Consider the following 53,761-nt stretch of genomic DNA (forward strand, 5'->3'; position numbering starts at 1 on the left):
CTCGAGGTGTTGGGCCAGCACTCCGGCAATCGACTCCATTTCGGTTTCGCTGCCAAATGCGCGTAGTCCTTGAACCTCCTCGGGCAACACAACGTCGTCGTGCGGGATGTGCGGAACGACGAAGGACCTGACGGTTCGCTTGCCACGCACATTCACTGTTCCCGGAGAGCCTGGCGGCTGGGTCGGAAGGAGGTTCAGGACACCGGCGCGTTCTTCGACAATCACCTGGCGCGTTCGAACCGGCTTGGGCGGGAACAGATTCAACTCCTCCAGGCGTCCGTAACGGTTGGGGATCAAGTTGATGGCTGCAGTCATTGATGCCATCGAAAATGCCGGACTGATGAATGGGTTTTGCATATTGAGTCTCCTTGGCGTTAGGCGCCGATACGCACCAGGACGCCCAGTGCTTTGAGTTGTTGGATCGCTGCTTGCTGCTCCGCAGTCGTGATGCCGGTGGGCCAATGCAGTGCGTGGTCTGACACGATGGCGTGACGCGCCACCATCAGCCCGTCGTTGCGGTCGGCGAGAGCAGCATCGGCGTCCTGCATAAGCACACCAGCGGAGTACTGGCTGCCATCGGTGGCCGACGGGTCGATCTGCTTGACCTTGCCCGTCGCCGTGATCTGCCCGAGCACCGTACCCAGCGGCAAGGTCTGGCCAGCTGCCACGGTCACGCGGTCGCGCGAATAGAGATTGGGCGCCTCGTACTTCAGGAGGTCGCCGAGGTTGATTGGTTCTTGCATTGCGGGCACGGGATGCTCCTTTTTGGGTTACTTGGTGCCCAGGCGACTTTTGACGGCCTGGATCAGAGGGTTGTGGGGAGAGGCGGGATGGCCAGTGCTACTTGCCGACATGGCCGACTGCGGGTCGATACGGCTGACGATTTCGGGACTGGCTTCGGCCTGGGTGGCCAGCAACTGGCTGCGCACCTTGGCGGGCGATGCCTTCGATTCGAGGAAGCCCGCGATCAGGTCGGTGCGCCCGGCCAGGGTGCAGGTCTGGGCGACCTCAATCGCGTCGGCCACGGTCATGGCGGTGGCGGCGGCGGCCGGTTGAGAAAGACTGCCAGCAGGATCAGCAGCAAGCCGATCAGGAGCAGCGGGGTCGGTTCGATCATTCATGGAAGACTCCATCTGGAGGTTGCTAAAAAGTCCCGCGTGGCTTGCCGCCAACTTCGGGAGTGGGGAAACGGATTCGCAGAGCTGCGCAAGGGCGTCGTCAAAGGTGCCGATGGCGTCGGCCAGCCCGATGGCAACGGCGGCTTGCCCGAAGAACAGCCCAGCCTCGGTGTCACGCACCGCAGATGCCTCGATGCCACGGTTGCGGGCCACCGTCTCGACGAACAGGCCGTAGACGCGATTCACCTCGCCCTTGAGAAAGGCGTGGGCTTCGCTGGAAATCGGCTCGTGGGGGTTGAGATCGTTCTTGCGGTCGCCCGCGAAGACCGCCGTGTAGCGAACGCCGTCTTGAGCATCCTTCTCCGACTGGTCGACGTGCATCGCAATGACGCCAATCGAGCCGACGCCGCCGGTGCGCGAGACGAACACCTTGCTCGCCGCAGATGCCAGGGCGTAGGCCGCCGAGAACGCCATGTCATTGGCCACCGCCCAGACTGGCTTGATGCTGGACGCCGCACGGATGCGGTCGGCCAGATCGAACACGCCGCCCGACTCGCCACCCGGCGAGTCAACGTCGAGCAGGATGGCGGCGACATCGGGGCTGGCCAGCGCGGCGTCCAACTGCGCGGTCAGCCCTGCGTAGCTGGTCAATCCGGATTCGGCTTCCAGGCCCACGGTGCGTCGCACCAGCGTGCCGTGGATGGGGATGACTGCGACCTTCGTCGTCTGAGTGGATGCGGGACGTGCGGGCGGCGTGAAGCCCGAAGGCGCAGCCAGATCAGCCAAGCCGATCCGGGGGCCGAGCACGGCCAGGATCACGTCAAGTTTGGGGCGATGGATCGCCAGCGGCACACCGTAGAGGCGTGCCGCCAAATGGGGCAACAGGGTCATGGGAATCCTTCAGGCAGACGGTGAGTCGCCGGTTTGCGTGGTGTCTGCAGCGTTCTTGTTCGGCTCCGCGCTCCCGCCGTCCTTGGACGTGCGGCGCGGGTCGGAGTCGAAGATCAACCCGAGGTCGTCGGCGCGCTGGTTGTCGGCGGCGATCTCGCGGTCAACGTCCTCGGCGTCGTAGCCAAAAGCGGAAATGGCTTCCGAGCGGCTCATCAGCCCGGCGCGGATGGCCAGCAGCATTGCCTTGAACTCCTTCTCGGGGTCGACCCACTGCCAGCCCTGGGGAATCCACTTCACCTGCAGGTACTGGCGGCGACGGGCTGGGCCGCCACGCGCGAAGCCGGGGGCTTCGATGGCACCGGCGAGCACGGCCTGCTTCATCCACGCGGCCCACACCGGACGGCACATCTGATGCACGAGCACACCGTGCTGCACCATCTCGCAGCGACGCCGGAACTCGAGCATCCCGGCGCGAATGGACGAGTAGTTCACGCCTGTCAGGTCGCCGGTCAACTGCTCGTAGGTGACGCCGATGGCAGCGGCGACCGCGCGGAACTGCGTGCGCAGGAACTCGCCATACGAGCCACCGACGTCGGCTGGGTCAGAGAACTTGATGTCCTCTCCAGGCTCCAGAATCTGCAAGGTGCCCGGCTCCAGACCGGCCAGCGCGATGCCATCGCCATCGGCAGCACCTTCGCCCATCAGGTTGTCCTCCGGGTTCTGCCGGGTCACGAACCCCGCGAACATCGCGGCGGTCTTCTTGCGCACCAGTTCGGCGTCGTCGTACTGGTCGAGTTCGTTGAGCTTGACCAGGGCCCGCGACAACCACGGCTCGCCCCGGATCTGGCCGGGACGCAGGACGCGGAACAGGTGGATGATTTCTTTCGCATCGATGCGCACCGTGTCCATCCCGCCCTGGCCCGACATCGGAGCCAGCCGACCGTCTTCGGGGTGCGAGCGGTACAGGTGGTAAGCGACGCGCCGCCCGAGGCTGTCGAATTCGATGCCAGAGCGCACCACGTTGCCCGAAGGCAGATCGAGGTTGAGGCTAATCGGCAGATGCTCGGGCTCCAGCAACTGAAGCTGCAGAGGAACAACCAGTCCGTCCTCCGGACGACGCGGGCGCAGCCGGATCAGGCATTCACCGCCTTCGAGCATCGCGCGGCAGGCCAGCGCCTGCAGGCCATAGAAGTCGGTCTGACCTGCAGCGTCGGCTTCCTCCGTCCAGTCACGCCACAGCGCCTGGACGTCGGTCTTAAAACGTTCGTCTGCTGCCAAACTCTGCGGCTTGATGCCAGTGCCGACCGCGTTGGACACGAAAGCCTCAATCCCGGCCTGCGCCCAGGCATTGCGGCGCACAAGGTCTCGGCTCTTGATGCGCAGCTCGGTGTTGGTCGCCAACATCGCGGCGACCGCGCCGGGGTTGCCGGGCATCCACGCCAGCGAACGGCGGCCACGGCCAGCCGCTTCGTGGACGGGTGGCTGGCCGAACAGGCTTCGGATCTTCGAATACCAGGCCATCAGAACCCCTTCGAGGTCGTGACCCGGATCTGGCGCGGCGCACCCGGCCATAGACCGGTGGCGGCTGCCTGTTCCAGGATGCCGCGCTTGACCTCGCGGATCGCGGCCTTCAGTTCATCGACCGAGCGGTACTCGACGGTCTTGTCGCCGAAGCTGACGCGGCGTTCGCCCTTGGCGAGCGCGGTCTCCAATGCCTGGAGTTGGACTTCTGTGTAGGCCATCAGCGGTACACCACGAGGTTGATTTCAGAGGAGTCGTCAAATGACGCCGCAGCCGTCGCACAGGAGATGTCGACGTACTGCGCGGTCTTGAGGTCGGAGCTGGCGCGCACGATGGCAACGCGCTGCTGGCCGGTGTTGGTGCTGCTACGGGCGAGTGCCGTCCAGCAGTAATTCGCATCCGGCATCGCTACCGCGAAATGCACGCGGTAACGGCCAGCCGCCGTGCGCACCACGCTGGCGACGTTGAGCGCGCTGGCAATCACGACCTGACCGCCCACGTAGCCGAAGCTGACCCATACCCGGGCAACGCCGGGATGGGTGGCGTCGATCTTGGTCTTGACCTCGAAGCCAATGCGCGCAGCCAAGGCGGCGATGCTGGACGCAAGACTCATCAGGCCAGCGCCCCATCGAAGATCACGACGAAGTCGGTATCGGTGTTGCCAACGTCGCTGGCCGCGACCGCCCCGATGTTGGTACGGGCCTGCAGCTGCTCGGCTACGGTCAAGGTCTGCGCCGCGTCGAAGCGAACACGGAGATTGACCGCAGCCAGAATCGCATCCAGACCGCTGGTGCCGTTCTGCAGCGCCTGCTGAATTTCCACCAGGGTGTCGTAGGCGGCGTCGGCACCACCCAGAATGTCGGCCTTGAGCGCGTCCAGCAGCGACACGATCTTGTTCGACGAATAGGTGCTGGTGGTGGCGATCTGGTTGTCATCGATGGCCATCGCGGACAGAACCGCCGCCTTGAGCTCGTTGATGGCGGCGACCAGACTCGACTTGTCGTTGGTGGACAGGCTGGCCAGACTGCCTGCCGTCGCACGGACGTCGTTGAACTCCTGAGCAACTCGGATGACCAGGCTCTCGATACGGGTGGCAAGACTCATGAAAACTCCTCTGAAAATCAGGACAACCAGCGGCTCTTGATGACGCGCCGCCGTGATGGGGTTGCAGAAACAGAAAGGCCACCTCGTTGGGTGGCCTCGTCTGGGTCGAATGTTTGAATCGGGGGCGGCTCATCCGGTGGCCGTTCCATCCCGAGTTGCCGCTCCAGTTCTCGCCAGTGGCGTTCCTCGAAGCGATCCAGGCCCGCCGCCGATGCGGCCGCGCGGGCGTACACGTAGCAATCGAGCGCTTCATTGCGCTCGCGCATCTTTTGCCACTCGCGCACCGGGAAGCCGTTGCGGTCGCGGCGGGTAATCAACTGTTCGGCGCAGAGCTGCTGGATGAACTCCGCGTCGATCTTGGGCAGGTGGACGAACCCAGTCGGGTAGACGGTGGTCACGCCGTCGTCGCTGACGTCCGTGCCCTTGCGCAGGTTGTTGTAGAACTCCAGCTTGGCGATGCCGACCGCCACCGTGAACACCTTGATGCCCCGGCGCAGCTTCTTGCCGCCTTGCGAAACATCGATGGCCGTCGGCGTGCCGATCAGTGCCGCCCCTCGCGGTACGCCCTTGACAGGCATCACGCGCGGGTCACGGCAGGCCCGCACGAAGGCGTAGGCCTCTTGCGTCGCAAAGCCGGTATCCAGGGCGAAACGGGCCAGCGGCATCGCCGCGCCCGAGGTGTGTGTCCAGTTTTCCGCAAGCAACTCGGCGAGTCGCTTCCACACCGCGTCGCGGGCGGTGTCGCCCATCAGCACGCGGTGTTCGACCAGCCAGGATTCCTTGCCACGTCCGAAGGCCCAGATGGATGCCTCGATGCGATCCTTCTGCACGTCGGCAGCGCCCACCAGGAGCAATCCGCCCGTTGGCACCGTGCCGATCCGGTATTCCTCGCGGCGCTCTACCAGCCGTTGCCAGTCGGGCGCTTCGCCTTCCTCGACCCAGGTTTCGCCCAGCTCGGTGTTCTTGAAGGTCTTGATGGCGGCCGCCGACCCCGATTCCTTGTTCACCGAGCTTTCCCACGCGGCGGCAATGTCGCGCCAACCGCGCCAACCGACCGGGCTGTAAAGCGACGACAGGTGAAACCCCGCCGTCTTGCCGGTGCCGTCGCTGATCATCGCGCGCCATTCGCCGTGCTCCAGCATCCAGGTCTTGTGGTGCTCGGCAATCGACTCGTCGCACGATTCGCAGATGTACGCCGCAGTGTCCGGTTGACCCTTCTCCCATCGCAACTGCTCGAAGCGCAGCCACTGGCGATGCGAGCAATGCGGGCACGGCACGAAGTAGCGGCGCTGATCACTGGCTTCGTACTCGCGCTCGATGGCGCTCGCCCCCGAGATCGTCGGGGTTGAAACGATGAAGATCTTGCGCCGAGCGAAGGTTCGCGTGCGCGCCTCCGCCAGCGAGATCGCATCGCCTTCGCCCTCGACGTCCAGTGGATAGCCGTCTACCTCGTCGAGGAACAGATACCGCACCGGCATCGAGCGCAGTCCGACCGCGCTGTTGGCCCCGGTCATCACCAGAACACCGCCCCGGAACTCCTTGGCCAGGATGGTGTTGCCCGAGTCGCGTGACCGTGCCGGGGAGATCAGTTCGCTCAGCGCCGCCGACTCCTCGATCAACGGATCGATCCGCTGCTTGGAATTGCGCTTGGCCATATCCACCGTCGGCCATACCGCCATCATCGGCCCCGGCGCGTGGTGGATCACGTAGCCGATCCAGTTCGAGCCCATCTCGGTCGCACCGAGCTGTGCGGCTTTCATGAACACCACGCGCTCGACCGGCGAAGTCGGTGACAGGCAGTCCATGATCGCCTTCAGGTACGGCGTGCGGCTGGTGCGCCAGCGTCCTGGCTCGGCGGATGCCTTGCTGGAGAGCATCCGGTGGCGGTCCGACCATTCGGACACCGAGAGCAGAGGATCGGGCGTAAGCCCTTCACGCCACGCGCGCTCGATTTCGGCAGCGCCTTCGTATTCAACATCCAGCATCAGTCCACCCGGGGCCGCAGTTCGCCCAGTTCCTGCAGGTGCTCACGTACCGCCGCCTCCAGGGCGACGTGCATCGTGTGCGGATCGATATTGAGCTTGGCCGCCATCTGCGCCGAGATGCGCGCTGGCCAGTTCAGCCACGCATCGCGCTCGGAGCGCGCCAGCTTGAAAACGTGGGCGATGGCCTGCGGCCGATCCACCAACTCGCCCTTCAGCCGGGCCAGACGCACCTTGTTGGTCTGCGCCTTGACGACCTCATTGACCGTGCGCGCCTGAAGCAGGGACGCGCCGCCAGTGGGTAGGGCCGCAGGCCCATCACCGCCAACACCGGTACCGCCTTCCGGCACGGCGACCTTTGCGGCCTTGGCCCGCGTACCGGTCTTCGGCACATCGGAGTTGCGAGCCCACTCGCGATCAGCACGGTCGGCATCAATGGTGCCGTCAGTCTCCGGCGTGATCCGACCTGCGCGAATTGCCTTGTGAACAGCGGTGTCGGTCACACCACGGTGACGGGCGTAAGCGCGAATCGAAATGCCCATTTTGAGAACCGGTTGCCCCTTCAATCATTAGTTCGTCATTCACTCGAAATCAGCTTGGCTTCTCTCTGGAACAGCGCGTTCATACGGACGTCATCAACACCATCAAAGGACGCAGCAATGAGCAAGCTCGAACAACTCCTGACCCAGATCGCGCAAAGCAAGCTGGGCATCGAAACCCTGGAAACCCGCAAGTCGGACAGCCTCGACTTCCACGACGTGGCGGTTTGGTGCCTGCGCGACGCCCTTGAAGCCGCGTTCAACGCAGGCGTCGAACAGGGCCGCAAGGCGGCGAAGTCGGACAAGGCCAACAACTGATCAAGAACCGTCGAAGCCAAGCAGAAAGCGCTTGGCTTCACTCCCGAACAGCGCGTTCATCACGTCACCCCATCAACCCCTCCGAAGGAGAAGCAAATGACCACCACCCAACTGACCCCGGCGCAGCACGCGATCCTGGCCTACGCCCTCGAACACACCGACGGCAAGATCGACTGGTTCCCCGAAAACATCAAAGGCGGGGCACGCAAGAAGGTGCTCGATGGCCTTTTCAACCGCGCGCTGATCACCTCCGACGGCACCCACTGGTTCGTTGCAGCCGAGGGCTACGACGCGATGGGGCGCGCCCGGCCTGCGCCTGCGCCAGTGACCGCCGACTCCGAACTCGACGCAGCCGTGACGGCAGCCGAGGCCACGTGGGCGCAAGAAAAGGCGGCCGCCAAACCTCGCACCCGCGAGAACAGCAAGCAGGCCACCGTGATCCAGATGCTGCGGCGCCCCGAAGGGGCAACGGTGCAGCAGATCTGCGAGACCACCGGCTGGCAGGCGCACACGGTGCGCGGCACCTTTGCCGGAGCCTTCAAGAAGAAGCTTGGCCTGACCATCGTCTCGGACAAGGCCCAAGGTGGCGAGCGGGTCTACCGGATCGCCGCAGAAGCCTGATCGCCACGCCAACACCCAGGAGAACATCCATGAGCACCATGACCATCACCATCGAACGCACGCCTCGCACCCTTCAGTTTGGCGACACCACCTTGCAGGTCGAGGAGTTGAGCGTCCGATTGCCGTTTGCCCGCAAGCCTGCCGACTTGGACGAAGTTGGCGGCCAGGGTCAGACCAAGGTCTACGTCACCGAGACGAAGGAACTCACCGTCGACGAGTTCGATGCCTTTGCCCGCAGCCTGTTGGTATCGCGCGACTGGCTGCGTGGCAAAGGTGGCGGCACTTGTGACGGCTATCTTTGCGTCGAGGTCACCGCACCGGGTCGCCCCTACCTTTACGTGAATCCAGAGGGCGGCGACTACGCACGCTACGTGGCCCGTCTCGGGTGATCGAAATAGATTGAGAAAGAAGCCAAGAACAGCTTGGCTTCTCAATCGAACAGCGCGTTACTACGGGTGTCGCAACGATCAACCCCAAGGAGCCAGAGATGAACACCAACCAACAGATCCCCGCCACCCAGAACGAAGCCTGGGGCTTCTGGGGCACGATGAACGAACACGCCAGCACCGCGTGGCCCCTGGCGATGAGGGCCATCTCGGACGCCACCAGCCAGCCCCTCGAATCAGTCCAGGTCTTCCTCGACAGCCGCCACGGACGCCACTTTGCGGACGATGTGCAAAACGGGCTGTACCAGGGCCAGACCCTAGCGGACGCGATCAACGCCGCCACCCAACAGTGGATGGGCTGGACGATTGGCCGCCAGACCAGCAAGCAGTACGGCATCCCGCGCGGCCTGCCTTACCTGACGGGCTTTGTGATTCACTGCGAGATCAACGAGGAGTCGCTCGCCGCCTGATCATCGAACAGCGCGCCATCCGACTCGCGGGTGGCTTGCTTGCCAGCCCATTCCTGCCAGCGCCGCACGATCACGTCCACGTACTTAGGGTCGAGTTCGATCAGCCGTGCCAGCCGCCCTGACTTTTCGGCGGCGATCAGCGTCGTGCCGGAGCCCCCGAACGGGTCGAGCACCACGTTGCCCGGTCGGCTCGAATTGCGTATCGCGCGCTCGACCAACTCCACCGGCTTCATCGTCGGATGCAGGTCGTTCTTCTGCGGCTTCTTGATGTTCCAGACGTCACCCTGGTCGCGGTCGCCGCACCAGTGACGCTGCGCGCCCTCGGGCCATCCGTACAAGATTGGCTCGTACTGGCGCTGGTAGTCGGCCCGGCCCAGCGTGAAGGTGTTCTTGGCCCAGATGATGAACGTCGACCACTTTCCACCGGCGGCACGGAACGCTGCCTGCAGCACATCCAGTTCGCTGGACGACATCGCCACGTAGATGCCGCCCCGGCAGTTCCCGATGGTCGGCGTCAACGCCGCCAGCAGGAAGTCGTAGAAGCCGTCGCCGAGGTTGTCGTTCAGGATCGCGCGATCCTTGCCGCGCATCTTGTCCTTGGCGCTGTTGGCGTAGTTCACGTTGTACGGCGGGTCGGTGAAGACCATATCCACCGGCTCGCCATCGAGAACCCGGTCGTAGCTCTCAGCCACAGTGGAGTCGCCACACAGCAGACGGTGGCCACCGAGCAGCCAGACATCGCCCGGGCGCGAGACGGGTGTCTCTGACACCTCGGGCACCGCATCGTCATCGGTTTCGCCTTCGCCATCCGGCTCGTCGCCCGCCATCAATTCCGCAAGTGCATCGGCATCGAAGCCGGTCAGCGACACGTCGAAGTCGTCATCCTGAAGGGACGCGATCTCGATGCGCAGCATCGCGTCGTCCCAGCCCGCGTTCTCGGCGATGCGGTTGTCCGCGATCACCAGGGCCCGGCGCTGCGTCGCGCTCAGATGATCGAGCACCACCACCGGCACCACCGCCAGCCCGAGCTTCTGCGCAGCAGCAAGCCGTCCGTGCCCGGCCACGATGACACCATCGCTACCGGCGAGGATCGGATTGGTGAATCCGAACTCGGCAATCGAGGCAGCGATCTGCGCCACCTGATCGTCCGAGTGGGTGCGCGCATTGCGGGCGTAGGGCAGCAGTTTGGCGGTCGGCCACTGCTCGATCTTGTCGGCAAACCACGAGGCGGTCATTGCGCTACCTCCGTGGTGGCCAGACGTTCACTGGCGACGTCATCGAAGGATTGGCCGGTGGCCAGCAACGTGACGGGCACGCCGGAGTGGTTCTGCTGGAAGCGCTTGATGGCGACGTCCACGTACTCCGGCGCGATCTCAACGCTGCGACACACACGACCGGTGCGCTGCGCGGCCAGCATCGTCGTGCCGCTGCCGCCAAAAGGTTCGAACACGATGTCGCCTGCGTCCGTGTAGGCCTCGATCACGAACTCCGGCAACGCCACCGGGAACACAGCCGGGTGGTCGATGTCCTGACCGATCTTGCCCTTGTGACGCATCACGCGGATCACCGAGTCGGGAATCCGGGTGTCCTGCGTCGGCTGCCCCTTGTGCGTCCAGCCGCCGACCTCGCCGTCCTTGCCGCGCATCGCCGTGGACGAGCCATCGGCACGCAGGTGCGACTCCTGGCCCGCGTGCTTGCAGGGCACGATCTTGTTGGGCTTGCGGCTGGCGCGGTTGAAGTGAAATACGAACTCGAAACTCGGCGCAAAGCGACCAGCCCAGTCTCCGGGCATCCCCGGTCCTTGATCCCAGACGTACCACGCGAAGCGCCGCCAACCCTGCGTGCGCATCCAGCCAAGCCACGCATCCCAATACGGGATGACTTCGTTGTCGCGGTGGATCAACCCGAGGTTGACCAGCACCTGGCCGTCGTCGGCCGTTGGCACGTTGGCAAACACGCCGCGCATCAGGCCATCCCAATCCTTGACACCGCCGCTGGTGTAGTCACGCTGGTTGCCGTAAGGCGGTGAGGTGAAGCACAGCCGGGCCGCATCGCCCTGCATCAGCGTGGCGACTGCTGTCGGGTCGGTGGCATCGCCACAGATCAGACGGTGGGAGCCGATGGCCCAGACATCGCCGGTGCGGGACACCGGCACCACAGGGGCATCCGGCACATCATCAGCAGCGTCCGGTTCGTCGGCATCTGCCTCCTGGTCGGCGTCATCGGTTTCCACCTCGTCAGCGAGCAAGGCCTCGATCTCAGCATCCTCGAAACCGGTCAACGCAAGGTCGTACCCGGCCTCGGACAGCTCGGCCATCTCCAGCGCCAGCATCTCCTCGTTCCAACCGGCGTCGAGCGCCAGCCGGTTGTCAGAGATGACGTAGGCACGCTTCTGCGTGGGCGAGAGGTGCGCCAGTTCTATGACCGGCACCTGATCCAGCCCGAGCTTGCGCGCGGCGGCCAGACGACCGTGGCCCGCGATGATCCCGTTGTCGCCGTCCACCAGAACCGGATTCGTCCAGCCGTACTCGACGATGCTGGCGGCGATCTTGGCCACCTGCTCATCCGTGTGCGTGCGTGGATTACGGGCGTAGGGGATCAGCGCCTCGACCTTGCGGTACTCGACGTTGAGCGTGTTCAGAATCGGTTCCTCAAAAGGAAAGCCCGCCGACGGAAAACCGTGGGCGGGCTCGTGATGGGTGCGGACTGGTGCGGGTGCAAACTGCAAACCCTGCAAACCTTGGTTTGCAGTCGGACGCTAGACGACTGCCGCGCTCGCGCCCCCCGCATTGGATTTTCGGAAGGAAGGACCCCTTTTGCCTCAGGCCACTCGCCGAACCGTCACCGCTGTCCAGAAGATAGCTGAAATACTACCCCTGATCGGCCTGCTTTGTTGCAGGGGCAAAAGCCGCAGTTGGTAGCTGATGGCAGCGCATGACAGCCTATCCGCGCTCATTCGCGTTCAAAGACTATCTCGCGACGAGGCAGTCGTTGAGCTGGTCAGCCACCGTCTGCAATGCCTTCTGCCACCGCCGCCACGCCGTCGTCCGGTCGCAAGCAAAGCGAATCGTGACGTCTCGCCAGCCGTAGCGCTTGGCGCGCATCCACACAAGGTGGCGCTGTTCGACCTCCAGCCACTGCACCCACTGCATCGTCTCCAGCATCCGGTCGATGGCGTCCGGTGCGGGCGGGAATGGGCGGTAGACCTTCTCGTCGGCAGCGAACGTCTCCCACTCCCGGCGCACGATGGCGGGCCAGCAGTTGAAGTGGCCCTGCACCCGCACGGGTGGCAGGCGTCGGGAGGTAGCGGCGGCTTCCTCGAAGCGGGCGGCCACGTCCTCAATCGTCCAAGCCGTGTAACGGTCAGTCATGGCGTCGTCCTCCCGCGCCGTAGAGGCGCTCGCCGATCTGGCGTACCAGTTCGCGCTCCATCCAGTCGAGCCGTTCATCGTCGGGTGAGACGACCAGAATGCGCTGGTCGCGCCAGCCACGTTGCTTGATGGCGTCCACGTCCTGGACGTCGGGCCGGAATCGCCCGAGCGGGCAGCGGTATTGGGGTGTCGGAATCTTCATCTCACACCTCCCGTTCCAGTGCGTGCTGTTCGATAGCCCAGTGCAGCAGTGCCAGAGCGTCGGCTTCGTTGTCATCGACCGGGGCATGACCGCGTGCCCGGATGGCGGCGATCACATCCTCCTTGCCCGCGTTGCCTTTGCCGGTGGCGTGCTTTTTGATCGTGCCGACCGGCACGCCCTGATACGGGATCTGGTGGTGCTCGCACCACGCGGTGAGCGTGGCGAGGAATCCGCCGTAGGCGTGCGCCGCGTCGGTCGAGACGTGGCGGCGGACTTCCTCGAAGTGCAGGCAGTCGATGCCGTCACAGGATTGCTTGATCTCGGTGAGCCAGCGCTTGAAGCGCAAGAAGCGCATTCCGCCGCCTTCGAAGCGCTGCGGACGAAAGCTCTCGGAACCGCTGGTGATGTGGCGGTCGCTGCCCCGCAGCGCCCAGCCGGTGGTCGTGCCCAGATCGAGGGCGAGGATGGTGGTAGTCATGGTGTCAGTCCTTGTCCGGTGCAGGTCTGACGCAGCTGACACGGAATACCGAAACTCTCCGTGAGGCGCACGCGCGCACGCGTATAGAGAGTTACGTGCAAATGCGTCAGCTGCGTCAGACGACGTGGTTTTCATGGGAGTCAGTTGTCCGCGTAGGGGGTGTAGGCGGGCATCGGCGGGTGCTTGAGGCCAATGCCCTGGAACCCGCGCACGCCCATGCCGTTGCGCCACTTCTCGATCCCGCGCGTGATCAGCAGATCGGAGAAGCGTCGTTGCGCGCCGATGAACTCCCCGGCGGCCTCAGCCCACTGCTTCCAGTCGGTGAACAGTTCGGCGGTCAGCGATTTGGCGTTGGGCGCGCGCACGCAGCGTTCATCGAGCCAGCGGCCCAGCGCATCCTCGGACTCGAAATACTCCTCGGTCGCCGACACCACGCTGGCGGGCGGCTTCAAGCCTTCGCGCTGCCACGCAAGGCATCCGGCCACGGCCCACGCCAGAATCCCGTCGCGTTCGGCCAGCAGCTTCTCGGTCAGACGGCCATCGCGCCGCTCGGGCGGAATCGTCACCGTGAAGGGGATCATGTGCATCCGCCGCTTCATCGCTTCGTCGATGTTGCGGATAGCGGGCTTGTGGTTGCCGACGATGACCGGCTTGAACTGCGGCGTGTACTCGAAGAAGTCCTGGCGCATGAAGCGCGCGGAGATCTTGTCGCCTCCGGTGATGGCCTTGACCTTGGACTCGTTCAGGCGCCGTCCTTGCTCGGTTTCGATGGCCGTCACGAAGCGCGCGCCACGCAGGCCCGCCAGATCGGTCGGATGGCGGTCGCCACGCGTCTCGACGAAGGTGTCCATCGACGCGGTGGCGGCGTAGTCACCGAGGATGGTGCTGATGACGTTGGCGAACACGCTCTTGCCGTTGGCACCCGTGCCGTACAGGAAGAACAGCGCGTGGGCGCTGGTCACGCCGGTGAGGCAATAGCCGACCATCCGCTGCAGGTAGGCCTGCAGGTCAACATCGCCGCCCGCGATGTCGGACAGGAATGCCATCCATTGCGGGCAGTCGCCACCCGGCGTGGCGGTAGTGATCTTGGTCATCCGATCGGCGCGGTCGTTCGCGCGCTTGCGACCGGTCTTGAGATCGACCACGCCACCGGGTGTGTTGAGCAGCCACGGATCGGCGTCCCACTCGTCGGTGGTGGCCGCGTGCCTGCGGTCTGCCCGCGCCAGCCGTTCCACACCCCCGACCGTGCTGGCGCTGGCGAGCTTCGCCGCGACCTTGGGGTTGTCGGCGCGCACGGCGGTCTGGCGGCAGACGCTGCGGATCAGGTCGGTCGCGGCCAGCGTGTCCTCGGTGCGCCAGCGTTGCCCATCCCACACCAGCCACCGACCCCAGGCCGCCACGTAGCGCCAGTCGCGGTGGTAGCGGCGGGTGAAAGACAGCGCCAGCGCGTCCTCGGTACCCCAGACGGATTCGTCGCTGCTGACCACCGGATCGACGTCATCGGCCACGTCGTGCATCTGCAGGCGCGGGCCGTGGGTAAGGAAGGTGGCGACGTCGAAGCCCTCGGCGATGGCGTCCGCCACGTCCCAGCCCTCGGCAGCCTCCTCAGGCGGATAGAGGATGTGGCAGGATTTCGCACCCGCCGACAGGATGGCCTGTGCTGCCTGCGTCGCGTACTCCCAGCCCGGTTTGTCGCGGTCAGGCCAGATCAGCACGGCCTTGCCGGACAGCGGCGACCAGTCGGTCTTATCGACCGGAGCGTTGGCACCGTGCATCGCCGTGGTGGCCACGATGCCCGCGTCGATCAAGGCCTGCGCGCATTTTTCGCCCTCGACCAACACCACCTGCGCGGCGCTGGTCATCCCCGGCTGGTTGTAGAGCGGACGCGGGTCTGGCGGTGCCATCTTGCGCCGCTTCGCATCCCAGGGCCGGAACTGCTTTTTCTGCCCGGGCGGGTCGTAGCGGTAGACGACCGCGATCAGATGGCCAGCCGCATCGAGGTAGTCCCACTTGGCGGTGGCGGGACCGAGTTCGTCGACCGGCACGTCCTTCTTGCTGGCCTTGCGCGAAGGTAGAGAACGCGAGCGTCCGAGCAGATCGGCAGCGGCGTCGAGCACACGCGGAAAGTCGTTCAGCACGTCGATGCCGAGGTGCGCACCGATCAGCGCGTAGATGTCGCCGCCGTCACCGGTGGCACGATCCGTCCACAGTCCGGCCTTCTCGCCATCGAGCACCACTTCGAGGCTGTCGCCGGGACTGCCCAGCACGTCGCCGATCAGGAACTTGCCACGGCGCTTCTTGCCTGCCGGAAACAGCGTGGCCAGCACCGAGGAAAGACCCGCGATCAGTCCGGCACGCAGCTCCTCACGTTGGTGGTCGTCAAGGATGCGCTTGGGCTCGACGGGTTTTTGGGTGTCGTTGAAGTCAATCATCTGCGCCACCTCCGATCACATCGGCGATACCGGCCAGCTCCTGCGGGATACGAGATTCGTGGCGCAACTTGCGCAGGGCCTTCCCCTCGATTTGGCGGACGCGCTCGCGCGTGACCTCCATCTTCTCGGCGATCTCGTCGAGTGACGAGCCGACAAAGAAGCGCTCGCGGATCACGTCCGCCTCACGCGGCGTCAGCGAATCGAGCGCATCCTGGATGATGCGGCCTGCCTGCGCGTGGCAGGCCAACCGCAGTGGGTCTGCAGACGCCGTTCTACAGGCTAGGGCTTGCACGCTGTCTGCATCCAGATCGATGCTGGAATGGTTCGTTTCCAGCGGCTGGAGCTGGGCATCCGACCACAGGTCTGAGGGTGATGCGTTCAGGAAGTCGCACAGGTTCCACGCGCATTCCCGCAGCAAACCATCCGGCGTCAGCGGCGACCGAGTGAGGTTGATGTAGGGTAACAGCGCCCCGTAGTAGCTGATGCCGGCGGCGGCAGCGAACGGTGCGCCCGGCCTGTGCCCCGCCCGCTCGATGGCACGCAGCAGCCGGGCATTGCGCACGGAAATACGAACACGGTAGTCACTCATGTGTGCCTCCTTGCGTGACTGCCCATGCCCTGAGCTCCGAGATCCGGAAGCGAACCATCTGGCCAACCCGGTAGTGCGGAATGCGCTTCGAGACGCGGCAACGAGGCTTGGTGAAGTAGTACGACGGAAGATTCAGCTGTTGGGCAGCGTGGCGTGCCCCCACCATCGGTTCCGCCGCTGGTGCTTGTGATTGGATATGGCTCATTGCATCCTCCAGCAGCGGTCTTGCCATGCGCACATCCGGCATTCGAAATGGGTCGAGTCGTGGAAGGCGCGTGGCAGAAGCTCGCCAGCCTCGGTCGCCGTGATGACCTTCACCGCTCGATCCGACATGCGCTGGGCAAGCGCCGCGTCAAATGGCACAAGCTCGGTGTAGATATCCATCGTGTCGGCGTTGAGCGCCGTGAAGATCGCCGGGTGCTCGTGCAGTTCGAGATAGGCTTGGTAAATCGCCACTTGCGCGGCGTAGATGGGCTTGGAGATGGCCAAGCCCTTTTTCTCCAGGTCGCTCCAGGACTTGTTGCCCAGGCACTTGCACTCCCAGAGCGCGGGATAGGCGAAACCCTCGGGGCCGCCGACGATGACGCCGTCGACGTGTCCCTGCAGGCGACCATCGGCCACCGAGAATCCGAACTGCTCGCCATCGGCCTTTCGGGTGCGCAAGTCAAAGCCTGCGTCCCGCAGCCACGCGACCATGCAGTCCTCCATGACATGGCCACGCTCGAAGATGCGCAGCATCCGGCCCGGGGTGTCCCGCCCGTGGTCGATGGGAGCCTTTGCGTACTCGAACTGCAGCGCGCGCTCGCAGGCCACCCCGAGGCGCGAGGCCCCGAGGTACTGGCGCTCAGACTGGCGGGCGCGGGCCTGCTGCAACCCGGCGTCGACCAGGGCGGTGACCTGGCCCGCGATGCTCGATGAGGAATTGAAGTCCATCATGGCCTCTTCCCCTTCGGTTCTTCCCAGGGCAGGTCGTCCTCCAGATCTGCGAACGGATTGGCAGCATCGGGTGCGAGCGGATCGGGCGTGGGCGGCAAGCCCCGCACGGGCGGAAACTTGCTGGACTCGTGGTGCGCGACCATTGCGTCCGACCAGCAAGTGACGATGGCGTCGATTACGCGCAGGGCCTCGGCTTCGGAGTAATCGCCTAGGGGCTTGGTGAAGCCGATCTCGCCCGCTGCCTCGCCGAAAGCCTTGAGGCAATGACGCATTGCGGCCAGTTCGACATCAGACGGATCAATCATGGCGACCTCCGTCTTGTCGATGCGACCTTCCTTGGCCCGCTGCCAGTTGCCGTACAGCGCGTGAAATGCGTCCTGGCAGCGACGGGAACAGAACACCCAGTCGATGGGGTAGCGCCGGGGATCGCCCACGCCGTGGCGGTTGTCGGTGTGGCCGTAGCCCCGGGCCTGTCGTTTGCAAACCCAGCATTTCACGCCCCCTCCTCGAGTTCATCGAGCAGCAGGCCCAACTGCAGGGCAGCGCCAGCGAAGGCGGCTTCGCAGCGGCGCTTGAAGTCGGGGTAGCTCATCGAGCTGCGCGCAATCGCGGTGACCGCGTGAATCTGCGATTCCAGATGCGCGAGCCCCTGATCGGACAGCCACTGGTGGTGCTTCTGCGAGATGCCCTTGCGATTGCGAATCTCGCCCAGCAAGTCCTGCGGGAGCACCGGCCCATAGACCCAGCGCAGCGTGATCTGACCGACGACGTGCGGAGGGTTCTGGTCGTGGCCCTGGTACTTCCAGCCGAACAACCGATAGATGGCGCGGTAGTAGTCCGGGTGGAAGCGGCGCTCCCACGATGCGCAGGACTGGCGCAGCAACTTGGAGATCAGTTCCTGCAGTGCGTCCGGTGCGCGGTGGTGCTGGTAGCCGGTGGCCTCGTCGATCAGTGCGACCTCGCCGGTGGTGGCCAGCGCCCGCATGATCGTCAGGCAGTTACCGACGATGCCCTGCCGAGCGCGGTGCAGCGTGCCCGCGATGGCCGCGTCCACCACGGATGTGGCCACGTCCGCGATGATGCCTGCGGGGAAGAACTGGGTCTGACGTCCAGATGGCAGCAAAATCGGCCCAGATGATTTTTCCAATAAAGACAATGAGTTAGGCGCAATTTCGGCCAGAAAACGGACGAAACGGCCACCCTTGTGCGATTCGTGGAAACCAAGGAGCTTGGCCAGCTCCTTGCGGACGTAGCCGCGCTCGCCGGTGGTGAGCACGACCGCCTCGCAGTCGAGATCGCCGAAATGCACGACGCCGTAGTGGCTGGCAGTGAGCATGGATGCGTTCATGGCAGCCTCCCTCACTGCGCCCACGACGGTTTGCCCGTCACGGGTGCGCGTTGTGGAGCCGGTGTCTGATACGCGGGCGCGGCCTGCGCCGGAGCGCCGGACGTGCCGCCGCCCGACGCCTTGGGCGGCACGCCCATCAACTTGGCGTAGTCGGGGTGATCCGGTTCGACCGCCACCTTCACCACGTTGCGATCCTGGCCCTTGCCGTCCTTCTCGATGTCGACGCGGGCAAGGAACTCCAGGCCATCCAGTTCGTGGAAGCCTTGGATGCGGCGCGCAGACGAAGCCTGTGGGCTGTTGTCCTGCGGATGGACGTTGCGTGCGCTGTTCAGCGCGGCACGGATGAAGCTGCGCCCCATCTGGCCCCAGGTCGGCCCCTTCTTGGAGTGCAGCCCGATGTTCGACCACATCTTGCGTTTGGCATGGTCGCCAGCGGTGACCACGAATTCGGCTGCGAGATAGATCGAGCCGGTCTCGAAAGACTCGGTGGCGTAGCCGCCGCCCCAGCCCTGTGACGGGTCGTCATAGCCACCGGGCTTGAGGGTCATGCGCACCGGTACAACGGTTCCCTTGGGGATGAGATCGAAGCCGGACTGCTGCGATTCGGCGTCGTTGAAGTCGTTCCAGTTGTTGCTGGTGAATTGGCTGGTCATGGCGATTACTCCTTGGATTCGGTGGTGTTCGGGGTGACGGCGCTGGCGGGCCCGGCGGATGCGCCTGCACACTTGGCGATCAGCGCGCCGAGATGCGGCGGCTCCAGCAGGTCGAGGCGACCGCTGCGGTCTTTGGCCGGGAAACCGTAGGGATTGACGGTGTGGGTGACGAAGGCGCGGTAGGTACTGCCGTCCTCGGCCTTGATCTCGGCCAGCGTCACGACCTCGTCGACGATGCCGGGCAGCTCCAGGCTGGTTTTGCTGCCTTCGATCTGCGGGACGAATACCTTGCGGTTGTAGTCATCGAGCCGCTCGTCGAGGATCGCCACGAACACCACGTTCTTGCCGCGCGCGTGCTGCAGGTGGGTTAAGGCACTGACCATTTCCTGGCCCAGCAGGCCGTAGGCACCGCGCAGATCAGGCTTGCCGGAGCGGTCGCTGGTTGCACCGGGCTGTGTCTTGCACCACGCGAAGCACTGGCGGGACAGCTGGGTGATCGAATCGAGGAAGAAGGTCTGGTAGCGGTCGAGTTGCGCCGGGTCGCCAAACTTCTCGATGACGTGGTCGTAGTGAGCCTGCGAGAAGGCGCTCTCAGGCGGCAGCGACTTGTCCGGGCCCGCGAGGAAAACGAAGAAGTCGCGGCTCTCCGGCCACGAAGCCGGACGGATGGTGTCGCCCGGCCAGTCGGCCACTGCCAAGTCACCGGCCTCGATGTCGAGGAACAGCGTGGTGGCCGGGTCGAGGTCTTTGAGCCGCGTGGTTTTGCCGATGCCGGACTTGCCCAGCATCAGCAACTTCACGCCCTTGCGCTCGGCCATCCGCTCGATGGCGGACACGATGGGGAGCTTTTTCATGCGGCACCCCCATCGAGCGTCAGGGTGATGGTCGGCTTGCCTTCTTCGACCGTGCGCGCAGCCGCAAACTGCTCCTGCAGGGCCGTGGGCCAGTTGGTGTAGCGGGACTCGGACACCGACAACTTGACGTCGATGTAGTCCTCCACCTTGTCGCCCGAGGCGACGATGCGCTCGGCCATCTCCTTGAGGATGGTCTGGCTCCAGGTCACCTTTTTGGGGAGCTCGTACTTGACGTGCAGCGCGCCGTCGTTGACGTGGGCGGTGCCGAAGTCGCGGCCGGAGTCACGCAGCGCGGCGCGCGCCTGCTCACCGAAACGCTGCAACTTGGCGGCGTCCAGCTTGGCGCGCAGTGGCTTGAGAAACGCGATGGCCTCGTCGACATTGCGCTCGGCGTCCAACAAATCCTGGATCGGCGCGGCCGCCAGTTGAGCGACGGTCATGCTCGCGAGGTCGGCCGGGTAGAGAGTCAGTTCTTTCATGGCTGCTCTCCTCACACCGGTACACGTTCGGACGTCGAGGCATAGACGTGACGCTTCTCGTAATCGAGCACACCGTTCTCGCCATCGAGGGGATAAGCCACCTTCTTCGAAAACTTGTTGAAGACAGGGCCCCGACCCATGCCGCGCCAGCGCGTGAGCGTCTTCGGGGACATTCCCCAGCGGTTGGCGAGCTCGACCTCGCTGAGGAATCGCCGCTGGGATAGCGCTGCGGATTCAGTGGTGGGCGTCGAACTGAATCCGACGCCGGAATTGAGGCCCGGTGTGCCACCGAAGCCTCCTGACAGTGCCATTGAATAGGCCATTGCCGTGCTCCTTCCCGTTCAGGGATTGGGGCGCGACCGGTGGCCAGTCCTGTACTGACCGTTGATGCCGGTTCACGCCTTCATCGGGGAAGGCGCTACATCCGGCGTAGCAACAGCTATTTTTGGCGTAGCCGGAAAATATTTCTGCGAGACCCTCGCTACCCGAAGGACGCGATCAACTGGCGTTGCTCATTCCAGTCCAACGGCACCTTGGCCCGCAGGATGGCCTCCAGAGACACTGCCCGAGGCAGCCGTCCTTCGTAGGCGGCCTGGATGATGTCGGGGGCGAGAAGTGCCAGCCGCAGCAGATCGTTGACCGTGGAACGGTGGATGCACTCCCGTTCAGCGATCTCGGTGCCGCTGGCCACCGTCCCGTTGTCGATCAACTGCTGCCAGTAGATGCCTCGCCCCAGTGCCTTGAGCAGCGGGCGATCCTGTTCGGGGGTGAGCACCGGGGTATCGGTGACGGCAATCGGCTGGCTGACGCCTTCCGGGGCGACAATCACCTTCTTGATGCCGCGCTTCTTGAAATGGAAGGGCACGAAAGTCGTGATCCGGACACCGCCGCCTTCCAGCGGGTGGCGGCGCTCGTGGGGTTTGCCATCGCCGACCAGCTTCTTTGAAGAGCGGTTCATGGGGCCACCTCCATTTCCAGCAGCTCGCCCCCAATGCTGTCCGCCTGCAACTCACCGGCCAGCTCCCGCCATCCCGACTCGCGCCAAACGATGTCGACGCCATCGGAGAGGAGCTGGACGCGCTCGATCAGCAGGTTGACCAGCCGCACCTGCTCAGCGGGGAACAACTGCTTCCAGACCTCGCCGAGGCGGCGCATGGCCAACACGGTGGTTGGCTCGTCGATCTCTGGGTAGTTGATGCGAACCGTGTTCCAGACCCCTTGGATGCTTTCGGGCGACTGGAGCGCGCCCACCAGCAGGTTCACCACCACTTCCTCGATCTGGTCGGCCGGGATCATCCCGGTGGCGCTGCTGCGGTAGCCGTAGCGGCTGTCCGCCTTGGGGATGTAGTAGCGGTACTTCTTGCCCGAGGGCTTCTTGCTGTAGGTGATGTGGTACTTGCCTCCATCAGGGCCGTACATCAGTCCGCGCAACAACGCATCGGTCTTGTGCTGGGTTTGGGTCTTGCCCATGCGCTGGTGAGCATCCTCGGCGAGGATGGCTTGCACGCGATCCCAAAGCTGGCGGGTGATGATCGGCTCGTGCTGTCCAGCAAACACCTCCCCTTTATGGCGGATCTCGCCAACGTAGATTGGATTGCGCAGTACCTTGGAGATGTACTTCTTGTCCATTGGCGTGCCATTGCGCACGCGGCCATCCTTCAGGCGGTTGGGCTTGGTAGTGATTCCCTCCAGGGCCATCTCGCGGACGATATCCGTGATGCAGCGCGTTTCGGTGAAGCGCGTGAAAATGCGCCGGATGGTTTCGGCATCCCTCTCCTCGATGACCAGCTTGCGGTCTTTGACCTCGTAGCCCAGCGGGGTGTAACCGCCCATCCACAGGCCCTTGCGCTTGCTGGCGGCGATTTTGTCGCGGATGCGCTCGCCGGTGACTTCACGCTCAAACTGCGCGAAGGACAGCAGGATGTTCAACATCAGCCGTCCCATCGACGTGGTGGTGTTGAATTGCTGGGTAACCGAAACGAACGACACCTTGTGGCGCTCGAACACCTCCACAAGTTTGGCGAAGTCGGTCAGGCTGCGCGTCAGGCGGTCAATCTTGTAGACCACCACGATGTCGATCTGGTCGGCAATGATGTCGGCCATCAGTCGCTTCAAGGCCGGGCGCTCCATGTTGCCGCCCGAGTAGCCGCCGTCGTCGTAGTCGTCGGCCACCGGCAACCAGCCCTCGGCACGCTGGCTCACGATGTAGGCTTGGCCCGCTTCGCGCTGGGCGTCGAGGGAATTGAAGGATTGGTCGAGGCGTTCGTCCGTGGATACGCGGGTGTAGACGGCGCAGCGCTTCTTGGTTACGACAGTGTTCACTTGGTGCCTCGCTTCTGCTTGTTCTTGGTGATTCCGAAAAACAGCGGCCCTGACCACTGCGTGCCGGTGATGTGGCGGGCGACTCCCGACAAGCTCTTGAAGCGACGGCCTTCGTATTCAAAAGTGCCGTCCGCCTGCGCGGTGACGCGGTGTTCGCGGTTGTCGAATTCCCGTACCAGAACGGTGCCGGGAACGACCTGGACTTCGACGCCACGCTGCGTCTTGATGTTGGATTGAGCTTCGCCGATCCGTGCCAGTTGCGTCTTCACGAGCAGGGTGGTGCCCAGCGCCTCCTCCTGCATCTTGTAGGCGACACGGCCTTCGACATAGGCCCGGTTGTGGTGTGGTGGTCGCTGCGGGAAATACTTGTCCCAAAGCGCCCACAAGTCTTTCATGGACAGCTTTGGCAAATTGGCGATTTGCACCGCCAGAGACGGTGGTGTCTTTGGTGCGTTCACTTGAAAACTCCTTCTGTAGAGGGGTTTGTATGAACGCGCTCGGGTGCCGAGAAGCCAAGTGGAATATCGCTTTCCTGCGGACGCGTGGAATGCAAGCGCGCGATCGCAATCGCGATGATTTCTGCGGCCTCGCGTGCCCGTTGACGAGGGGACATCAATTCAGGGAGTGTTGGTTCGACGGTCATTTCGGTAGCCAGTAAAGTTGTCAGACCGTTACGAAGAATATGCACACAGGGCGGTCGGGGTATCCCGTTTCAGCGTGCATCAGATGGGGAGAGCGAGATTTCGAGGATGTTTTTCTGGGCGGCGTTGATCGCCTTGACTGCTTGCAGTGCCAGCGCGGAGACCATCACGGGTCGAGTGATTGGCGTGGCCGACGGTGACACGGTCACCGTCCTCGATGCGGATAGGACACAGCACAAGATCCGGGTGGCGGGGATCGATGCGCCTGAGAAGAAGCAGCCGTTCGGACAGCGATCCAAGGCGTCGATGTCCAACCTCGTGTTCGGCAAAGACGTCGTCGTGATGGGCAGCAAGCGCGACCGCTACGGGCGACTCGTTGGCAAGGTGCTGGTCGCCGACCCCTCCTGCACCGCACGCACCTGTCCGAAGACACTGGACGCAAGGCTGGCACAGATCACAACCGGGATGGCTTGGTGGTACCGCCAGTATGCACGGAAGCAGTCCGCCGAGGATGCTGGTACCTACGAGCTCGCCGAGCAGGAGGCGCGCGACCGCCACGTCGGGCTGTGGCGTGATGTCGCCCCGATCCCCCCTTGGGAGTGGCGTCGCGCCACGCACCCGCAGTCAGGCCAGAGATTTTCCGCGCTGGGTCGCCTCCATTGACCTGATTTTCGTCTGGTCATATATTATGCAAATCGGCAAGGAGCAATGCCATGAGCAAGCGAAAGACCGAAGGCATTACTAAGCCGCAGACCAGAACGCTGAGGGCGATTTGCCAAATCTTCGACAGCACAGGCCTGCCGCCTACCGTCAAGGAATTGGCCGATGTGCTGGGCATCAGCCACGCCAGCGCTCACGAACAAATCGCGCAGCTGGTACGCAAGGGGTACTTGAGAAAAGAGGAAAAAAAGGCCCGGAGTATCGTGATCGCGAAACGGCACGAGTGATCGCGATGCTTTGATCTGAACAAAGGGAGTCCTGGATGGGGCACGTTCGGCTCGGAGTACTGCCAAGAACGAAGGCGTGGAAGGAGGTCGTCGGCCTGATCGCCGCCGGCGCAAACGTCTCCCAAATTGCGAATGCCACCATCACGGCGGCCGAAAAGGCCTTCTCCTTCGTGATGAACGATGTGGGTTACACCGAGGCTGTTTGGCTGATGACCCAGATGGCGATTGCCGCCAAGAAGCCCGACATCCACCAGCACCTCGCTGCTGCGGGCATCCATCTCCCCGCCGATCCCTCGCTCGTCGATGTGACCACGGCAATCACCGAAGCGCTGGACCGGCGCGTGGAAGGCACCGGCAAGCGCTCCGATCTCGGCATGCTCGCCAACCGGGCCATCGTTGGCGCCGTCAACGATGTACTGGCCCCCAAGCTCCATTCGCTGTTTTCTTCCGATCCGGACACGATGCGGGCGGCCCTCGCGGATTTGGGCAAGCCCCGTGGGTTCGGTGAATTCTCCAGGCACTTCTTCGCCCGGCTCGCCAACGAGGGCCTGCAGTATTTCTTGAGCAAAGTCATCAACACGCAGCTCGGCGAAGGGATGCGTTTTGCAACGATGAATCAGGCGGCCGAGTTCAGCCTCGCGCTGCAAACCCACACCCGTGAGGCGTCGCTCATCGTCGAGCAGTTTTCGAGTGAATGGTTTTCAAAGCACCGCTATCACGAAGGCGGCGACATCTCCAGAAAGTCATCGGACGGGTTCGCGGGCTACGCGCTGAAAAAGATAAGGGATGAGTTGAAGGTGGGAGCGAGTAGCGGCGATGCAAGATAAGCGCTACATCCTTTGCGGCAACGTATCCGCCAAGGGCATCAGTGAAGACCCCGCATGCGACCTGCGCTTGCGGCTCTCGGGCAGGGCCGGGCACGGGAACATCACCCTGCGGATCGAAGACGTTCACACCAAAATGTTTCGTGGTGTGCCGCCACTGTTTCACGACCTGTTGGAAATCGCCGCCTACGTCTACAGCGCCGATCAGGTGGTCAAACGCGGCGCGGACGATGTCGATACCTTTGGTGATGGCTGGCGGCGCGACCTGCACTTTGTAGTGCCGGTGCGTAACCCTGACTTCTGGAACAGCAGGGACGTACAGGAGGCGCTGTGCTCGACGCTGGGGTTCCTGTCCGACGACCAATACCAGTTCGACTTCGTCAGGCTAGACCAAGATCATCAGTTCCAGGAGTACCTCGAGTTCAACGACACCCAGCAGATGTACGGGATGCCGGAGCAGGTGGTCATGTTCTCCGGAGGACTGGACTCCCTAGCCGGTGCCATTGATGAGGTTGTAAACCAGAGGCGGCGCGTGGTCCTGGTCACTCACAAGTCGACCTCCAAGCTCAACAAACGTCACCGTGTTCTCGAAGAGATGCTGGCCGCGAAATCAGGCGACAACGTGCCGCACCGCATTACCGTTCGCGTCCACAAGACCAAAGGGCTGAACCACGAGTACACCCAGCGTAGCCGGTCGTTCCTGTACGTCTCCATCGGCGCGACGATTGCTAGGATGCTGGGCCTCAAGAGCGTGCGCTTCTACGAGAACGGCGTGATCAGCCTGAACCTGCCGATATGCGCCCAGGTGGTCGGCGGCCGCGCCACGCGCACGACGCACCCCAGGGTGATGAAAGGCTTTCAGGACATCATCACCTTGGTGGCCGGCGAGCCCTTTACCGTCGAGAACCCGTACATCTGGAAAACCAAGGCCGATGTCGTCAAGATCATCACCGACGCGGGTTGCCACGATCTAATCAAGCATTCGATGACCTGCACGCACACCTGGGAGATGAGCAACCTGCACACCCATTGCGGCGGCTGCTCGCAGTGCATCGACCGGCGTTTCGCCGTCCTCGCCGCCAAAGCTGATCAGCACGATCCGGTGGAGCACTACAAGGTCGACGTGTTCACCCAGAGCAGGAAGAGGGACGAGGACAAGATCATGGCGGCCGCTTATCTGGAGCGGGCCAACCAGGTGAAAAACCTGACAGGCGTGGCCGACTTTATCAGCAGCTATCCCGATGCCTGCCGCGTATTCCAGTATTTGAACACCAGTGCCGGGCAGGCAGCGCAGCGGGTATTCGACCTCTACAAGCGGCACGCCGAGGAAGTAACCGGTGCTGTCGACGAACTCGGGCGGCGTTACTTCACCCAGATCCGGGAACGCTCTTTGCCCGGCGACTGCTTGCTGCGGACGGTCTACGAGTCCGCTTCGGTAAATTCGGTTCCCGCCGTGGTGTCGGTGGAGAAACAGCCGGAGAACTTCTTCCGCAAGCGCGGGGCAGTTTGGGAAGTGCGATTCCAGGGACGCAACACCATCTGCCTGCTCAATGTCGACAAGGGCGCGGAGTACATCAACCTCCTGCTGGCGTTTCCAGAACGGGAAATGTCGGTTTACGAAATCGCCTGTGGAAGCGCCGCCAACGCCGTCGATCTGCCTGCCAATGCCGTGGTTGCGCCTGAAGAGATCGAGGATGGCTTTCAGATCGTCACCGGTGCGCCGCTGACCGACGCGGGCGATGTTGCAGATCGGCGAGCCCTCCGAGAGTGGCAGCAACGTGCCCGTGAACTTCTCGGCGAAATTGGCGAGGCGCGTGACGCAGGGGATCACACTCGAGTCGAGGAGATCGAAGAGGAGATGGCGTTCCTGACCAAAGCGCTGGAGGGAGGAAAGGGGCTCGGCGGGAGACAACGCAAGGCCGGAGACAAGCGTAAGAACGTCCGGGACGCCTTTCGCAATGCCGTAGACCGAGCCATCAAACAGATCGAGAAGTACGACAAACCCTTGGCGGAACACCTGAAGGCCAGCATCAAGCACGGCAACGAGGTCGTCTACCGGCCCGGGATGCCGATTACCTGGGAGGTCCGGCCCATCGTAAACACATAGGCCAGTTCCGGGGCCGGGTCGCCCGCGTGAACGCGGTTTCCATGACGAACAAGCAGCCGAAAACCCCCGCCGTTGCTGGCGAGAGCGCGGCGGCGTCCTTCGCAGAAACAGAGAACAGGCGGGAACAGAGAACGGAATACAGCCAGAAACCCGACCGCGCTGGGCAGCGGCGTCCGTCGCAGCAAGGCCGGAACCCGCGCCAATACTGGGCGTGCGCCCAAAAAAGAAAGGGGGACAGAGCGAGTCTGTCCCCTGTGATTGGTGGAGCTGGCGGGAGTTGAACCCGCGTCCGCAAGCCTTCTTCGAGCAGATCTACATGTTTAGCGCGCTGTTTTAGGTCTCGCCACCGGTATCGCGCAGGCGCACGCTACACCGGTTGCCAGTACCCTTGTTTCTCGTTGCGGCCCAAGGTACCCGGGGCGCAACCAGCCTATGTGAATGCCCTTGCAGCCTGGAGGCACCGAGTGTTCAGTGCCCCCTTGCCCAGCCCATAGGCCAACTGTTGCAAGGCTCGCTGGCAATTAAGCAGCGAGTGCGAAACGTTCGTCGTTTGCAGTTACTTTGTTGAATCGAGATTTACGAGCGTGACCCAAGCTCGACATGCACCGCACCGATTCCGAACCCGCGTCGAAACCAGGACAGCCCCTAAACACGCTATTTTAGGCTGGTACCAGCCATTGCAAGAGCTCGGTGGGAAAATTTATCTGCGCGTGTGCGCCCCATTGCTGCAGGTCTGCCTGGGCACCTAGGTAGCCGTAGCGGGCTGCGACGGTGCCCATGCCGGCGGCGTGGCCGGCGGCGATGTCGCGCGCGTCGTCGCCCACGTAGAGGCACTGCGCTGGCGCAATGCGCAGCCTGGTGGCAGCTGCTAGCAGCGGTGCAGGGTGTGGCTTGGCATGGGGGGTGGTGTCGCCGCTGACGATGGCGCCGGCGCTTGCGAACAGGGGCAGGGCGCGGGTCAGCGGTTCGGTGAAGCGGGCAATCTTGTTCGTGACCACGCCCCAGGCGAGTCCGCGCTGGCGTAGCTCGTCGATCAGTTCGGGCACGCCGGCAAAGACTTCGGTGTGGTGGTTCAGGCAGGCCTCGTAGGCACAGAAGAATTCTTCGCGCAGTTTGTCGAAGTCCGGGTGCTCCGGGCCTATGCCGAAGGCCTCGCCGAGCATGCCGCGCGCGCCTGCGCCCGCCAGGGGGCGGTAGCGTGCGAGCGGCAGCGCGGGCAGGCCGCGCCGGGTGCGCATTTGGTTGGCGGCGGCGCCGAGGTCGGGGGCGCTGTCGATCAGGGTGCCGTCGAGGTCGAACAGGACGGCGCGGACGTTGCGGAACATGGGCGTGAGTGGGGGCACGGGCAAAAGCGCGTCAAGCACCCAGGCCGCGCCGTGTAGCCATGAGGTAGTTGACGCTGGTGTCATGGCTCAGGCGGTAGCGGTGCGCGAGCGGGTTGTATTCGAGCCCGCGCTCTTGCACAACTTCAAGGCCAGCGGTACGGGCGAAGGCGGCGAGCTCGCTCGGGCGGATGAAGCGGGCGTATTCGTGGGTGCCGCGCGGCAGCAGCTTGAGCAGGTATTCGGCGCCCAAAATGGCAAATAAAAAAGCCTTGGGATTGCGGTGGATGGTGGAAAAGAACACCCAGCCGCCCGGGCGTACGAGCGTGGCGCAGGCGCGTACAACCGAGGCTGGGTTGGGCACGTGCTCGAGCATTTCCATGCAGGTCACGATGTCGAAGCTCTCGGGCTGCTCTTGTGCGAGCGCCTCGGCGCTGACTTCGCGGTAGCGGATGTTGGGTGTGTTAGCTTCGAGCGCGTGCAGTTGCGCCACGCGCAGGGCCTTGGTGGAAAGGTCTATGCCGGTGACCTGCGCGCCCTTGCGCGCCATGGCGTCCGCGAGGATGCCGCCGCCACAGCCGACATCGAGCACGCGCTGGTCTTGCAACCGGGCCAGGCTGTCTATCCACCCGAGGCGCAGGGGGTTGATCTGGTGCAGCGGGCGAAACTCGCTCTCAGTGTCCCACCAGCGGTGGGCCAGTTCGGAAAACTTGGCCAACTCGGCCGGGTCGGCGTTCACGGTGGTGTTCATGGGGGAAAAGACAAAAACTGCGCAAGAATGCCGCGAATGGTACCGCCTGTTTGCGTCTTTCATGCTGCGCTTGCCGCGGCAGCTTGCATCCGTCTTCTTTGCCCATGCCCTTTAGCTGAGGGCGGATACTTGAAAATCAGCTCTTAGCTGCCGGGTCTATAACGAACAATCTGGGTTGAACCCAGATTGTCCATTAGGCGGTGCTTCGCACCTACGCGGGTGCTGGCGGATGTCTGCCGGTCATTTTGGCCGCTGCTTCGTCGTTCGTGGCACCACCACGAGCTCCTGAGCCGCGACCAAACTGCCTCGCCAGCCGCCTCGCCAGCCGCCTCGCCATGATCCCGCGTCCTAACGAACAATCTGGGTTGAACCATGAACCACCGCCAGACCCTCGAATTCCTTCTCTACGACTGGCTGCAGGCCGAGTCGCTGAACGCCCGCCCGCGTTTTGCCGAGCACGCGCGCGCGACTTTCGACGCCGTGCTCGACACCTGCGAGCGCATCGCGCGTGAGAAGTACGCGCCGTTCAACCGCCTCGTCGATGCCGAGGAGCCGCGCTTCGACGGCGAAAAGGTCATCCTGCCGCAAGCCACGCACGAGGCTTACCGCGCCTATGCGGAGTCGGGCATGCTGAGCGCCGCGCAGGACTACGACATCGGCGGCATGCAGCTGCCCTACACCGTGGAGGCCGCGGCGAACAGCTTTTTTGCGCTCGCCTCGATCAGCATCAACCCCGCACTGCTTACTGTGGGCAACGCGAACCTGCTCATGGCGCACGGCAGCGCGTTGCAGCAAAAGGTGTTTGCGCTCAACGAATTCAGCGGGCGCTTTTCGGGCACCATGTGCCTGAGCGAGCCGCAGGCGGGCTCGTCGCTGAGCGACATCGCCACGCGCGCCGTGCCCGACGCGCAGGACGATCCTTCGTGGGAGCAGGACCCGCTCGGGCCGCGCTACCGCCTCACGGGGCACAAGATGTGGATCTCGGCGGGCGAGCACGAGCTCAGCGAGAACATCATCCACCTCGTGCTCGCCAAAATCCCCGGCCCCGACGGCAAGCTGGTGCCGGGCACCAAGGGAATCTCGCTGTTCATCGTGCCGAAGAAGCTCGTCGATACCGAAGGGCGCCTCACGGGCGAGCGCAACGACGTAGCGCTCGCGGGCCTGAACCACAAGCTCGGCTGGCGCGGCACGAGCAACACCTTGCTGAACTTCGGTGAGGGCAAATACCCGGTCGCGGGCCGCGCCGGTGCCATCGGCTACCGTGTGGGCGAGCCCGGGCGCGGGCTTTCGTATATGTTCCACATGATGAACGAGGCGCGCATCGCGATCGGCATGGCCGCGACCATGCTGGGCCTGGCCGGCTACTACGCAAGCCTGGACTACGCGAAGAACCGCCCGCAAGGCCGCCCCGTAGGGGAGGGCGGCAAGGACGCTGCCAAGCCGCCGGTGCGCATCATCGAGCACGCGGACGTGCGGCGCATGCTGCTGGCGCAAAAAGCCTATGGCGAAGGCGCACTCGCGCTGAACCTGCTGTGCGCGCGCCTCGTCGATGAGCGCTACACCGGCACGCCCGAGTCCGCCGAAGAAGCGCGCCTGCTGCTCGAAGTGCTCACGCCGATCGCCAAGAGCTGGCCCAGCGAAAACTGCCTCGAAGCCAACAGCCTCGCGATCCAGGTCCACGGCGGCTACGGCTACACGCGCGACTTTCCCGTCGAGCAATACTGGCGCGACAACCGCCTGAACATGATCCACGAGGGCACGCACGGCATCCAGGCCACGGACTTGCTGGGCCGCAAGGTACTCATGGAAGGCAGCCGCGGCCTCACGCTGCTGGCCGAGCGCATGCGCGCAAGCGCCACACGCGCACAGGCCGAGCCTGCGCTGCGCGAGCAGGCGCAGGCGCTGGCACTCGCGCTCGCGCAAATCGGCCAGGCCACGCAGGAGGCCTGGGCCACGGGCCAGCCGAGCGAGGCGCTCGCCAACGCCGTGCCCTACATGCAGGCTTTCGGCCACACCGTGCTCGCGTGGGTCTGGCTCGACGTGGCGCTCGCGACGCTGCGCGCCGACGCTACGCTTTCAAAAGCGCAAAGCGCAGGCAGAATGGGCGCGATGCAGTATTTTTATCACTATGAGCTGCCCAAGATCGGCGCCTGGCTGCAGGTCGTGCGCCAGCGCGACATGACCTGCGCGAACCTGCCTGAAGAAGCATTCTGAGCACAATTGCTATCGTAAAGATAGCTTCTTGCCATTGATATGCAAGGACTTTAGGCAGATTTGACTTAAAACTCGTATGTTGCCCCCGAACCCACCCGCGCCACCCCACCATGCGCCCGACGGTCGCTTTCGCAACCTGCCCATGGCTGCGCCGCTGCCCGCGCACCGGCTGTCCCTGCTCAAGGCGCTGCGCTGGCTCGTCGCCGGCATTGCGCCCGATCCAGGTTTCGACGCGCACGTGCCGGCGGATTTCGTCTATCCGAATCCGCGCACGCCGCTCGATGCCGCGCGCCCGCACGCGACCTGGATCGGGCACGACAGTTTTTTGCTGCAGCTCGCGGGCCTGCGCATCCTCACCGACCCGGTTTTTGGCGACTACGCCGCACCCGTGCCCTGGCCTGCAATGCGCCGGCTGCGCCCGCCGAGCCTGGCGCTCGAACAGATCGGGCCCGTGGACGCGGTGCTGCTGTCACACAACCACTACGACCACCTCGAAGCGGCCACCGTGCGCGCGCTGGGTGCGCGTGCGCACTGGTTCGTGCCGCTCGGGCTCAAGGCCTGGTTTGCGCGCCGCGGCGTGCAGCGCGTGACCGAGCTCGACTGGTGGCAGAGCGCGGAATTGGCGGGTCGCGTGCAGCTCACCTTCACGCCGGCGCAGCACTTTTCGGCGCGCGGGCTGTTCGACCGCAACCGCAGCCTCTGGGGCGGCTGGGCCGTGCAGGGCGCGCAGCGGCGCGTGTATTTCGCCGGCGACACGGGCTACCACGACCGCATCTTTCGCGACATCGGCGCGCGCCTGGGCCCGCCCGATCTGGCGCTGCTGCCCATCGGCAGCTACGAGCCGCGCAGCTTCATGCAGTCCATGCACGTCGATCCGGCCGACGCGGTGCAAATCCACCGCGATCTCGGCAGCCGCCTGAGCGTGGGCATGCACTGGGGCAGCTTTCGCCTCTCGGCCGAGCCGCCGCAGCACCCGCCCTGGCGCCTGTTCCAGGCGCTGCAGGCCGCGGGCGAAGCGCCCGAAAATTTCCGCGTGCTCGAGCACGGGCAGGCGCTGAATTTTTGAACCCGCCAGCGTTGGGCGGGTGCAAAATCTTTACGGCGCCGCGCCATAGCCACCACAGTGATGCACCCCGGCTGCCACGGCAGTGGTGGCCGGTGGGCCCACAAAAATCATGAGGAGACATGCAGATCATGCCCACGACAGTTCCATCCCCACGGGTGCCGGCAGCGGCCGCTGCTGCCTCTGATCCCATCCCCGATGCCGGCACGATCTCGGCGCGCCTCGACCGGCTTCCGGCCACGCGCACGGTATGGCGCCTCGTCGTGCTGCTGAGTCTGGGCATGTTTTTCGAAATTTACGATCTGCTCTATAGCGCCTATGTGGCGCCCGGTCTCGTGAAGAGCGGCATCCTGACCCTGTCCACGCCGGGCTTGTTCGGCACGACGGGCGTGGCCAGCTTCATTGCGGCCTTGTTTGCGGGTTTGTTTCTCGGCACCATTGCCTGCGGGTTTCTTGCCGACCGCTTCGGGCGGCGTGCGATCTTCACGTACTCCTTGCTGTGGTACACGGTTGCGAACGTGGTGATGGCGTTCCAGGAAACGGCCTGGGGGCTGAATTTCTGGCGCTTTCTCGTGGGTCTTGGGCTCGGCGTCGAGATGGTCACCATAGGCACCTACGTTTCGGAGCTCGTGCCCAAGCAGATTCGAGGCCGTGCTTTCGCGTGCAACCAGGCGATCGGCTTTGCCGCGGTGCCGGTGGTCGCGTTCCTTTCCTACCTGTTCGTGCCCCATGCGCCGCTGGGGCTCGATGGCTGGCGCTGGGTCGTGCTCATCGGCGCGCACGGCGCGCTGTTCGTGTGGTGGATACGCCGTGAGCTGCCAGAGAGCCCGCGCTGGCTCGCGCAGCACGGGCGCCTGCAAGAGGCCGACCGCGTGGTGCGCGCGCTCGAAGCCAAGGTCGAGGCCGAATACGGCCGCCCCTTGCCGCCGCCCGTGCCCGCTGCGCCGCTGGTGCAAGCCGAGGCAGTGCCCGCGCGCGGCCGCTTTCGGGACATGTGGGTGGCGCCATACCGCAGTCGCACCTTGATGATGGCGGTGTTCAACATGTTCCAGACCGTGGGCTACTACGGCTTTGCCAACTGGGTTCCCACGCTGTTGGTCAAGCAGGGCATCACGGTCACGACGAGCCTGCTGTATTCGAGCATCATCGCGCTGGCGGCGCCGCTCGGGCCTTTGCTGGGCCTGGCAATCGCCGACCGTTTCGAGCGCAAGACGGTGATCGTCGCGATGGCGGGTTTGACGGTGGTCCTGGGCCTGCTGTTCAGCCAGACCGCCGTGCCGCTGCTGTTGATCGTGCTCAGCGTCGGCTTCACACTCAGCAACAACATCATGTCGTACAGCTTCCACGGCTACCAAGCCGAGCTGTTCCCAACCACGATCCGCGCCCGCGCGGTCGGCTTCGTCTATGCCTGGAGCCGGTTTTCCGCGATCTTCACCGCGTTCATGATCGCGGCGGTGCTGCAGCGCTTCGGCACCACGGGCGTGTTCGTGTTCGTCGCGGCCGCCATGGCCGTGGCGATGGCGGCGGTGGGGTTTTTCGGCCCGCGCACCAAGGGCATTGCGCTCGAAGCCATTGCGCAGTGACCAACTGCGGCGTGCGCAGCCAGGCGCGGCCCAATCGCTCAGGCGACAACGGCCGCGCGGTGTTGGCTGCACAATGGCAAGGGCTCGAGGCGAGCGCTGCGCCAGCCGCTTTTTCTTCCTCTGGTTTTCGATCTTCAGGAGACACCCCATGACCCGTACCGTGCAACAACTGTTCGACCTCACCGGCAAGACCGCGCTGGTCACCGGCGGCTCGCGTGGCCTGGGCCTGCAAATGGCCCACGCGCTGGGCGAGGCCGGGGCGCGCATCATGCTCACCTCGCGCAAGGCGTCCGAACTCGAACAAGCCGCGGCCGAACTGCAAGACGCCGGCATCGACGCACGCTGGATCGCCGCCGACTGCGCGCAGGAGTCCGACATCCAGCGCCTCGTCGATGAAACCCTGCAGCGCGTGGGCGACGTGCACATCCTCGTGAACAACGCGGGCGCCACCTGGGGCACACCGGCCGAGGAGCACACGCTCGAAGCCTGGGACAAGGTCATGAACCTCAACGTGCGCGGCTACTTCATCCTGAGCCAGCTCATCGCCAACCGCAGCATGATCCCGCAGCGCGGTGGCCGCATCATCAACATCGCCTCGATCGCAGGCCTGGGCGGCAATCCGCCCGACATGAAGACGATCGCCTACAACACGTCCAAGGGCGCGGTGATCAACTTCACGCGCGCGCTGGCGGCCGAGTGGGGACGCTTCAACATCACGGTGAACGCGATCTGCCCGGGCTTTTTCAAAACAAAGATGGCACGCGGCCTGATCGAGATCATGGGCGAGGAAAAACTGCGCGAAAACTGCCCGCTGCGCCGCCTGGGCGACGACGAAGACCTCAAGGGCCTCACGGTGCTCTACGCGAGTGACGCGGGCAAGCACATCACGGGCCAGTGGCTTGCCGTCGATGGCGGTGTGAGCGCGGTGATCAACGGCTGAGCGCTGCTGCGATCGCGCCGTTTTTTCCGCATTTTTTCAGCATTGTTCTGCCTGCCGCGCCCTCTGTCGTGGCGCGGCAGGGCTCGCTTTGAAGGAGTTTTTTGTGTCTGGTATTCCAGTGGATGTGCCTTTCGTGCAGCACCTTGGCTTCGTCGTGCGCCGTATGGAAAACGGTGAGTCCGAGGTGTATTTCGACGTGCGCCCCGAGCACATGAACTCCTTTGCGGTGGCCCATGGTGGCGCCACCATGACCTTGCTCGACGTGGCCATGGCCACGGCTGCGCGCAGCCAGACGCCCGAGCTCGGCGTGGTCACCATCGAGATGAAAACGAGCTTCATGCAGGCCGGGCGCGGCGCGCTGCTGGCCAAGGGCCGCGTGCTGCACCGCACCGCGCGCATGGCCTTCGTCGAAGGCACGGTCTATGACGCCACGGGGCGCGCGTGCAGCCATGCCACGGGCACCTTCAAATTCGTGCCGCGCCAGCCGCCCGCGGGCGAGCAGAGCGCGCAACCCGTGATCTACACCGATTGAGGCCCGAGAAATTTAGATAAAAAAGCCGCTTTGCGCAGGACAAGCAAGCGCGAGCAGCTATTCAAATAATAGTCATCAGGAGTACGTCATGCCACGCAACACGCAAATCCTGCTCGCGAGCCGCCCGCAAGGCGAAGCCACGGTGGACAACTTCCAGCTCGTCGTCAGCGAAACTCCGCCGCTGCAAGAAGGGCAGGTGCTCGTGCGCCACCACTACCTGAGCCTGGACCCGTACATGCGCGGGCGCATGAACGCGGGCAAGAGCTACGCGCCGCCGCAGCCGCTGGGTGAGGTCATGATCGGCGCCACCGTGGGCGAAGTGGTCGAAAGCCGCCACCCTGACTATGCCGTGGGCGACCAGGTGGTGGGCATGGGCGGCTGGCAGGAATACAGCGTGGTCGATGCGCGCCAGCCCGGCGTGCTGCGCAAGGTCGATACGCGAGGAGCCTGTCAGACTTTGGGCGTCGAAAGCGAGAATGTGCCCCAGCGAGGCCAGTTTTTGTCGGATTCGCAGTCCCATAGTGGTGCTATGGGGCAAGAAGCCGGCAAAAAATGGGCCGCTGCGGCGCATTCGCAGCCGACGACTCCAAAGTCCGACAGGCTCCAAGTTCCGCTGTCGTACTACCTCGGCGCCGTGGGCATGCCGGGCGTCACGGCCTGGTACGGTCTCGTGAAGATCATCGCGCCCAAGGCCGGCGACACGCTGGTGGTCAGCGCCGCCACGGGCGCCGTGGGCAGCGCCTTTGCCGCGCTTGCCAAGGCGCGCGGCTGCCGCGTCGTGGGCATTGCGGGCGGCAGCGAGAAATGTCGCTACGCGCTGGACGAGCTGGGCTTCGACGCCTGCATAGACTACAAACTCCACCAAGGCGACACGCAATCGCTCGCGCGCGCCCTGCAGCAGGACTGCCCGCAGGGCATAGACGGCTACTTCGAGAACGTGGGCGGCTGGATCATGGACGCGGTGATGCTGCGCATGAACGCCTTCAGCCGCATGGCCCTGTGCGGCATGATCGCGGGCTACGACGGCCAGCCGCTGCCCATGCGCTACCCCGCGCTGATCCTCACGCAGCGCATGCGCCTCGAGGGCTTCATCGTGAGCGAGCACACGGACGTGTGGCCGCAGGCGCTGCAAGAGCTCGCCGGCCTGGTCGCGAGCGGCAAGCTACGCCCGCGCGAAACCATCGCGCAAGGTATCGCGGCCGCGCCCGAGGCATTTTTGGGCATGCTCAAGGGCAAGAACCTGGGCAAGCAGCTCGTCAAACTGTTCTGATGCAGGGGCAGATGCCATGATCGAGAACTTTCAAGGCAAGACCGCCGTGCTCACAGGCGCGGGTTCGGGCTTCGGGCGTGAGTGCGCACGCCTGGGCGCGCGATTGGGCATGCAGCTCGTGCTCGTTGACGTGCAGCAGGACGCGCTCGACGCCGCCGCCGCCGAGGCGCAGGCCGCGGGCGTGCCGGTGCTCGCGCGGTGCGTCGATGTGTCCGACGCGGCGCAGATGCAGGCGCTTGCCGACGCCGTGGCCGAGCGCTTTGGCGCGCCGCATTTCGTCTTCAACAACGCGGGCGTGGCTACGGCGGGGCTGGTGTGGGAAAGCACCGTGCAGGACTGGGAGTGGGTGCTTGGCGTGAACCTCTGGGGCGTGATCCACGGCGTGCGTCTGTTCACGCCCATGATGCTGGCCGCGGCGCGCCAGGATGCCGCCTGGCGCGGCCACATCGTCAACACCGCGAGCATGGCCGGGCTGCTCACGCCGCCGAACATGGGCATTTACAACGTCAGCAAGCACGCCGTGGTGGCGCTCACCGAAACGCTATACCAGGACTTGCGCCTGGTCACCGACCAGGTCAGCGCGAGCGTGCTGTGCCCATATTACGTCGCCACCGGCATAGGCCAGAGCGAGCGCAACCGCCCCCAAGACCTGCCCGGCGCCGCGCCCACGGCGAGCCAGCGCATAGGCCAGGCCATGACCGACAAGGCCGTGCGCGGCGGCAAAGTCTCGGCCGCCGAAGTTGCACAAAAGGTGTTCGACGCTGTGACCCAAGACCAGTTCTACATCTACAGCCACCCGCACGCACTCGGCGGCGTGCGCAACCGCATGGAAGACATCCTGCTGGCGCGCAACCCCACCGACCCGTTTGCCGAGCGCCCCGAGATCAGAGCGCAACTGCGCGCGGCGCTGCGCGGCGGGTGAGCGAATGCCTTGTCTCACAACATCATCCGTCTCCGCGAGAATTTATTTGCTGCCGTACAGCACTGAATAGCGCCCGCCAAACGCGCAATGGCAGGATGCCTGCGATGAGGCGGCGGTCATGCTGGAGCGGAGCAAAAAAGTTGATGCCGCTACGAAAGCCCGCGGGAGGGCAAGAAAAAGTGGCCAGCCCTGAGAGCTAACGTCCGTGACGACTTTTGGGTATGAGCCGAACGCCCCCATGCACAGGCCACTTTGCAATATATCAAACCAAAATGCACGTTGGGGAGTTGCGCGCGCATGGACTGGCAGCAAAGAGGTGCACGCAACTGGCGGGTGAGCTGCGACTGGGGCTGGACTCGAACCGGCATCATCATCCTGTACGGACTGCCCTTACCCATCGGCGTACATCATGCCGCAGCCAACTCGACTATAAGCAAGCCGGTTGGTACAACATCCCTTCTGTAAATTCGTAGCCTGCTGGTTCTGCAGTGCTTCGCCGGTCGCAGCGATGAGGGCGGGTTGCGCCCAAAGAGCGGAGGATGGCAAGGCACCGCGGTGCGACCCGGGCAGGCCACATCCGCAGGCGATTTTTGCGCCCAGATTTTTGCTGGTGCTCGGAGCGCTTCCGTTTTGGGAGCTACTAAGGCAAGATACACGGGCGCGAAAGGCACTTTTTGGTATCAATGCCGCGGTGGTGGGGCTGCTGCTCGCCGCGCTCTACACGCCCGTCTGGACGAGCGCCATCCACGCACCACGGGATTTTGGCCTGGCCTTGCTCGCGCTGGTGGCCTTGCTGTTAGGTGCCGCCCTGCTTGGTGGTGCTAGCAGCCTGTCGGACTTTGGAATCGTCGGCTGCGAATGCGCCGCAGCGGCCCATTTTTTACCGTCTTCTTGCCCCATAGTCCCGCTATGGGGCTGCGAATACGGCAAAAACTGGCCTCGCTGGGGCCCATTCTCGCTATCGACGCCCAAAGTCCGACAGGCTGCTAGGCAGCGGCTTGCTTGGGAGTCTGGTGCAGGCTTGGGGGCCTTGGATGCTGCCCCCGCTCTGACGCTTCGAATCAAACCACCTTGGCGATCGCCTGGCAGACGTAGTCCACGTTCTTGCTGTTGAGCGCGGCCACGCACATGCGGCCTGTGTCGGTGCCATAGACGCCGAACTCGCTGCGCAGGCGCTGCATTTGCTCTGTGCTCAGGCCCGAGTAGCTGAACATGCCGACCTGGCGCGTGATGAAGTCCATGTCTTGCGGCACGCCCGCGGCCCGCAGGCCTTCGACGAGTTTTTGCCGCATGAGCTTGATGCGGCTGCGCATGGCGCCGAGTTCCTGCTCCCACTGCGCGCGCAGGCTGGCGTCGCCGAGCACCTTGGCCACCACCGCGCCGCCGTGCGTGGGCGGGTTGGAGTAGTTGGTGCGGATCACGATCTTGAGCTGGCTCAGCACGCGCGCGGCTTCGTCCGGGTCTGCGCAGACGACCGAGAGCGCGCCGACGCGCTCGCCGTACAGGCTGAAGCTTTTGCTGAACGAGGTGGCCACGAAGCACTGCAGCCCGGCGGCCACGAACTTGCCCACCACGGCGCCGTCTTCGGCGATGCCCTGCGCAAAGCCCTGATAGGCCATGTCGAGAAAGGGCACGAGGCCGCGCGCCTGCACGGTCGCGACCACCTGGCTCCACTGCGCGGCGTCGAGGTCGTAGCCCGTGGGGTTGTGGCAGCAGGCGTGCAGCACGACGATGGTGCCCGGCGCAGCGGCCTTCAGGTCGGCCAGCATGCCTTCGAAGTTCAAGCTGCGCGTGGTGGCGTCGTAGTAGCGGTAGGTGCCGACCTCAAAGCCGGCCTGGGTGAACAGCGCGCGGTGGTTTTCCCAGCTCGGGTCGGAAATCAGCACCTTGGCGCCGGGGTTGAGTTTTTTCAGAAAATCCGCGCCGATCTTGAGCCCGCCCGTGCCACCCAGCGCCTGCACCGTGGCCACGCGGCCCGACTGCAGGGGCTCAGAGCCCGCGCCGAAAACAAGATTCTTCACGCCGGCGTTGTAGGCCGGGATGCCGTCTATGGGCAGGTAGCCGCGCGGCGTGGGCTGCTCCATCAGCGCTTTTTCGGCGCTTTGCACGCATTGCAGCAGCGGCAGCTTGCCGTTGTCGTCGAAATAAACGCCCACGCCGAGGTTGACCTTGTGCGGGTTGGGGTCGGCGGCGAACTGTTCGTTCAGACCCAGAATCGGGTCGCGGGGGGCCATGGTGACGGCGGAAAACAAAGACATGGTGAGTCCTCAGGCGCAGTGCGGGTGGTAAAAAGCGTCGCTTGGGTGGAAATCCCGTGCCTTGCCCTCAGTTGAGGGGGCTCTGCAAGAGCTTCCATCCAAGCAAACCGCGAATTTTAGCTACGCCACCATGCACGCTGTACCCGCTGCCCCCCATCCCGACCGGCTTGCGCAAGGGGAGTTCGTCCATTTTCCGGACTCGCCCTTTGCGCTTTTTCAGCCTTATCCGCCCGCGGGCGATCAACCCGCGGCGATCGAGCAGCTCGTGCAGGGCGTGCGCGACGGCGAGGTGTTCCAGACCCTGCTGGGCGTGACCGGCTCGGGCAAGACCTTCACCATGGCGAACGTGATCGCCCGCCTGGGCCGCCCGGCCATCGTGTTTGCGCCCAACAAGACGCTCGCGGCGCAGCTCTATAGCGAGTTTCGCGAGTTCTTCCCCAAGAACGCGGTTGAATACTTCGTGAGCTATTACGACTATTACCAGCCCGAAGCCTACGTGCCGCAGCGCGACCTGTTCATCGAAAAAGACAGCGCGATCAACGAGCACATCGAGCAGATGCGCCTGTCGTGCACCAAGAGCCTGATGGAGCGGCGCGACGTGGTCATCGTGGCCACCGTGTCGGCCATCTACGGCATCGGCGACCCGCAAAGCTACCACCAGATGGTCATGACGCTGCGCGTGGGCGACCAGGTGGGCCAGCGCGACGTGATCGCGCAGCTCATCCGTATGCAGTACCAGCGCAACGAGCAGGACTTCCAGCGCGGCAAGTTCCGTGTGCGCGGCGACACCATAGACGTGTTTCCGGCCGAGCACTCCGAACTCGCGCTGCGCATCGAGCTGTTTGACGACGAGGTCGAGAGTCTGCTGCTGTTCGATCCGCTCACGGGCCGCATCCAGCAAAAAATTCCGCGCTTCACGGTCTATCCGAGCAGCCATTACGTCACGCCGCGCGCGCAGGTGCTGCAGGCCGTCGAAAGCATCAAGATCGAGCTGGCCGAGCGGCTGCAGGAGCTGCTCGCGCAGGGCAAGCTCGTGGAGGCGCAGCGGCTCGAGCAGCGCACGCGCTTCGACCTCGAGATGCTCAGCGAAGTCGGGCACTGCAAGGGCATCGAAAACTACACGCGCCATCTTTCGGGTGCGGCGCCGGGCGAGCCGCCGAGCACGCTGGTGGACTACCTGTCCAAGGATGCGCTCATGTTCCTCGACGAGAGCCACCAGATGATCGGCCAGCTCAACGCCATGTTCAACGGCGACCGTGCGCGCAAGACCACGCTGGTCGAATACGGCTTTCGCCTGCCCTCGGCGCTCGACAACCGGCCGCTGAAGTTCGCGGAGTTCGAGCAGCGCATGCGCCAGGTGGTCTTCGTCTCGGCTACGCCCGCCGACTATGAGCTCAGCCATTCGGGCCAGGTGGTCGAGCAGCTCGTGCGGCCCACGGGCCTGGTCGATCCCGAGGTCGAGGTGCGCCCCGCGACGCACCAGGTCGACGACGTGCTGCAGGAAATCCGCCTGCGCGTGCAAAAAGACGAGCGTGTGCTCATCACCACGCTGACCAAGCGCATGGCCGAGCAGCTGACCGACTACCTCAGCGACAACGGCGTGAAGGTGCGCTATCTGCACTCCGACGTGGACACCGTGGAGCGCGTGGAAATCATCCGTGATCTGCGCCTGGGCGCCTTCGACGTGCTCGTGGGCATCAACCTGCTGCGCGAGGGGCTGGACATTCCCGAGGTGTCGCTCGTGGCCATTCTGGACGCCGACAAAGAGGGCTTTTTGCGCGCCGAACGCAGCCTGATCCAGACCATAGGCCGCGCCGCGCGCAACGCCCACGGCAAAGCGATCCTGTACGCCGACACCATCACCGCGTCCATGCGCAAAGCCATCAGCGAAACCGAGCGCCGGCGCGCCAGGCAGATTGCCCACAACCAGGCGCACGGCATCACGCCGCGCAGCATCGTCAAACAGGTGCGCGACCTGATCGACGGCGTCTATAGCGAAAAATCGGCGCGCGCGGCCGAGCAGCTCGCGCAGGAGGCGCTCGCACGCGCGCAGGCCGAGGCGCTGTCCGAAAAAGACCTCGCGCGCGAGATCAAGCGGCTCGAAAAGCAGATGCTCGAGCATGCGCGCAACCTCGAGTTCGAGCAGGCCGCGCGCGTGCGCGACCAGCTCGCGCGCCTCAAGGACGCGGCTTTCGGCGCGCATGGCGAAGACAGCGTGCCGGTCTGACAGGCAACGGGGGCTTGCCCGCAATCCCGACAAATTTAATTGGGAATTGTGCTAGAATCTGGGCCATTACGAAGAAAACAGCCCGAGATACACAGGGCTTCGTCGCGGCAGGTTTTATCCGCAGCCAAGGCGAAGAAAAGGGTGGGGACGGAGCCTGCACATTGCAGCAGGCAGTTTTTGACAACCAAAGAGCCTTACCAGGAGCTTGCCATGCGTCTCACAACCAAAGGTCGTTTTGCAGTCACCGCCATGATCGATCTGGCCCTGCGCCAGAACAATGGCCCCGTCACCCTCGCGGCCATCAGCCAGCGCCAGCATATTTCGCTCTCTTATCTGGAGCAGCTTTTCGGCAAGCTGCGCCGCAACGAGCTCGTCGAGTCCACGCGCGGCCCTGGCGGCGGCTACACGCTTGCGCGCAAGCCTGAAGAAATCACCGTGGCCGACATCATCCTCTCGGTCGATGAGCCGATCGACGCCACGCAGTGCGGCGGCAAGGAAAATTGCCTGGGTGATTCGGGCCGCTGCATGACGCACGAACTGTGGTCGGCGCTGAACCAGCGCATGGTCGAGTTCCTCGACTCGGTCACGCTGCAAAAGCTCGTCGATGATCAGCTCGCCAAGGGCGTCGAGGTGGAAGCCAAGCCCGCCGCGCGCCGCGCGATCTCGACCACGCCCGTGGTCAAGCCGATCCGTGTGAACGCGCCCAATTCGGTGTTCGCGCTGGGCAACGCTTTCGCCAAATCCTGAGGTAGCCGCAGCTGCTGCGCGCGCCTTTTTGCTTTGCATGGGGCGCGACGCGACGGTGCGCAGGGCAGTCCGCCCGGCAGCGCCGTGCGCGTGGCAGCATGAATCTTCCCTGAGTCTTTACCGAGCCGACCATGGACACGAAAAAGCAACTCCCCATTTACCTCGACTATGCGGCCACGACGCCCGTCGATCCGCGCGTGGTCGAGGCCATGATTCCCTGGTTGCACGAGCACTTCGGCAACCCCGCCTCGCGCAGCCACGCCTGGGGCTGGGAGGCTGAAGAGGCCGTGGAAAAGGCGCGGGTACAGGTGGCCGACCTGATCGGCGCCGACCCGCGCGAAATCGTCTGGACCAGCGGCGCGACCGAATCCAACAACCTCGCGCTCAAGGGCGCGGCGCATTTTTACCAAGGCAAGGGCAAGCACCTCGTCACCGTCAAGACCGAGCACAAGGCCGTGCTCGACACCATGCGCGAGCTCGAGCGCCAGGGCTTCGAGGTGACCTATCTCGACGTGCAGGAAAACGGCCTGCTCGACCTCGACCGCTTCAGGGATGCGCTGCGCCCCGACACCATCCTCGCGAGCGTGATGCTCGTGAACAATGAAATCGGCGTGATCCAGGACATCGCCACCATTGGCGCGCTGTGCCGCGAAAAGGGCATCGTGTTTCACGTCGATGCCGCGCAGGCGACGGGCAAGGTTGAGATCGACCTGCGCACGCTGCCCGTCGATTTGCTGAGCCTGGCCTCGCACAAGACCTACGGCCCCAAGGGCATAGGCGCGCTGTACCTGCGGCGCAAGCCGCGCGTGCGCATCGAGGCGCAGATGCACGGCGGCGGCCACGAGCGCGGCCTGCGTTCGGGCACGCTGCCCACGCACCAGATCGTCGGCATGGGCGAGGCCTACCGCATTGCGCGTGCCGAAATGGCGCAAGACCTGGCCAAGGCGCGCGCGCTGCAAAAGCGCCTGCTCGACGGCCTGCTGCAGATCGAACAGGCGTTCGTCAACGGCGACCTGCAGCAGCGCGTGCCGCACAACCTGAACATCAGCTTCAATTTCGTCGAGGGTGAGTCGCTGATCATGGGCATCAAAAACCTGGCCGTGTCCTCGGGCTCGGCCTGCACCTCGGCGAGCCTCGAGCCCAGCTACGTGCTGCGCGCGCTGGGCCGCAGCGACGAGCTCGCGCACAGCAGCCTGCGCCTGAGCATTGGGCGCTTTACCACCGAAGCCGACATCGACACCGCCGTGCAGGCCATTCGCGACAACGTGGCCCGCCTGCGCGAACTCAGCCCCTTGTGGGAGATGTACCAAGAGGGCGTGGACCTCAACACCATCCAGTGGGCCGCGCACTGACGCCATTGCTTATTCAGAAAAAGGAGGTTTCACCATGGCTTATTCGCAAAAAGTGGTTGAACACTACGAAAACCCGCGCAACGTGGGCTCGTTCGACAAGGGCGACGACACTGTGGGCACGGGCATGGTCGGCGCACCCGCGTGCGGCGACGTCATGAAGCTGCAGATCAAGGTCAATCCGCAGACCGGCGTGATCGAAGACGCGCGCTTCAAGACCTACGGCTGCGGCTCGGCCATCGCCTCGTCTTCGCTCGTGACCGAATGGGTCAAGGGCAAGACGCTGGACGAGGCCACGTCCATCAAAAACAGCCAGATCGCCGAAGAGCTGGCCCTGCCGCCCGTGAAAATTCATTGCTCCATCCTGGCCGAAGACGCGATCAAGGCCGCGGTGGACGACTACAAGCAAAAACATGCTGTCCCCACAGGCGCCTGAGATGGCCATCACGCTGACCGAAGCTGCGGCGCGGCACGTGCGCCGCTACCTCGAGCGCCGGGGCAAGGGCCTGGGCGTGCGCCTGGGCGTCAAGACCACGGGCTGCTCGGGCCTGGCCTACAAACTCGAGTACGTGGACGACTTGCAGCCCGAAGACGTGGTCTTCGAGAGCCACGGCGTGAAGGTGCTGACCGACCCCAAGAGCCTGGCCTACATCGACGGCACCGAGCTCGACTACGTGCGCGAAGGGCTCAACGAAGGCTTCAAGTTCCACAACCCGAACGAGCGCGACCGCTGCGGCTGCGGCGAGAGCTTTCGCGTCTGATAAGCTTCCCAGCATCGCTACGCGCATAGCCCGACCGCCAGCCGCTGGCGGTTTTTTGTTGCCATGAACCTTCAATCCGACGACTTTGAACTGTTCGGCGTGCCACGCTGTTTCGCGCAAGAGCGCGCGCAGCTCGACGCGCGCTGGAAAGAGCTTCAGCGCGAGGCGCACCCCGACCGCTTTGCCGCGCAAGGCCCCGCCGCCCAACGCGCGGCCATGCAGTGGTCGGTGCGCATCAACGAGGCCTACCAGCGCCTCAAAGACCCGTTGCGCCGCGCTGCCTACCTGTGCGAATTGCACGGCGTGCCGCTGCGCGCCGAGGACAACACGGCCATGCCGGCGCAGTTTCTGCTGCAGCAGATGCAGTGGCGCGAGGCGCTCGAAGAAGCGCGCAGCGCCGCCGAGGTCGAAGCGCTGGAGCGCAGCGTGCAGCAAGCCTGGCAAGACACGCTTGCGCGCTGTGCCGAATTGCTCGATCTGCAACAGGACTGGGCCGCAGCCGCGCAGGAGGTCAGAGCCCTCATGTTTCTTGGGCGCTTTGCCGAGGACGTGGAACGCCGGCGCGAGGCCTTGGGAGAATAAGTCCACCTGTGCGCGTCGCGTGCGCTTTTTGAATGAAATCCGCCTTCAGCCAAGGCAGGACCTGCGCAAGCAGCTCTTTTTTTGATACTCCATGGCGTTATTGCAAATCTCCGAACCCGGCCAATCCCCTGACCCGCACCAGCGGCGCATCGCCGTGGGCATAGACCTGGGCACCACGCATTCGCTCGTCGCCGCGGTGCGCAACGGCGTGCCCGAGTGCCTGCCTGACGCGCAAGGGCGCGTGCTGCTGCCCTCGGTGGTGCGTTACCTCGCGCAGGGTGGGCGGCAGATCGGCTACGAGGCGCTGGCCGCGCAGGCGCAGGACGCGCGCAACACCATCGCCTCGGTCAAGCGCTTCATGGGGCGCGGGCTCGCGGACGTGGCGCAGGCGCAGCAGCTGCCCTACAGCTTCGTATCCGGCGCTGCGGGCACTGCAAGCGAAGGGCAGGGCGGCGGCATGCTCTCGCTGGCCACGGCGGGCGGCGTCAAGTCACCGGTCGAAGTCAGCGCCGAAATCCTCGCCACACTGCGCCAGCGCGCCGAAGACACCTTCGACCAGGAGCTCTACGGCGCCGTGATCACCGTGCCTGCGTATTTCGACGACGCCCAGCGCCAGGCCACCAAGGACGCGGCCAAGCTCGCGGGCATCCACCTGCTGCGCCTGCTCAACGAGCCCACGGCCGCGGCGATCGCCTACGGGCTGGACAACGCGAGCGAAGGCATCTACGCCGTCTATGACCTCGGCGGCGGCACGTTCGACATCTCCATCCTGCGCCTGAGCAAGGGCGTGTTCGAGGTCATCGCCACGGGCGGCGACTCGTCGCTGGGCGGTGACGACTACGACGGTGCCCTGGCCGAGTGGGTGCTGCAGCGGCTCGGGCGCAGCAGCGAAAGCCTGACCGACCCCGCCGACAAAACCGCACTGCGCCTGGCCGCACGCGCCTGCAAAGAAGCCCTGACTGCTTCAGAAAGCGCAGCGTTCAGCGCATGTCTGGCGGGCGAAAACGTGCAAATCGACGTTCAACGCAGCGACTTCGAGGCGGCCACTGCGCACCTCACCGAGCGCACCCTCGCCGCGGTGCGCCGCGCCTTGCGCGACGCCAGGCTGCGGCCCGAAGAAGTGCAGGGCGTGGTCATGGTCGGCGGCGCCACGCGCATGCCGCAGGTGCAGCGCGCCGTGGCGCAGCTGTTCGGGCGCGCGCCGCTCAACAACCTCAACCCCGACGAGGTCGTGGCGCTGGGCGCGGCCATACAGGCGCACCAGCTCGCGGGCCATTCGATGGGCGGCGACGATCTGCTGCTGCTCGACGTGATCCCGCTGTCGCTGGGCCTGGAAACCATGGGCGGGCTGGTCGAGCGCATCATCCCGCGCAACGAAACCATCCCCACGGCCAAGGCGCAGGACTTCACCACCTTCCAGGATGGGCAGACTGCGCTCGCGCTCCACGTCGTGCAGGGCGAGCGCGACCTCGCCCAGGACTGCCGCAGCCTCGCGCGCTTCGCGCTGCGCGGCATCCCGCCCATGGCTGCGGGCGCGGCGCGCATCCGCGTGACCTTTACCGTCGATGCCGACGGCCTGCTTTCGGTCAGCGCGCGCGAGCTCACGAGCGGCGTCGAGGCGCACATCGACGTCAAGCCGTCTTATGGCCTGTCGGACGAGCAGATCGCGCGCATGCTGCAAGAGGGCTTTGCCACGGCCGAGCAGGACATGCGCGCACGCGCCCTGGTCGAGGCGCGCGTCGACGCCGACCGCATGCTGCTGGCCACGCAAAGCGCGATCGACGCCGACGGCGACCTGCTGACGCCGCCCGAACGCGCCGAGATCGACGCGCTCATGGCCGCGCTGCGCGCGCAGCTGCAGGGCGACGACCCGGCCGCGATCGAAGCCGCCACGGCCGCGCTCGCCAAGGGCACCGAAGCCTTCGCCGCACGCCGCATGAACCGCAGCATCCAGCAGGCGCTCGCCGGCAAGAGCGTGCAAAGCCTTTGAACATCTCTTCCCTCGACCATTTTTCGAGCCCCGCATGCCCGTCATCAAAATCCTGCCCCACCCTGAATACTGCCCGGCCGGCGCCGAGATCAGCGCGAGCGCGGGCACCTCGATCTGCGAGGCGCTGCTCGAACACGACATCCCCATAGAGCACGCCTGCGAGATGAGCTGCGCCTGCACCACCTGCCACGTGATCGTGCGTGAAGGCTACGATTCGTTGAACCTGGCCGACGAAGACGAAGAAGACCTGCTCGACCGCGCCTGGGGCCTCACGCCGCAATCGCGCCTGTCGTGCCAGGCCATCGTCGGGGCGCGTGATTTGACGGTGGAAATCCCCAAGTATTCGATCAACCACGCCAAGGAAAAACACTGACACGACTTACGCAAATCGGGATCAGGCAAGGCGCTCGCCCCAAGGCAAAACACTTTCCTGCATCCTTGTTTGCGTAAGTCCAGACGGAGTCCCCGGGCCACTGCCATGACGCGCCAGATCGTTCTCGACACCGAAACCACGGGTCTTTCCGCCGAAGGCGGCGACCGCATCATTGAAATCGGCTGCGTGGAGCTGTTCGCGCGCAAGCTCACGGGCAACAACAAGCACTTTTACCTGAACCCCGAGCGCGAAAGCCACGAGGACGCGCTCAAGGTGCACGGCATCAGCAATGAATTTTTGCTCGACAAGCCCAAGTTCGCGGCCGTGGCGCCGGAGTTGATCGAATACCTGCGCGATGCCGAAATCATCATCCACAACGCCGCCTTCGACGTGGGCTTTCTGAACAAGGAGCTGGAGCTTGCGGGCCACCCGCCGCTGCAGCACTTCGTTGCGTGCGTCACCGACACGCTGGCCATGGCCAAGGAGCTGTTTCCGGGCAAGCGCAACTCGCTCGATGCGCTGTGCGACCGTCTGGGCGTGGACAACTCCAGCCGCACGCTGCACGGCGCGCTGCTCGATGCTGAGCTGCTGGCCGATGTCTATATTTATCTCACGCGCGGGCAGGACGCGCTGCTGGTGCTCGATGATGTGCAGGAGGGCGCCAGCACGGGCGGTGCACGCATCGATCTGCGCGGCTTTGAGCTACCCGTGCTGCGCGCAAGCGAGCAGGAACTCGCGGCGCACGCAGAAATCCTCGCGCAGATCGACAAGGCCAGCGGCGGAAAGACCGTGTGGCGCACGTTGCAGTGAAATTTGCTGCGCGCCTTGTGCCATAATTGCGGGCTCAGCGCAGCACCCGGGTGATTAGCTCAGCGGTAGAGCACTGCCTTCACACGGCAGGGGTCACATGTTCGATCCATGTATCACCCACCAATTTTGCGCTGCGTGCACTTCGGCTTTCGATGTTTTCGCCAAGGCCGAGCGTGGCGCAGGCAGATGGGTGCTTCGGTAGATGCGTTTGGGTGATTAGCTCAGCGGTAGAGCACTGCCTTCACACGGCAGGGGTCACATGTTCGATCCATGTATCACCCACCAAGTCGCACCGCCATAAGTCCCACACTCTTGCTTAGCCCTTTCAAAGACAGCTTGCCCTGTCCATTCGGGCTATGTCTTCGTGCCCGATGACGGGGCGCGAGCGCCTGGGGCACCGGTAGAATCTTCGCGATTCCTTGCTATCGGCTTGGTGGCAAGCGCCGTGGGTGCATCGGCACGGCGCTTTCCTAAGCCCCATCCCCCATGACCCTCCTCGTCACCGGCGGCGCCGGCTTCATCGGCAGCAACTTCGTGCTCGACTGGCTTGCGCACAGCGCCGAACCCATCGTCAACCTCGACAAACTCACCTACGCAGGCAACCTGCAAAACCTGGCCAGCCTGCAAGGCGACGCGCGCCACACCTTCGTGCACGGCGACATCGGCGACCGCGAGCTGCTAGGCCGCCTGCTTGCGCAGCACCGCCCGCGCGCCGTGCTGCACTTTGCCGCCGAAAGCCACGTCGACCGCAGCATCCACGGGCCCGAGGACTTCATCGACACGAACGTGCTCGGCACCTTCAGGCTTTTGGAGGCTGCAAGGCAATACTGGCAAGCGCTAGAAGCTCCTGAAAAAGAAGCGTTTCGCTTCCTGCACGTGAGCACCGACGAAGTCTATGGCTCGCTAGACGCAGACGCCCCAGCGTTCACCGAGCAGCACCGCTACGAGCCCAACAGCCCCTACAGCGCGAGCAAAGCCGCCAGCGACCACCTCGTGCGCGCCTGGCACCACACCTACGGCCTGCCCGTGCTTACCACCAATTGCAGCAACAACTACGGGCCCTACCACTTCCCTGAAAAGCTCATCCCGCTGTGCATCCACAACGCGCTTGCGGGCAAACCCCTGCCCATTTACGGCGACGGCCGGCAAATCCGCGACTGGCTCTACGTGCAAGACCACTGCAGCGCCATCCGCCGCGTGCTCGCCGCAGGCCGTGTGGGCGAGACCTACAACGTCGGCGGCTGGAACGAAAAAACCAACCTCGAAGTCGTGCAAACCCTGTGCGCCATCCTCGACGAGCTTGCGCCGCGCGCCGACGGCCAGTCTTATGCGCAGCAAATCACCTTCGTGCAAGACCGCCCCGGCCACGACCGCCGCTACGCCATAGACGCCAGCAAGCTCGAGCGCGAACTCGGCTGGAAGCCCGCCGAAACCTTCGAAAGCGGCATACGCAAAACCGTGCAGTGGTACCTGGCCCACCAGGACTGGGTGCGCGGCGTGACCAGCGGCGCCTACCGCCAGTGGATCGACCTGCAGTACGCCGACGCCAACGCCGACACCCACACCGAAGCCAGCACCAGCAGCACCACCAAGGAGCCCGCATGAGCCCGCGCAAAGGCATCATCCTCGCCGGCGGCTCGGGCACGCGCCTGTACCCCGTCACACAGGCGGTCTCCAAGCAGCTCATGCCCGTGTACGACAAGCCCATGATCTACTACCCGCTGAGCACGCTCATGCTCGCGGGCATCCGCGAGGTGCTCGTCATCAGCACCCCGCACGACACGCCGCGTTTTGCCGAGCTGCTGGGCGACGGCAGCCAGTGGGGTATGCAGCTGCAATACGCCGTGCAACCCAGCCCCGACGGGCTCGCGCAGGCTTTTTTGATTGGGGAAGCCTTCATCGGCAAGGACCCCTGCGCGCTCGTGCTCGGCGACAACATCTTCTATGGCCATGACCTCGTCAAGCTGCTGCAAAGTGCGAATGCACGCACCGCGGGTGCCACGGTCTTTGCCTATCACGTGCAAGACCCCGAGCGCTACGGCGTGGCCGAGTTCGACGCCCAAGGCCGGGTGTTGTCTTTGGAAGAAAAGCCCCCGCAGCCCAAGTCCCACTACGCCGTCACCGGGCTCTACTTCTACGACGCGCAAGTGGTCGGGCTGGCCAAAACCCTCAAGCCCTCGGCGCGCGGAGAGCTAGAAATCACCGACCTCAACCGGCTGTACCTGCAACAAGGGCAGCTGAGCGTCGAAATCATGGGCCGCGGCTATGCGTGGCTGGATACCGGCACGCACGACAGTCTGCTCGACGCCGCGAGCTTCATCGCCACCTTGCAAAAACGCCAGGGTCAGATGGTCGCCTGCCCCGAAGAAATCGCCTTCATGCAAGGCTGGATAGACGCCGCGCAATTGCAGGCGCTCGCGGCGCCGCTGCGCAAGAACGGGTATGGACAGTATTTGCTGGGCTTGTTGAGCCCAAGCCACTGAAGCGCCCCAAGGAACGCCGGACGAAACGCCAGATAAAAACGCCCCATGCCCTACCAAGTCACCCCCACCGCCTTGCCCGAAGTGCTGATCCTCGAGCCCAAAGTGTTCGGCGACGAGCGCGGCTTCTTTTTTGAAAGCTACAACCAGCGCGACTTCGCCCAGGCCACGGGGCTGCAGACCGCATTTGTGCAGGACAACCACAGCCGCAGCGCCAGGAACGTGCTGCGCGGCCTGCACTACCAAGTCCAGCAGCCACAAGGCAAGCTCGTGCGCGTGGTGCAGGGCGAGGTGTACGACGTGGCCGTCGATGTGCGCAAAAGCTCGGCGCACTTCGGCCGCTGGGTCGGCGTGCACCTGAGCGCCGAGAACAAGCGCCAGCTGTGGATTCCCGCCGGGTTTGCGCATGGCTTCGTCGTGCTCAGCGACACGGCCGAGTTTCTCTACAAAACCACCGACTACTACGCCCCCGCGCACGAGCGTTGCATCCGCTGGGACGACCCGGCCATAGGCATACGCTGGCCCATTGCCGCGCCGCCCCTTCTTGCCGCCAAGGACGCGGCGGGCAAGCTGCTCGCCGAGGCGGAGGTGTTTGCCTGAACCACGTGACGGCAGGAGCACGGAACCGTGGCCCATTCCGTCGATAGCGCCGACTGCGTCGTCATCGGCGCGGGCGTGGTCGGGCTCGCGGTGGCGCGGGCCCTGGCCCTGCAGGGGCGCGAGGTGCTGGTACTCGAGGCGCAGGGCGCGATCGGCACGGGCACGAGCGCGCGCAACAGCGAGGTGATCCACGCGGGCTTGTATTACGCGCCAGATTCACTCAAAGCGCGGTTGTGTGTGCGCGGGCGAGAATTGCTCTACGCCTATTGCGCGGCGCGTGGCGTGCCGCATCGGCGCTGCGGCAAGCTCATCGTGGCGACGGCGCCGCACGAACTGGAGCGGCTAGAGGCCCTGGCGCAGCGCGCGGCCACGAACGGCGTGCACGATGTGCAGTGGTTGGACGCCGCCGCGGCGCGTGCGCTCGAGCCGGCGCTCGCCTGCGTCGCGGCGCTGCATTCGCCCAGCACCGGCATCATCGACAGCCACGCGCTCATGCTGGCCTTGCAGGCCGACCTCGAACTCGCGGGCGGCATGGTCGTTTTGCATTCCAAGGTCCAATCGGCCAAAGTGCTTGATGGACGTGCGCAAGCAGCTATTCTTTTGGAAGTCAACGAGGGCGAATGGTTGCAGGCGCGCACGGTAGTCAACGCCGCCGGGCTGCAGGCTTGCGCGCTGGCGCGGCGCTTTGCCGGGCTGGACGCGCGCCACGTGCCCACGCCGTGCTTTGCCAAGGGCAACTACTTCACGCTCATGGGCAGGGCGCCGTTTCGCCACCTGATTTACCCCGTGCCGCAAGTGGGCGGCCTGGGCGTGCACCTGACGCTAGACCTGGCCGGGCAGGCCAAGTTCGGGCCGGACGTGCAGTGGCTCGATGCGGACGATGGCTTCGATGCGCCCGACGACTTCTCGGTGGATGCCACGCGCGCCGCGGCGTTCTATGGCGCGGTGCGTCAATACTGGCCCGATCTGCCCGACGGCGCGCTGGCCCCTGGATATGCGGGCATTCGCCCCAAGATACAAATAAGTGGTGCCATCGCGGACGACTTCTGCATTTCCAGTCCCGCGCAGCATGGCGTGCCGGGATTGGTCAACCTGTTCGGCATCGAATCGCCGGGTTTGACCAGCGCAGTGGCCATCGCCGAGCGAGTGTTGCAAAGTCTCGTGAGCTAACTCACCGCGCCGGTCTTGACTTGTATCATGGAAGGGCTTTGCGCCCAACGGCTAAGATGCTTGTGACCGTGCGAGGCTTGGTCTGTGCGGCCCGGTTGCTATTTTGTTTTCACTCCACTGAAAGGCTTGTATGACGATCTCCATCAACTCCACCCAGGCAGAACTCGAAAAACTGGTCGCCGACCTGCGCGGCTTGATCGCAAGCAAAGACCTCGACGCCGTGCCCGAGATCAAAGTGCTGCGCCAGCGTATCGACGACGGTATGCACTCGGTGCGCGAGGCCACCGTGCGCGCCGCCCACGAGGCTGCACGCCAGGCCAAGGACGCCGCGCAGGCCGCCGACCGTTATGCGCACGATGAGCCCTGGCGTCTGGCCGGTGCCGCACTGGCCGTTGGCGCGCTCGTGGGTTTCGTGCTGGGTCGCCGCTGATCGGCGCGGCATTTCGATGCTCCCGCTTTCCTGGGCCGCCGCATGAACTGGCTTTCGCTGCTCGGGCTCGATGAATGGTTGGCACGCTGGCATACCTCGCTGCGCGAAGGGGCCGTCGCCGCCGAAGACCGCTTCGAGCTCGCACACCTTGAATGGCAGCAGCTCAAGCGCCACGGATTCACGCTGCTGCTGTTGGGCGCGGTGCTGCTCGTGCTCACGGTGGTGGCGTTCCTGAGCCTGTCGGCGGCCGTGCT

60 protein-coding genes, 2 tRNA genes, 1 other RNA gene and 1 pseudogene (2 of these 64 running past the window's edge) are annotated in these 53,761 nt (G+C 64.6%); 33 read left to right on the top strand and 31 right to left on the bottom strand.

Annotated features, from left to right (window positions below; translation table 11 throughout):
* The 9 genes in view from PYV55_RS14410 to PYV55_RS14450 are tightly spaced (at most 18 nt apart) and all read right to left on the bottom strand, a layout consistent with a single transcriptional unit that may run on beyond the window.
* Positions 1–357, bottom strand: partial view of a major capsid protein gene (locus tag PYV55_RS14410; RefSeq protein ID WP_058719286.1) — the start only. It extends 663 nt beyond the left edge of the window; only the first 357 of its 1,020 coding nucleotides appear in the window; it begins with the start codon at positions 355–357; its stop codon lies off the left edge, out of view.
* A gap of 17 nt (positions 358–374) precedes the next feature.
* Entirely contained in the window at positions 375–752 is a 378-nt protein-coding gene (locus PYV55_RS14415) for a head decoration protein (RefSeq protein ID WP_147073275.1), read from the bottom strand.
* An 18-nt stretch (positions 753–770) separates the two neighbouring features.
* A complete protein-coding gene (locus PYV55_RS14420) occupies positions 771–2,009 on the bottom strand; it encodes a S49 family peptidase (protein WP_275852559.1) in 1,239 nt (412 codons plus the stop codon).
* Between the two features lie 9 nt (positions 2,010–2,018).
* On the bottom strand, positions 2,019–3,530 hold the full coding sequence (locus tag PYV55_RS14425; RefSeq protein WP_275852562.1) for a phage portal protein: 1,512 nt from the start codon (positions 3,528–3,530) through the stop codon (positions 2,019–2,021).
* Complete coding sequence (locus PYV55_RS14430) at positions 3,530–3,751, bottom strand: phage head-tail joining protein (protein WP_058719282.1); 222 nt, start codon at positions 3,749–3,751, stop codon at positions 3,530–3,532. Before PYV55_RS14430 ends, PYV55_RS14425 begins: the two co-directional genes overlap by 1 nt.
* Complete coding sequence (locus tag PYV55_RS14435) at positions 3,751–4,143, bottom strand: hypothetical protein (RefSeq protein WP_058719281.1); 393 nt, start codon at positions 4,141–4,143, stop codon at positions 3,751–3,753. The genes PYV55_RS14430 and PYV55_RS14435 overlap by 1 nt, the downstream gene beginning before the upstream one ends.
* Complete coding sequence (locus PYV55_RS14440; protein ID WP_058719280.1) at positions 4,143–4,634, bottom strand: hypothetical protein; 492 nt, start codon at positions 4,632–4,634, stop codon at positions 4,143–4,145. Before PYV55_RS14440 ends, PYV55_RS14435 begins: the two co-directional genes overlap by 1 nt.
* 17 nt (positions 4,635–4,651) lie before the next feature.
* The gene (locus PYV55_RS14445; protein ID WP_275852569.1) at positions 4,652–6,619 is read right to left on the bottom strand and encodes a phage terminase large subunit family protein; all 1,968 of its coding nucleotides are present in this window, start codon (positions 6,617–6,619) and stop codon (positions 4,652–4,654) included.
* Positions 6,619–7,158: an elements of external origin gene (locus PYV55_RS14450; protein WP_275852572.1), complete on the bottom strand. Its 540-nt coding sequence runs from the start codon at positions 7,156–7,158 to the stop codon at positions 6,619–6,621. The genes PYV55_RS14445 and PYV55_RS14450 overlap by 1 nt, the downstream gene beginning before the upstream one ends.
* Positions 7,159–7,275: 117 nt before the next feature.
* Here PYV55_RS14450 and PYV55_RS14455 point away from each other — a divergent pair, with 117 nt between their 5' ends.
* From PYV55_RS14455 to PYV55_RS14470, 4 genes are all read left to right on the top strand, one after another.
* Positions 7,276–7,473 (top strand): DUF6900 domain-containing protein, encoded by a 198-nt coding sequence (locus PYV55_RS14455; RefSeq protein WP_275852574.1) that lies wholly within the window; start codon positions 7,276–7,278, stop codon positions 7,471–7,473.
* A 96-nt stretch (positions 7,474–7,569) separates the two neighbouring features.
* Positions 7,570–8,094 carry a DUF3489 domain-containing protein gene (locus tag PYV55_RS14460; RefSeq protein WP_275852577.1) on the top strand — a complete coding sequence of 175 codons (525 nt, stop codon included), beginning with the start codon at positions 7,570–7,572 and terminating at the stop codon, positions 8,092–8,094.
* Between the two features lie 29 nt (positions 8,095–8,123).
* Positions 8,124–8,483: a hypothetical protein gene (locus PYV55_RS14465; RefSeq protein ID WP_275852579.1), complete on the top strand. Its 360-nt coding sequence runs from the start codon at positions 8,124–8,126 to the stop codon at positions 8,481–8,483.
* Between the two features lie 98 nt (positions 8,484–8,581).
* A complete protein-coding gene (locus tag PYV55_RS14470) occupies positions 8,582–8,950 on the top strand; it encodes a hypothetical protein (protein WP_275852581.1) in 369 nt (122 codons plus the stop codon).
* Here PYV55_RS14470 and PYV55_RS14475 read toward each other — a convergent pair.
* From PYV55_RS14475 to PYV55_RS14560, 18 genes are all read right to left on the bottom strand, one after another.
* A complete protein-coding gene (locus tag PYV55_RS14475; RefSeq protein ID WP_275852584.1) occupies positions 8,914–10,185 on the bottom strand; it encodes a site-specific DNA-methyltransferase in 1,272 nt (423 codons plus the stop codon). The two genes, PYV55_RS14470 and PYV55_RS14475, sit on opposite strands and share 37 nt — an antisense overlap.
* Entirely contained in the window at positions 10,182–11,591 is a 1,410-nt protein-coding gene (locus PYV55_RS14480; RefSeq protein ID WP_275852826.1) for a site-specific DNA-methyltransferase, read from the bottom strand. The genes PYV55_RS14475 and PYV55_RS14480 overlap by 4 nt, the downstream gene beginning before the upstream one ends.
* 328 nt (positions 11,592–11,919) lie before the next feature.
* Positions 11,920–12,321, bottom strand: coding sequence for a DUF6362 family protein (locus tag PYV55_RS14485; protein WP_275852587.1), 402 nt, complete (start codon positions 12,319–12,321; stop codon positions 11,920–11,922).
* Positions 12,314–12,523 carry a hypothetical protein gene (locus PYV55_RS14490; protein WP_275852589.1) on the bottom strand — a complete coding sequence of 70 codons (210 nt, stop codon included), beginning with the start codon at positions 12,521–12,523 and terminating at the stop codon, positions 12,314–12,316. Before PYV55_RS14490 ends, PYV55_RS14485 begins: the two co-directional genes overlap by 8 nt.
* A gap of 1 nt (position 12,524) precedes the next feature.
* Positions 12,525–13,001 (bottom strand): crossover junction endodeoxyribonuclease RuvC, encoded by a 477-nt coding sequence (locus tag PYV55_RS14495; RefSeq protein WP_275852592.1) that lies wholly within the window; start codon positions 12,999–13,001, stop codon positions 12,525–12,527.
* Positions 13,002–13,141: 140 nt separating this feature from the next.
* Positions 13,142–15,433, bottom strand: coding sequence for a phage/plasmid primase, P4 family (locus tag PYV55_RS14500; protein ID WP_275852594.1), 2,292 nt, complete (start codon positions 15,431–15,433; stop codon positions 13,142–13,144).
* Entirely contained in the window at positions 15,426–16,022 is a 597-nt protein-coding gene (locus tag PYV55_RS14505) for a sigma-70 family RNA polymerase sigma factor (protein WP_275852596.1), read from the bottom strand. Before PYV55_RS14505 ends, PYV55_RS14500 begins: the two co-directional genes overlap by 8 nt.
* 201 nt (positions 16,023–16,223) lie before the next feature.
* Complete coding sequence (locus PYV55_RS14510; RefSeq protein WP_275852598.1) at positions 16,224–16,958, bottom strand: hypothetical protein; 735 nt, start codon at positions 16,956–16,958, stop codon at positions 16,224–16,226.
* The gene (locus PYV55_RS14515; RefSeq protein WP_275852600.1) at positions 16,955–17,455 is read right to left on the bottom strand and encodes a DUF6511 domain-containing protein; all 501 of its coding nucleotides are present in this window, start codon (positions 17,453–17,455) and stop codon (positions 16,955–16,957) included. Before PYV55_RS14515 ends, PYV55_RS14510 begins: the two co-directional genes overlap by 4 nt.
* Positions 17,452–18,306 (bottom strand): P63C domain-containing protein, encoded by an 855-nt coding sequence (locus PYV55_RS14520; RefSeq protein WP_275852601.1) that lies wholly within the window; start codon positions 18,304–18,306, stop codon positions 17,452–17,454. Before PYV55_RS14520 ends, PYV55_RS14515 begins: the two co-directional genes overlap by 4 nt.
* Before the next feature lie 11 nt (positions 18,307–18,317).
* Entirely contained in the window at positions 18,318–18,959 is a 642-nt protein-coding gene (locus PYV55_RS14525; protein ID WP_275852603.1) for a hypothetical protein, read from the bottom strand.
* 5 nt (positions 18,960–18,964) lie between these two features.
* Complete coding sequence (locus PYV55_RS14530; protein ID WP_275852604.1) at positions 18,965–19,813, bottom strand: ATP-binding protein; 849 nt, start codon at positions 19,811–19,813, stop codon at positions 18,965–18,967.
* Entirely contained in the window at positions 19,810–20,292 is a 483-nt protein-coding gene (locus PYV55_RS14535; protein ID WP_275852606.1) for a hypothetical protein, read from the bottom strand. Before PYV55_RS14535 ends, PYV55_RS14530 begins: the two co-directional genes overlap by 4 nt.
* 11 nt (positions 20,293–20,303) lie before the next feature.
* Positions 20,304–20,615, bottom strand: coding sequence for a hypothetical protein (locus PYV55_RS14540; protein WP_275852608.1), 312 nt, complete (start codon positions 20,613–20,615; stop codon positions 20,304–20,306).
* Positions 20,616–20,773: 158 nt separating this feature from the next.
* Positions 20,774–21,250, bottom strand: coding sequence for a hypothetical protein (locus PYV55_RS14545; RefSeq protein WP_275852610.1), 477 nt, complete (start codon positions 21,248–21,250; stop codon positions 20,774–20,776).
* Entirely contained in the window at positions 21,247–22,614 is a 1,368-nt protein-coding gene (locus PYV55_RS14550; protein ID WP_275852612.1) for a recombinase family protein, read from the bottom strand. Before PYV55_RS14550 ends, PYV55_RS14545 begins: the two co-directional genes overlap by 4 nt.
* Positions 22,611–23,072: a DUF2924 domain-containing protein gene (locus PYV55_RS14555; RefSeq protein ID WP_275852614.1), complete on the bottom strand. Its 462-nt coding sequence runs from the start codon at positions 23,070–23,072 to the stop codon at positions 22,611–22,613. Before PYV55_RS14555 ends, PYV55_RS14550 begins: the two co-directional genes overlap by 4 nt.
* A complete protein-coding gene (locus PYV55_RS14560) occupies positions 23,069–23,257 on the bottom strand; it encodes a hypothetical protein (protein WP_275852616.1) in 189 nt (62 codons plus the stop codon). The genes PYV55_RS14555 and PYV55_RS14560 overlap by 4 nt, the downstream gene beginning before the upstream one ends.
* A 184-nt stretch (positions 23,258–23,441) precedes the next feature.
* On the opposite strand from PYV55_RS14560, the gene PYV55_RS14565 reads away from it, so the two are divergent.
* Genes PYV55_RS14565 through PYV55_RS14580 form a run of 4 tightly spaced genes read left to right on the top strand, consistent with a single transcriptional unit; the run spans position 23,442 to position 27,133 of the window.
* Positions 23,442–23,918: a thermonuclease family protein gene (locus PYV55_RS14565; RefSeq protein WP_345803597.1), complete on the top strand. Its 477-nt coding sequence runs from the start codon at positions 23,442–23,444 to the stop codon at positions 23,916–23,918.
* A gap of 50 nt (positions 23,919–23,968) precedes the next feature.
* Complete coding sequence (locus tag PYV55_RS14570; RefSeq protein WP_275852619.1) at positions 23,969–24,202, top strand: LexA family protein; 234 nt, start codon at positions 23,969–23,971, stop codon at positions 24,200–24,202.
* Positions 24,203–24,237: 35 nt separating this feature from the next.
* Positions 24,238–25,029: a hypothetical protein gene (locus tag PYV55_RS14575; protein ID WP_275852621.1), complete on the top strand. Its 792-nt coding sequence runs from the start codon at positions 24,238–24,240 to the stop codon at positions 25,027–25,029.
* A complete protein-coding gene (locus PYV55_RS14580) occupies positions 25,019–27,133 on the top strand; it encodes a 7-cyano-7-deazaguanine synthase (protein ID WP_275852624.1) in 2,115 nt (704 codons plus the stop codon). The genes PYV55_RS14575 and PYV55_RS14580 overlap by 11 nt, the downstream gene beginning before the upstream one ends.
* Positions 27,134–27,392: 259 nt before the next feature.
* Here the strand turns inward: PYV55_RS14580 and ssrA are convergent.
* The 3 genes from ssrA to ubiG form a co-directional block, all read right to left on the bottom strand.
* Positions 27,393–27,779: a transfer-messenger RNA gene (gene ssrA, locus PYV55_RS14585) on the bottom strand.
* A 13-nt stretch (positions 27,780–27,792) separates the two neighbouring features.
* Positions 27,793–28,458 carry an HAD family hydrolase gene (locus PYV55_RS14590; RefSeq protein WP_275852626.1) on the bottom strand — a complete coding sequence of 222 codons (666 nt, stop codon included), beginning with the start codon at positions 28,456–28,458 and terminating at the stop codon, positions 27,793–27,795.
* A 31-nt stretch (positions 28,459–28,489) separates the two neighbouring features.
* Complete coding sequence (gene ubiG, locus PYV55_RS14595; protein ID WP_275852628.1) at positions 28,490–29,206, bottom strand: bifunctional 2-polyprenyl-6-hydroxyphenol methylase/3-demethylubiquinol 3-O-methyltransferase UbiG; 717 nt, start codon at positions 29,204–29,206, stop codon at positions 28,490–28,492.
* A gap of 372 nt (positions 29,207–29,578) precedes the next feature.
* Between ubiG and PYV55_RS14600 the strand changes: the two genes are divergently transcribed.
* The 8 genes and pseudogenes from PYV55_RS14600 to PYV55_RS14635 all read left to right on the top strand — a co-directional run.
* On the top strand, positions 29,579–31,420 hold the full coding sequence (locus PYV55_RS14600; protein WP_275852630.1) for an acyl-CoA dehydrogenase: 1,842 nt from the start codon (positions 29,579–29,581) through the stop codon (positions 31,418–31,420).
* A 76-nt stretch (positions 31,421–31,496) separates the two neighbouring features.
* The gene (locus tag PYV55_RS14605) at positions 31,497–32,486 is read left to right on the top strand and encodes an MBL fold metallo-hydrolase (protein ID WP_275852633.1); all 990 of its coding nucleotides are present in this window, start codon (positions 31,497–31,499) and stop codon (positions 32,484–32,486) included.
* A gap of 128 nt (positions 32,487–32,614) precedes the next feature.
* A complete protein-coding gene (locus PYV55_RS14610; RefSeq protein WP_275852635.1) occupies positions 32,615–34,066 on the top strand; it encodes an MFS transporter in 1,452 nt (483 codons plus the stop codon).
* 148 nt (positions 34,067–34,214) lie between these two features.
* Entirely contained in the window at positions 34,215–35,006 is a 792-nt protein-coding gene (locus tag PYV55_RS14615; RefSeq protein WP_275852637.1) for an SDR family oxidoreductase, read from the top strand.
* 103 nt (positions 35,007–35,109) lie between these two features.
* On the top strand, positions 35,110–35,538 hold the full coding sequence (locus PYV55_RS14620) for a PaaI family thioesterase (RefSeq protein WP_275852639.1): 429 nt from the start codon (positions 35,110–35,112) through the stop codon (positions 35,536–35,538).
* Positions 35,539–35,626: 88 nt separating this feature from the next.
* Complete coding sequence (locus PYV55_RS14625) at positions 35,627–36,808, top strand: NADP-dependent oxidoreductase (RefSeq protein WP_275852641.1); 1,182 nt, start codon at positions 35,627–35,629, stop codon at positions 36,806–36,808.
* A gap of 16 nt (positions 36,809–36,824) precedes the next feature.
* The gene (locus PYV55_RS14630; protein WP_275852644.1) at positions 36,825–37,730 is read left to right on the top strand and encodes an SDR family oxidoreductase; all 906 of its coding nucleotides are present in this window, start codon (positions 36,825–36,827) and stop codon (positions 37,728–37,730) included.
* A 583-nt stretch (positions 37,731–38,313) separates the two neighbouring features.
* A pseudogene (locus PYV55_RS14635) lies at positions 38,314–38,632 on the top strand (chromate transporter); the annotation flags it as partial.
* Between the two features lie 159 nt (positions 38,633–38,791).
* Here PYV55_RS14635 and PYV55_RS14645 read toward each other — a convergent pair.
* Positions 38,792–39,988 (bottom strand): amino acid aminotransferase, encoded by a 1,197-nt coding sequence (locus tag PYV55_RS14645; RefSeq protein ID WP_275852647.1) that lies wholly within the window; start codon positions 39,986–39,988, stop codon positions 38,792–38,794.
* Positions 39,989–40,118: 130 nt separating this feature from the next.
* Here PYV55_RS14645 and uvrB point away from each other — a divergent pair, with 130 nt between their 5' ends.
* The 17 genes from uvrB to PYV55_RS14730 form a co-directional block, all read left to right on the top strand.
* Positions 40,119–42,215: an excinuclease ABC subunit UvrB gene (gene uvrB / locus PYV55_RS14650; protein ID WP_275852648.1), complete on the top strand. Its 2,097-nt coding sequence runs from the start codon at positions 40,119–40,121 to the stop codon at positions 42,213–42,215.
* Positions 42,216–42,425: 210 nt separating this feature from the next.
* Positions 42,426–42,962 carry a Fe-S cluster assembly transcriptional regulator IscR gene (gene iscR / locus PYV55_RS14655; RefSeq protein WP_275852652.1) on the top strand — a complete coding sequence of 179 codons (537 nt, stop codon included), beginning with the start codon at positions 42,426–42,428 and terminating at the stop codon, positions 42,960–42,962.
* 131 nt (positions 42,963–43,093) lie between these two features.
* A complete protein-coding gene (locus tag PYV55_RS14660) occupies positions 43,094–44,314 on the top strand; it encodes an IscS subfamily cysteine desulfurase (RefSeq protein WP_275852655.1) in 1,221 nt (406 codons plus the stop codon).
* 34 nt (positions 44,315–44,348) lie between these two features.
* A complete protein-coding gene (gene iscU, locus PYV55_RS14665) occupies positions 44,349–44,747 on the top strand; it encodes a Fe-S cluster assembly scaffold IscU (RefSeq protein WP_275852658.1) in 399 nt (132 codons plus the stop codon).
* Position 44,748: 1 nt separating this feature from the next.
* On the top strand, positions 44,749–45,072 hold the full coding sequence (gene iscA / locus PYV55_RS14670) for an iron-sulfur cluster assembly protein IscA (protein WP_275852830.1): 324 nt from the start codon (positions 44,749–44,751) through the stop codon (positions 45,070–45,072).
* Positions 45,073–45,135: 63 nt separating this feature from the next.
* Entirely contained in the window at positions 45,136–45,654 is a 519-nt protein-coding gene (gene hscB / locus PYV55_RS14675) for a Fe-S protein assembly co-chaperone HscB (protein WP_275852661.1), read from the top strand.
* A gap of 91 nt (positions 45,655–45,745) precedes the next feature.
* The gene (gene hscA, locus PYV55_RS14680) at positions 45,746–47,644 is read left to right on the top strand and encodes a Fe-S protein assembly chaperone HscA (protein WP_275852663.1); all 1,899 of its coding nucleotides are present in this window, start codon (positions 45,746–45,748) and stop codon (positions 47,642–47,644) included.
* Positions 47,645–47,678: 34 nt separating this feature from the next.
* Positions 47,679–48,017, top strand: a complete 339-nt coding sequence (gene fdx / locus PYV55_RS14685; RefSeq protein WP_275852665.1) for an ISC system 2Fe-2S type ferredoxin — start codon at positions 47,679–47,681, stop codon at positions 48,015–48,017.
* 105 nt (positions 48,018–48,122) lie between these two features.
* Positions 48,123–48,827, top strand: coding sequence for a DNA polymerase III subunit epsilon (gene dnaQ / locus PYV55_RS14690; protein ID WP_275852667.1), 705 nt, complete (start codon positions 48,123–48,125; stop codon positions 48,825–48,827).
* A 48-nt stretch (positions 48,828–48,875) separates the two neighbouring features.
* Positions 48,876–48,950 (top strand) — tRNA-Val (locus tag PYV55_RS14695).
* An 87-nt stretch (positions 48,951–49,037) separates the two neighbouring features.
* Positions 49,038–49,112 (top strand) — tRNA-Val (locus PYV55_RS14700).
* A 201-nt stretch (positions 49,113–49,313) separates the two neighbouring features.
* Positions 49,314–50,432, top strand: coding sequence for a dTDP-glucose 4,6-dehydratase (rfbB, locus tag PYV55_RS14705; protein WP_275852670.1), 1,119 nt, complete (start codon positions 49,314–49,316; stop codon positions 50,430–50,432).
* Positions 50,429–51,310, top strand: a complete 882-nt coding sequence (rfbA, locus tag PYV55_RS14710; protein ID WP_275852673.1) for a glucose-1-phosphate thymidylyltransferase RfbA — start codon at positions 50,429–50,431, stop codon at positions 51,308–51,310. Before rfbB ends, rfbA begins: the two co-directional genes overlap by 4 nt.
* A 45-nt stretch (positions 51,311–51,355) precedes the next feature.
* A complete protein-coding gene (rfbC, locus tag PYV55_RS14715; RefSeq protein ID WP_275852675.1) occupies positions 51,356–51,907 on the top strand; it encodes a dTDP-4-dehydrorhamnose 3,5-epimerase in 552 nt (183 codons plus the stop codon).
* A gap of 27 nt (positions 51,908–51,934) precedes the next feature.
* Positions 51,935–53,077 carry an NAD(P)/FAD-dependent oxidoreductase gene (locus PYV55_RS14720; RefSeq protein WP_275852677.1) on the top strand — a complete coding sequence of 381 codons (1,143 nt, stop codon included), beginning with the start codon at positions 51,935–51,937 and terminating at the stop codon, positions 53,075–53,077.
* Positions 53,078–53,207: 130 nt separating this feature from the next.
* Positions 53,208–53,507 (top strand): DUF883 domain-containing protein, encoded by a 300-nt coding sequence (locus tag PYV55_RS14725; RefSeq protein WP_275852678.1) that lies wholly within the window; start codon positions 53,208–53,210, stop codon positions 53,505–53,507.
* Positions 53,508–53,549: 42 nt separating this feature from the next.
* Positions 53,550–53,761: the 5' portion of a phage holin family protein gene (locus PYV55_RS14730; RefSeq protein WP_275852680.1), read on the top strand. It continues 184 nt past the right edge of the window; the window shows 212 of its 396 coding nt (coding positions 1–212); its start codon is at positions 53,550–53,552; the stop codon falls past the right edge of the window.

The organism is Extensimonas soli (assembly GCF_029211265.1).
GTDB classification, from domain to species: Bacteria; Pseudomonadota; Gammaproteobacteria; order Burkholderiales; family Burkholderiaceae_C; genus Extensimonas; species Extensimonas soli.

Excerpts from the sequence above, each read along its gene's own strand:
- PYV55_RS14420 (WP_275852559.1), bottom strand. The coding sequence starts at position 2,009 with ATGACCCTGTTGCCCCATTTGGCGGCACGCCTCTACGGTGTGCCGCTG.
- PYV55_RS14425 (WP_275852562.1), bottom strand. The coding sequence starts at position 3,530 with ATGGCCTGGTATTCGAAGATCCGAAGCCTGTTCGGCCAGCCACCCGTC.
- PYV55_RS14430 (WP_058719282.1), bottom strand. The coding sequence starts at position 3,751 with ATGGCCTACACAGAAGTCCAACTCCAGGCATTGGAGACCGCGCTCGCC.
- PYV55_RS14435 (WP_058719281.1), bottom strand. The coding sequence starts at position 4,143 with ATGAGTCTTGCGTCCAGCATCGCCGCCTTGGCTGCGCGCATTGGCTTC.
- PYV55_RS14440 (WP_058719280.1), bottom strand. The coding sequence starts at position 4,634 with ATGAGTCTTGCCACCCGTATCGAGAGCCTGGTCATCCGAGTTGCTCAG.
- PYV55_RS14445 (WP_275852569.1), bottom strand. The coding sequence starts at position 6,619 with ATGCTGGATGTTGAATACGAAGGCGCTGCCGAAATCGAGCGCGCGTGG.
- PYV55_RS14450 (WP_275852572.1), bottom strand. The coding sequence starts at position 7,158 with ATGGGCATTTCGATTCGCGCTTACGCCCGTCACCGTGGTGTGACCGAC.
- PYV55_RS14455 (WP_275852574.1), top strand. The coding sequence starts at position 7,276 with ATGAGCAAGCTCGAACAACTCCTGACCCAGATCGCGCAAAGCAAGCTG.
- PYV55_RS14460 (WP_275852577.1), top strand. The coding sequence starts at position 7,570 with ATGACCACCACCCAACTGACCCCGGCGCAGCACGCGATCCTGGCCTAC.
- PYV55_RS14465 (WP_275852579.1), top strand. The coding sequence starts at position 8,124 with ATGAGCACCATGACCATCACCATCGAACGCACGCCTCGCACCCTTCAG.
- PYV55_RS14470 (WP_275852581.1), top strand. The coding sequence starts at position 8,582 with ATGAACACCAACCAACAGATCCCCGCCACCCAGAACGAAGCCTGGGGC.
- PYV55_RS14475 (WP_275852584.1), bottom strand. The coding sequence starts at position 10,185 with ATGACCGCCTCGTGGTTTGCCGACAAGATCGAGCAGTGGCCGACCGCC.
- PYV55_RS14485 (WP_275852587.1), bottom strand. The coding sequence starts at position 12,321 with ATGACTGACCGTTACACGGCTTGGACGATTGAGGACGTGGCCGCCCGC.
- PYV55_RS14490 (WP_275852589.1), bottom strand. The coding sequence starts at position 12,523 with ATGAAGATTCCGACACCCCAATACCGCTGCCCGCTCGGGCGATTCCGG.
- PYV55_RS14495 (WP_275852592.1), bottom strand. The coding sequence starts at position 13,001 with ATGACTACCACCATCCTCGCCCTCGATCTGGGCACGACCACCGGCTGG.
- PYV55_RS14500 (WP_275852594.1), bottom strand. The coding sequence starts at position 15,433 with ATGATTGACTTCAACGACACCCAAAAACCCGTCGAGCCCAAGCGCATC.
- PYV55_RS14505 (WP_275852596.1), bottom strand. The coding sequence starts at position 16,022 with ATGAGTGACTACCGTGTTCGTATTTCCGTGCGCAATGCCCGGCTGCTG.
- PYV55_RS14510 (WP_275852598.1), bottom strand. The coding sequence starts at position 16,958 with ATGATGGACTTCAATTCCTCATCGAGCATCGCGGGCCAGGTCACCGCC.
- PYV55_RS14520 (WP_275852601.1), bottom strand. The coding sequence starts at position 18,306 with ATGAACGCATCCATGCTCACTGCCAGCCACTACGGCGTCGTGCATTTC.
- PYV55_RS14525 (WP_275852603.1), bottom strand. The coding sequence starts at position 18,959 with ATGACCAGCCAATTCACCAGCAACAACTGGAACGACTTCAACGACGCC.
- PYV55_RS14530 (WP_275852604.1), bottom strand. The coding sequence starts at position 19,813 with ATGAAAAAGCTCCCCATCGTGTCCGCCATCGAGCGGATGGCCGAGCGC.
- PYV55_RS14535 (WP_275852606.1), bottom strand. The coding sequence starts at position 20,292 with ATGAAAGAACTGACTCTCTACCCGGCCGACCTCGCGAGCATGACCGTC.
- PYV55_RS14540 (WP_275852608.1), bottom strand. The coding sequence starts at position 20,615 with ATGGCCTATTCAATGGCACTGTCAGGAGGCTTCGGTGGCACACCGGGC.
- PYV55_RS14545 (WP_275852610.1), bottom strand. The coding sequence starts at position 21,250 with ATGAACCGCTCTTCAAAGAAGCTGGTCGGCGATGGCAAACCCCACGAG.
- PYV55_RS14560 (WP_275852616.1), bottom strand. The coding sequence starts at position 23,257 with ATGACCGTCGAACCAACACTCCCTGAATTGATGTCCCCTCGTCAACGG.
- PYV55_RS14570 (WP_275852619.1), top strand. The coding sequence starts at position 23,969 with ATGAGCAAGCGAAAGACCGAAGGCATTACTAAGCCGCAGACCAGAACG.
- PYV55_RS14575 (WP_275852621.1), top strand. The coding sequence starts at position 24,238 with ATGGGGCACGTTCGGCTCGGAGTACTGCCAAGAACGAAGGCGTGGAAG.
- PYV55_RS14580 (WP_275852624.1), top strand. The coding sequence starts at position 25,019 with ATGCAAGATAAGCGCTACATCCTTTGCGGCAACGTATCCGCCAAGGGC.
- PYV55_RS14590 (WP_275852626.1), bottom strand. The coding sequence starts at position 28,458 with ATGTTCCGCAACGTCCGCGCCGTCCTGTTCGACCTCGACGGCACCCTG.
- ubiG (WP_275852628.1), bottom strand. The coding sequence starts at position 29,206 with ATGAACACCACCGTGAACGCCGACCCGGCCGAGTTGGCCAAGTTTTCC.
- PYV55_RS14600 (WP_275852630.1), top strand. The coding sequence starts at position 29,579 with ATGAACCACCGCCAGACCCTCGAATTCCTTCTCTACGACTGGCTGCAG.
- PYV55_RS14605 (WP_275852633.1), top strand. The coding sequence starts at position 31,497 with ATGTTGCCCCCGAACCCACCCGCGCCACCCCACCATGCGCCCGACGGT.
- PYV55_RS14610 (WP_275852635.1), top strand. The coding sequence starts at position 32,615 with ATGCCCACGACAGTTCCATCCCCACGGGTGCCGGCAGCGGCCGCTGCT.
- PYV55_RS14615 (WP_275852637.1), top strand. The coding sequence starts at position 34,215 with ATGACCCGTACCGTGCAACAACTGTTCGACCTCACCGGCAAGACCGCG.
- PYV55_RS14625 (WP_275852641.1), top strand. The coding sequence starts at position 35,627 with ATGCCACGCAACACGCAAATCCTGCTCGCGAGCCGCCCGCAAGGCGAA.
- PYV55_RS14630 (WP_275852644.1), top strand. The coding sequence starts at position 36,825 with ATGATCGAGAACTTTCAAGGCAAGACCGCCGTGCTCACAGGCGCGGGT.
- PYV55_RS14645 (WP_275852647.1), bottom strand. The coding sequence starts at position 39,988 with ATGTCTTTGTTTTCCGCCGTCACCATGGCCCCCCGCGACCCGATTCTG.
- uvrB (WP_275852648.1), top strand. The coding sequence starts at position 40,119 with ATGCACGCTGTACCCGCTGCCCCCCATCCCGACCGGCTTGCGCAAGGG.
- iscR (WP_275852652.1), top strand. The coding sequence starts at position 42,426 with ATGCGTCTCACAACCAAAGGTCGTTTTGCAGTCACCGCCATGATCGAT.
- PYV55_RS14660 (WP_275852655.1), top strand. The coding sequence starts at position 43,094 with ATGGACACGAAAAAGCAACTCCCCATTTACCTCGACTATGCGGCCACG.
- iscU (WP_275852658.1), top strand. The coding sequence starts at position 44,349 with ATGGCTTATTCGCAAAAAGTGGTTGAACACTACGAAAACCCGCGCAAC.
- iscA (WP_275852830.1), top strand. The coding sequence starts at position 44,749 with ATGGCCATCACGCTGACCGAAGCTGCGGCGCGGCACGTGCGCCGCTAC.
- hscB (WP_275852661.1), top strand. The coding sequence starts at position 45,136 with ATGAACCTTCAATCCGACGACTTTGAACTGTTCGGCGTGCCACGCTGT.
- hscA (WP_275852663.1), top strand. The coding sequence starts at position 45,746 with ATGGCGTTATTGCAAATCTCCGAACCCGGCCAATCCCCTGACCCGCAC.
- fdx (WP_275852665.1), top strand. The coding sequence starts at position 47,679 with ATGCCCGTCATCAAAATCCTGCCCCACCCTGAATACTGCCCGGCCGGC.
- dnaQ (WP_275852667.1), top strand. The coding sequence starts at position 48,123 with ATGACGCGCCAGATCGTTCTCGACACCGAAACCACGGGTCTTTCCGCC.
- rfbB (WP_275852670.1), top strand. The coding sequence starts at position 49,314 with ATGACCCTCCTCGTCACCGGCGGCGCCGGCTTCATCGGCAGCAACTTC.
- rfbA (WP_275852673.1), top strand. The coding sequence starts at position 50,429 with ATGAGCCCGCGCAAAGGCATCATCCTCGCCGGCGGCTCGGGCACGCGC.
- rfbC (WP_275852675.1), top strand. The coding sequence starts at position 51,356 with ATGCCCTACCAAGTCACCCCCACCGCCTTGCCCGAAGTGCTGATCCTC.
- PYV55_RS14725 (WP_275852678.1), top strand. The coding sequence starts at position 53,208 with ATGACGATCTCCATCAACTCCACCCAGGCAGAACTCGAAAAACTGGTC.